The sequence below is a fragment of the Pseudomonas sp. Xaverov 83 genome (assembly GCF_019352905.1).
Classification (GTDB): domain Bacteria; phylum Pseudomonadota; class Gammaproteobacteria; order Pseudomonadales; family Pseudomonadaceae; genus Aquipseudomonas; species Aquipseudomonas yamanorum.
The window spans coordinates 904,229-961,899 of the sequence record NZ_JAAAFU010000075.1 but is presented as its reverse complement, the minus strand read 5'-3'; the positions used below and the strand labels follow the sequence as shown (position 1 = coordinate 961,899).

Below are 57,671 nucleotides of genomic sequence, written 5' to 3'. Positions count from 1 at the left end.
CTCGGCCCGCGACAGGCCCACCGTCAAGGTCGCCAAGCGCAGTTGCCCCTCGGCACGGCGAATATCCGGCCGCCGTTGCACCAGTGACCAGCCCTCGCCCACCGGCAACGCGGCCTGCAACTGCGGGCTGTTGGCACAGCTGCGCGGTGTGACCTGCTCGGGCGGCAACCCGCTGAGCACGGCCAACTCATACAATGCGCTGCTGCGCCGGGCCTTGAACATCGGCAGCGGTGCACGGGTTTCTTCCAGCAGGCCTTGCAAGCGAGTCAGGTCCAGGTCCGTCGCCGCGCCAGCCTTCTGCAGCTTTTGCGTGACCGCGACGCTCTGCTCCAGCAACTGCACCGAGTGCACCTGCACCTGCTCCTGCAATCCATAAACACAGGCCTGGGCATACGCGCGGGCCGTCTGCGCGGCCACCGTCACCCGCAACTCGTCTTCCAGCGCTCGCGCCACCTGGGCATCGGCCCGTGCGGCGGCAATGCGATAACGCACCTCGCCCCACAGGTCGAGGGTGTAGCTCAGGGAAAACTCAGGCGTGTGGCTCCATTCGGCACCGGCATGACCGTTGGTGGCCTGGGCCAGGGTCTGGTCATCCCGGCTGCGACCGTAGGCCAGGCCATAGTCCAGAGAGGTGGACGGCAGGCGCTCGCCGTCCACCTGCTCCAGCCGCGCCAGCAACGCGTCGACATGGGCGGCAGCGGCTTCAAGGTCTTTATTCTGGCGCAAGGCCCGCGCCGCCAGGGCGTCCAGTTGCGGGTCGCGGTACAGCTGCCACCAGCGGGCGGGCAACGCCTCGGCCGACTCGACGGAAAGCCGCGGCGCGGGCTGCGCCGTGACGGTCGACGGCTGGCCGGACACGCCACTGCACCCGGTCAGCACACTCAACAGGGCGATGGGCATCCATGGATGAAAAGAAGGGCTGTGCATCACAAGGCTCGCTCAAGAAGGAGCCTTGCAGATTAGGCAGGTGGCCTGTCCGATTCGCCCGCGTCAGGGCCATGTATCGTCGCTAAACGGACAATAGCGTTACTCGACGCGACACTAAGCCCCCGGCCGGAAATGACTCGGCGGATACCCCAACGACTTGCGAAACATCGCACTGAACGCACTCGGGCTCTGGTAACCATGCTCCAGCGCCACCTCTAAAATCGACACGCCCTGAGCCAGCAACTTCAAGCTCAAGGCCAACCGCGCGCGCTTGCGCCATTCACCGAAACTCATGCCCAGCTCCCGCTGGAACACCCGGCTCAGGGTGCGGGCGCTCATGTTCAGGCTGTCGGCCCAGGATTCCAGGCTGCTGTCGTCAGAGGGGTTGCGGATGAAATGCGTGCACAGCCTGGCTAGCCGTACTTCGCCGGGCACCGGCACGTGCATCGCCACCACCGGCGCGGCGAGCAGTTCCATGCGGATCAACTCGATCATGGCCTGCAGACGCGGGCTGTGGTGCCCGGCAATCTGCGTGGCGGCGACGATCAGCTCCCGCAGCAACGCCGACACTTCGATCACCTGGCAGGTGCGCCCCAGCCCCGGCTCGGCCTCGGGCAACAGGAACAGCGTGCGCATATGCACTTCGCCGGCCATGCGGATTTCGTGCGGGGTTCCGGCCGGCACCCACAGCGCATGCCCGGACGGCACCAGCCAACTGCCCTGGGCGGTGCTCACCACCATCACCCCGGACACGCCATGGATCAGCTGCGCCTGGGCATGGCAATGGGGGTGCACCACGTCGTCGTTGCGGTAATTGTCGGCATAGGCTTCAAGCCAGGGGCGGGGTTGGCGGTTCATCGGATCAGGTCTCGCATCAATCAGGCGTTGATTCTAGCGAAAAGTCCTGTGGCATAAACGATAGATATAGACAGCCATCGTCGCATTCCAGACAGCCGGTGAACTTGTGGCCCACCCTGTCAGTCAGCTAATTGGGCACTCTGAAAAAGGTTGGGTGGGCGATGCGCATTTCATTGGATCAACAGGTGGCGCTGGTAACCGGTGCCAGTTCCGGAATTGGCGCGGGGGCCGCCAAGGCCCTGGCGGAGGCTGGAGCTGCCGTGGTGCTGAACTACAACGCCCAGGCCGCGCCGGCTGAAGCACTGGCGGCGCAGATCAATGCCAACGGTGGCCGGGCGATTGCGATTGGCGCCGATGTGTCGAAAGAAGCCGATGTGGAGCGGCTGTTTGCACAAACCCTAGAGGCTTTCGGGCACCTGGACATCCTGGTAGCCAACTCGGGCATGCAGAAAGACGCCGCTGCCGTCGACATGACCCTCGACGACTGGAACACCGTGATCGGCGTCAACCTCACCGGCCAGTTCCTCTGCGCCCGCGCCGCCTTGCGCATCTTCAATCGCCAGGGCATCCGCGAAGGGGTGTCCCGGGCCGCCGGGAAAATCATCCACATGAGTTCGGTGCATCAGGTGATTCCCTGGGCCGGCCACGTGAATTACGCCGCGTCCAAGGGCGGTGTGGAAATGCTGATGCGCACCTTGGCTCAGGAAGTCAGCCAGCAGCGCATCCGCATCAACGGCGTTGCGCCGGGGGCGATCCGCACGGCCATCAACCGCGCCGCCACCGAAGGCGCGGCCGAGGTGGAGCTACTCAAATTGATTCCCTATGGCCGCGTGGGTGACGTCGAAGATGTCGCCAATGCGGTGGTGTGGCTGGCCAGTGATGCCTCCGACTACGTGGTGGGTAGCACCCTGTTTATTGATGGCGGCATGAGCCTTTATCCGGAGTTTCGTGGCAATGGTTGATCTGAAAAACGAACCACAAAGTGCCATTGATGCCCACGGCATCATCGGCGACATGCGCAGCGCGGCGCTGGTGAACGATAAGGGCAGCATCGATTTTTTCTGCTGGCCGGAGTTCGACAGCCCTTCGATCTTTTGCTCGTTGCTGGACTCCCCCGCCGCCGGCATCTTCCAGCTCACCCCGGACCTGCCCGACGCCCGGCGCGAGCAAATCTACCTGCCGGACACCAACGTGTTGCAAACGCGCTGGTTGAGCAATGAGGCGGTGGTGGAAATCACCGACTTCCTGACCATCAGTGAGGAAGTCGACGACCTACCCATCCTGATTCGTCGGGTACGGGTGGTCAGCGGCAAGGCGCACATCCATATGCGCTGCGCGGTGCGCCATGACTACGCCCGCGCCCAGACCCGGGCGACTCAAGATGACGGCGACGTGTTGTTCGAGGCCGCAGACCAACCCGGCCTGCGCCTGGCTGGCAGCCACGCCATGCAGCTGGAAGGTGATGCCGCCGTGGCAAGCTTTGACCTGGGCCAGGAAGAAGGCGCCGAATTTGTCCTCGGCGGCCTGGACGATGTACGGGTCAAAAACGACTGCACCGACCTGTGCCTGGAGCGCACCCTGAAGTTCTGGCGCGGCTGGATCGCCCAGTCCAACTACCGTGGGCGCTGGCGCGAGATGGTCAATCGCTCGGCCCTGGCCTTGAAGCTTTTGACCTCGCGCAAACACGGTGCAATCCTCGCCGCTGCCACCTTCGGCCTGCCGGAAACACCCGGCGGCGAGCGCAACTGGGACTACCGCTACACCTGGATCCGCGACGCCTCGTTTACCGTCTACGCCTTTATGCGCCTGGGGTTTATCGAAGAAGCCAACGGCTACATGCGCTGGTTGAAAGGCCGTGTGGGTGACTGCTGCGATCAGCCGATGAAAATCAACATCCTGTACGGCATCGACGGCCGCCAGGAGCTGCCGGAAACCGAGCTGAGCCACCTCAGCGGCCACGGCGGTGCGCAACCGGTGCGCATCGGCAACGAGGCCTACGACCAGGTGCAACTGGACATCTACGGTGAGCTGATGGACGCCGTATACCTGGTCAACAAATACGGCGAAGCCATCTCCCACGAGGGCTGGAAACACACGGTGGAAGTGGCCGACCAGGTCTGCGAAACCTGGAACCACAAAGACGTCGGTATCTGGGAAATGCGCGGCGAGCAGCATCACTTCCTGCACTCAAGGCTGATGTGCTGGGTGGCCCTGGACCGGGCGATTCGCCTGGCGTCCAAGCGCTCGCTGCCGGCGCCGTTTGCCCGTTGGGACCAGACCCGCCAGGCGATTTATGCGGATATCTGGAGCAACTTCTGGAACGAAGAACGCGGCCACTTTGTGCAGCATATCGGCAGCACGGCACTGGACGGCTCAATGCTGTTGATGCCACTGGTACGCTTCGTCGCGGCGACGGACCCGCGCTGGTTATCAACGCTGGAAGCGATCCAGAAAAGCCTGGTGCGCGATGGGATGGTTTATCGCTACCGCAACGACGACAGCCAGATTGACGGCTTGCAAGGCACCGAAGGCGCGTTCGCGGCGTGCTCGTTCTGGTACGTGGAATGCCTGGCCCGGGCCGGACAAGTGGAGAAAGCGCATCTGGAGTTTGAACAGTTGCTGCGCTATGCCAACCCGCTGGGGTTATATGCCGAAGAGTTCGATAACCAGGCACGGCATTTGGGGAATACGCCACAGGCGTTGAGCCATTTGGCGCTGATCAGCGCGGCAACGTTCCTGGACCGGAAGTTGAGTGGGGTGAAGACGGTGTGGCAGCCTTGAGGCTGAGCAAAATCTGAAGACAAATGAGTAACCCTGTGGGAGCTGGCTTGCCTGCGATAGCGGTGTTTCAGTCATTGATGTATGAGCTGATCCACCGCCATCGCAGGCAAGCCAGCTCCCACATAGACCGCGCCAGACTTGGAGACGAGGTGCACCCGGTGCACAATGCGGGGTCCTTCGATCCCTGCCAGGATTCCAATGCACCAGGTTCTGCTGATCATCGACATACAACCCTCTTTCAACCCGCCGGACTGGCTGGTGGCCGGCATCAACGCCCTGCTGGCCCGCATGCCCTCAGTGGCCACCGTAGAGCGCCACGACGAAAGCATCACCCCGTTCGCCCGCCAACTCGGCTGGCAGCCGGCGCCCGACGACAACAGCCTGATCGCCGCCGACCATATCTTCATCAAACACGGCTACGCGCCCACGCCCGAGACCATCAGCCACCTCAAAAGCCTAGCGCCGGATCGAGTGCTGGTGTGTGGCATCCAGACTGATACCTGCGTACTCGCGGCCGGGTTTGCGTTGTTCGACGCGGGCTTGCAGCCAACGCTGATCAGCGATTTGACTGTGGGTTCATCGCTGGATCGCTCGGGCAAACTGGGCGCGGATTTGTGGCGGCATCACTTCAAACACGTCATCACCCACGCAGAGATTTAAGTCAGCCCCTCGCCACAGGTTATTTGGCAAACATCACCGTTACCACAAGGCGCGTATTGATCGGCGCTCTGCCGACGCATTACTCGGCGTCACTGCCGACCTGGTCGCCGACGGAAACATCAGTCACGTTAGGCGCCACGTTGTATCGCGGGCCAATGGAAGTCGAGGGCGGCGAGTGGATGTGCCAGATGCGCGACCCTTGGGGTAATTGCATCGGCTTGCGCCAGGCCGGTCTAGACAAGTCAAGCAATTGCAGCCTTTCGAACCACACTCCGTAACCGGTTTGGTCTACAGTTCCAACACTTTCCCTCCCCCCTTGGAGCCTCCATGCCCACCCTCCAAATCCGCACGCCCATGCTCGATATCGCCTACGAAGCCCATGGCCCGGAAGGCGGCGAGGTGGTGATTCTGCTGCACGGTTTTCCCTACGACCCTCGCGGTTATGACGAGATCGCTCCGGTGGTCGCCGCACGTGGCTGCCGGGTGCTGGTGCCGTACCTACGGGGTTATGGCCCGACGCGTTTTATCAACGATCAGGTGATGCGCTCCGGTCAACAAGCGGCGCTGGCCAAGGATTTGCTGGATTTCATGGATGCCCTCTCCATCGATAAAGCCACGCTGGTGGGCTATGACTGGGGCGGACGCGCGGCGTGTATCGTTGCGGCGCTATGGCCTGAACGGGTGCGAGGCCTGGTGACGGGCGATGGCTACAACATCCAAGACATTGCTGCGTCGATCAAGCCTCGGGCGCCGGAAACGGAGCATCGGCTGTGGTATCAGTTTTACCTTCATACCCAACGTGGTGTCGACGGACTGACCGCCAACCGGCGTGAGTTCTGCCAGTTGCTGTGGGCGCTCTGGTCGCCGTCGTGGGCCGAGGGGCCAAGCCTGTATGGCAAGACGGCACCTTCGTTTGATAACCCGGATTTTGTCGAGGTGGTGGTCCACTCTTACCGTCACCGCTTCATGTACGCGCCGGGTGATCCGGCCCTGGAAAGCATCGAGCAGGCGCTGGTGCAGCCACCGCCGATTTCGGTGCCGAGCATCTCGTTGTGCGGCGCCGATGACGGCGTAGGTCCGGCCCCGGTTGAAGATGACGACCTGGAAAATTTCAGCGGGTTTTATCGGCGCGAAGTGTTGGCCGGTGTGGGCCACAATATTCCCCAGGAAGCGCCCCAAGCGACCCTTGAGGCGATCTTCGAATTGCTGAGCCTCAGCCCCCAGCCGAGATCCTGAAGCTGAACACGCTGCCCTGCCCCAGCACGCTTTCAGCCCACAAGGTGCCGCCGTGGGCCTCGATGATGCCGTGGGAAATGTACAACCCCAGGCCGCTGCCGGTGGGGTTGCCCACGCGGGAGGTCCAGTAGCGTTCGAAGATATACGGCAACTGCGCCGGGTCGATGCCGACGCCGTTGTCGCACACCCGGAACAGCACCTCATCGCCCGCGGCCTCGGCAATCACCTCGATCACACCGCCCACCGGAGTGAATTTCAGGGCGTTGCCCAGCAGGTTGGAAAACACCTGGAACAGTCGCTCAGGGTCGGCCTGCACACACAGCCCGGGCGCGGCGCTCCAGGTCAGGTCGACACCCTTGGCTGCCGCCAGCGGCTGCCACATCGAGCAGATCTGTTCCTGAGTCGCGGCCACATCGAGCGATTGCAGCGAAACGCTGTAGCGCCCGGCCTCGATACGCGAGATATCCATCAGGTCTTCCAGCAGGGTGTTCATGCGGGACGTCGCGTTTTGCATGGTTTCAATCGCGGTGGCGAGGCGACGATTGGCCTTGCTGCCGTCAGCGGGCACCAGGCTGCGCATCATGCCGCATTGCATCAGCAGGATCGTCAGCGGGCTGCGCAAGTCATGGGAGACCACTGCCACCAGTTCATCACGCGCCCGTACGGCTTCATGTTCACGCTGCACCTGGCGCGCGAGGTCATGCTCCAGGGCATTGCGCCGCAGGCTCTCCACCGCCAGCAATTCCGAGAGCGACCAGTACAGGGCCTTGCCATCGACCTGCTGCTTCCATAGGTCAAACGACAGGCGCGGACTCAAGGTCGTGCTGCCCGGTTCTTGATGTTTGACCGGCTGGCCGCTCCACTCCACCGTGGACTTGACCTCCGGGCGAAACCACATCATTGCGTTGTCCACCGGCTTGGGCAGACAGAACGCCAACAGGCCGCTGGCGTGGGCCTGATAGGCCGCCGCCGGCGGGAAATCCACAGACAGTTGATGGCTGTGCACCACGCCTTTGCCCTGCCCGCGCACCCACTGGTACAAGGCGTGGATTTCAGCACGTTTGGGGCAAACGCCGAACACATGCAGACGCTCTTCCACCAATATCGCCAGGCCACCGGCGGCCGCCAGGTTCAGCAACGTTTGCGCGTACGGCAGCAGGCTTTCCATCACATCGCACTCAACGGCCGTCATGGCCGCGACCAACTCTTCGACCATGGCGGCCTTGTCGCGTTGTTGGCGGCGCTCCTGCTGCTCCTGGAGCAACGTGATCTGCATCGACAACAACTGGCCGATGCTGGTGCACGCCGTGCGCAGTTCATGGGGCACACGCAACGGCTCACGGTGACCGCAAGTGATCAGGCCCCAGAGCTGGTCGTCCTTGAGCAGCGAAATGCTCATGGAGGAACGCACGCCCATGTTTTTCAGATAGTGACAGTGCACCGGCGACACGCTGCGCAATACGGCGAAGCTGAGGTCCAGGGGCTGGCCGTTGTCGGGGCGCAAGGCCGGCAGGATCGGCACCGGCTGGTACTCGGCGTCGGGAATCACGCGGATCCAGTTCAGCCGGTACAACTCACGAGCCTGGGGCGGGATGTCCGAAGCAGGGAAACATAATCCCAGGTACGGCTGCATGCCCTCGCTGAGGGCCTCACCGATGACCTTGCCATGGCCTTCCTGCTCGAAGCGGTACAAGGTGACCCGGTCATACCCGGTGAGGCTGCGAATCTCGGTGACGCAGGTCTGGTACAAACTTTCCAGCGTCTTGGCTGACTGCAAGCGGCGCAGCGTGCGGGCGAGTTGCCCCACGGCGCGGTGCTCAAGGGCCATGGTCCGCTCCAGCTCGAGAAACAGCAGCCCCTGATGACGATGCAGAAGGATGTCGTAGGCGTACCCATCAAGCGTCAGTTGATGCACCTCCTCTTCATCGGCGTCCAGGTCCGCCAGGGCACGGCTCACCTGCACTGCGGCCTTGCTACCCAGCACACTGGCCAGCGCCTGGCCCGACGCACTTTCCGCGCCCAGGCCCAGGGCGACGGTCAGGTTGCTGCTGGCTTGCAGTACCTCAAGCGCCGGTTCGCTCAGCGTCAACAACAAGCCGTGCGGCTGGATCGATCCGGGAATGTGGATGGGTTCGTTGGCGCAGTCGTCTATCAGCGTATCGACCGTGCTCATCGCAGCACTCCGCAATGATCCAGCCACTGCTCGAAACAGAGGAAGGTCGACTCGGCAACCTCCACCGCTTCCAGGCGTTCGGCCGGGGATTGCAGCGGGTACAGGCAATCAAGAAAGCGCTGCCACAGTGCGCTGGTTTGTGCTCCGTACACATTCATGAACGCCCCGCCATTGATGGAGCCGACACCAATCTTGATCTCGATCAGGTTGCGCAACACCTGGCCACCGAGGGTTGCGCCTTCCAGCACGTAGAGGGCGCCCAGGGCCTGGGCCACGTTGGTGATGGCGGGCAGTTCGGAGCACAACGGCAAGGCGTCGATCTGCGAGTTTTCCAGGCCCAGCGCCAGCAAATCCGCCTGCAAGTACGGGGTTTTGCTACGCCGCCCCCATTCCAGGTCAGGGATGATTTCACCCCACGGCGCCAGGGCTCGCTCCAGCGGCTGATAGAAGCCGTAATAGGCGCTCATCAGCTCGCGGTACAGCGCCAGGTCCATGCGGGAAAACGGCAGACGGGTATCGAGGCGTCGGTGCAGCGCAGCGGTCGCCGCGCGTAGTTCGACAAGGACAGGAGGTAGTGAATTCATGAGCTGTGCGCACGCCGGGAAGGTTCAAAACCGCGACGTAGAGGCCTGGGATCAAGACACTGCGCAATGGACTGTGGGTAACATAGCACCTTGATACAAAAACGTACCTATTCGTTCAAGCAGGCCCTGCTTCAACCGGGGGCGCAAAACCGTTCGCGGTAGGCCTGGGGCGTGATCGACACCGCCCGCAGGAAGCTGCGGCGCATGGTTTCTTCGCAGCCAAATCCGCAGTGCACCGCAATGCGTTTGATCGACGCGCTACTGTCCGCCAACTGCCGGCGGGCGGTTTCCACGCGGATCAGTTCGACGGCCCGCGCGGGCGTCTGGCCGGTTTCGGCGCGGTAGTGGCGCACAAAGCTGCGCTCGCTCATGCCCGCCTGGGCGGCCAGTGTGGCAACGTTCAAATCGAGGGTCAGGTGTTCGGCGATCCAGGCGTGCAACTCCGCAAAACGGCTGCCGCCCTTTTGCAGGGACAACGTCACGCTGAACTGCGACTGCCCACCGGGCCGCTTGAGAAACACCACCAGGTGCCGCGCCACTTCCAGCGCCACGGCGCGACCCAGGTCCTCTTCCACCAGTGCCAGGCACAAGTCGATGCCGGCGGTCACGCCGGCCGAGGTCCACAGGTTGCCCTGCTGGATGAAAATCGGATTGGCTTCCACCGTCAGCTGTGGGTATTTGCGCGCGAGTTCTTCGCAGCGAGTCCAGTGGGTCGCCACGCGGCAGCCGTCGAGCAAACCACTGGCGGCCAGCAGAAAGGCGCCAGTGCACACCGAGGTCATGCGCCGTGACCGGGTGGCTTTTTGGCGCACCCAGTCCACCAACGCCGGGTCTTCGGCGGCCCCGTACACGCCCCAACCGCCCGCGATCACCAGCGTGTCGCACGGCGCATCGGCGGCCGGCAACGGCTCGGCCACCAGGGCCAGGCCCGCCGAGGTCATCACTGGCTCTGCCTGCGCGGCAATCACACTGACCGCATAGGGCAATGGCAAACCCTGCTGGCGCGCCAGGTCGTTAGCCGAGGCAAACACTTGCAGGGGCCCGGTGACGTCTAGGACCTGCACATTGGGAAAGGCGAGCACGTTGATGACTTTGGGCATGATTGGCGTAATTCGTGGGCTCAATGGCGTATGCGCCAAAGACTAGGTGACTAGAGTGAAGCCGTCCATCCCTTTATCAGGAGCAGTCCCCATGACCTTGCAGATCGGCTTTTTGTTGTTCCCCGGTATCCAGCAACTGGACCTCACCGGGCCTTACGACGTATTGGGATCGCTGCCGGATGTGAAGCTGCATCTGGTGTGGAAGGACCTGGCGCCCGTCACCGCCAGCACCGGTCTGGTGTTTACCCCCAGCACCACCTATGACGAGTGCCCGAGGCTGGATGTGATTTGCGTACCTGGCGGCTCGGGCGTCGGGGCGTTGATGGAAGATGAGCAAACCCTGGCGTTTCTCCAGGCACAAGCCCATACCGCGCGTTACGTGACCTCGGTGTGCACCGGCTCCCTGGTGCTGGGTGCGGCGGGCTTGCTGCGAGGGCGTCGCGCGACCACCCACTGGGCCTACCACGACCTGCTCGCCCCGCTGGGCGCGATCCCGGTGCAGGAGCGCGTGGTGCGTGACGGCAACCTGTTGACCGGGGGCGGGATCACCGCCGGGATCGACTTTGCCCTGACCCTGGCGGCCGAGTTGTACAGCGAAGCGGCAGCGCAACTGGTGCAGTTGCAGATTGAATATGCACCTGCCCCGCCGTTCAATGCAGGCCGGCCGGAAACCGCGCCGCCGCATGTACTGGAGGAAGCCCGCAAACGCACCGCCGAGTCGCGCAAGACACGAGGTGAAATCGTGGCACGGGCGGCGGCGCGGCTGGGTTAAGCATTCGCATGCCCGTGGCGGTCGGCGGGCACCAGATGCCCGATCGTTCCGTCCCCATAGGCCCGCTCCACTTTGGAAATCACCACGTGATAGCCGCCGTACCACCGGCGGTACAGACGCTTGGCTTCCAGATGGGTCGGGTGGCTGGCAAAGGCACGGATTGACGCTTCATCACGCCAATAATAACTGGCGTTGATCAAACGCCCATCCGTCGAGCGCCACGACTCGGCCCCCACGTATCCCGGCAGCCTTGCCGCCAGTGCGTCGATCAAATCCGTGAGGCGCTGGAACTCGTCATCCCGTTCACCAGGCTTGTAGATAAAGGCTGCGATGTACATGGGTAACGTCCTTTTATAAGTGGGATTTCACGTCGGGCGAGACATCAATGCCAACCGCACGGCCAGCACCATCAGTACGGTCGCCAGGCCCCATTTCTGTAAGCCTGCGCTGCCTGATTTGCCGGCAAAAAACCGGCTGAGCGCCCCGCCGAAGATCCCCAGCACGGTATGAAATACACCGCTGATCAATGTCAGGATGATCCCCAGCACCACCAGTTGCAGCGCGATGGGCCCCGCCTTGGGGCTGACGAACTGCGGCAGGAACACCATGAAAAACAGCAACGCCTTGGGGTTGAGCAAACTGTTGAGCATCGCCCGCACAAACACCCGGCCCAGCGGCACGCGGCTGACGTGGGCCGTGTCCAGGGCGGGCGTTTTCTGCAGGGTCTTGAACACCAGCCACAGCAGGTACAACACCCCGGCGTAGCGAATCAGGTCGAAGGCCGGCGGCCAACTGGCGACCAGTGCGGTCACGCCGGTCGCGGTCAATGCCGTGAGCAGCAGGTCCGCAACGCTGATGCCCAACCCGGACGCCACGCCGCCACGCCAGCCATAGGTCACGCCGTGGCTGATGACGAAAGCCATGTTCGGCCCCGGGGATAACAACAGCAGCAGGACTGCGCCAGAGAAAACAGCCAGGGTTGCGAGGTCGATCATGCTCAAGCCATCCACCGGGAAAGCCTGTAGATTAATCAGCTCACCTGATACAAACAAAAAATTGATCTAGATACGCTTTACACGGGAACGCACCATGGCTCAGGTCCGCTACAAACTGATCGTCGATGAACTGGCCACGCGGATTCGCGCCGGAAAATTGCCGCCGGGCACCCAGTTGCCGACCGTGCGCAGCCTGATGAACAGCCATCGCATTGCTCTGGCGACGGCGTTGCGGGTGTACAGCGAGCTGGAGGCCAGTGGTCTGGTAGTGGGCGAGCCAGGGCGCGGCACGTTTGTGCGCGATACCACCCTGCTGCGAGGCATGGGCCTGGTTCAACAACCGCTGCAACCGGGCACCGTGGACCTGAGCCTGAACTACCCTTCGCTGCCCGGCCAGGCCGAAATGCTGCGAGACGGTTTGCGCGCCATCGCCGCCTCGGGCGACCTCGATGCCCTGCTGCATTCTGCCCCTCAGGGTGGCCGCGCCCATGAGCGGCAGACGGCGGCGCGGCACTTGCGTAATCGGCAGATTCGCGTGGGTGGCGAGCAGGTGCTGATCGTCAACGGGGCGCAGCAAGGTCTCTCTGTCAGCCTGATGGCGTTGCTGCAACCGGGGGATGTGTTGGCGGTTGATGCGCTGACGTATCCCGGGTTGAAAACCCTGGCCCAGTCCCAGCGCATAGACCTGGAGCCTCTACCGCAACCGGCTGGCCATACTGATCTGGATGCACTGGAGGCCTTGTGCAAACGGCGGCCGGTACGGGCGTTTTACTGCATGCCCACCCTGCACAATCCGCTGGGCACGGTGATGAGCGAAACCGACCGCCAACGCCTTGCAGTGTTGGCTGAGCGCTACGATTTTCTACTGATCGAAGACGGCGCCTACGCCTTTCTCGCAGAGCCCGCCCCCAAGCCGTTGTTCACCTATGCGCCGTTGCGCACGGTATACGTGTCCGGCCTGTCGAAGAGCGTAGCGTCGGGGTTGCGGGTAGGGTTTATCGTGGCGCCCCAAGCGTGGGTACCGGCGCTGGAGCAAGCGATTCGCGTCTCGACCTGGAGCACACCGACGCTCACGGTGAACCTGGCGTGCCGTTGGATCGAGTCCGGCGCGGTGGATACGCTGGAGGAACAGAAGCGTCAGGATGCGCGCCAACGCCAGGCGCTGGCCCGGGAGGTATTGCGAGGGTGTGAGGTGATTGCGCATCCGGCGTCGTATTACCTGTGGCTGGTGTTGCCCGAAGGTCTGCGGGCGGATGCTGTGGTGGCCGCGCTGGAGGGCCAGGGTGTGCGCGTCACCAGTGCAGAGCCGTTCGCCTGTACGGCCCATGTGCCGCATGCGTTGCGGGTGGCGTTGGGGTCGATTGATTTGGCGACGTTGAGATTAGCCTTGGGGAAAATTCGCGAGACAATTCGGATATGAATAAAGGGCCAGCAGGCTAAATCCCTTTGATTTGCGGGACGTTTCCGAGACAATCTTTCGGCCTTGTGCCTGTCGGAACCGGTGGCTAGTCTTCGCCCCTTCACTGCTCATCAGTGAACGGGTTTAGTCGCCCGAACCTTCACAAGGCGCATGGTTTCATCATGAGGTTTTATGGTGGCTGTGCGCAGGGCACCTTCGGGTGCGCCGGATTTTCCTTGTGGCCGGTCGACTAACCTGCGTACAGCCGCCACCCATCGTTTAGTCGCGATGGGGGCCGGCTCCTGGTCTCATAAGGAGTTACACCATGAATAAAGCCGTCCCCGACCCACCCAGCGACCTGCTGAAAAACCGCGCCGCGTTCAATCGCGCACTCGAACACTACCTGCCTTCCCAGGGTTTCCACACCGTCAACGAAGACCTGAGTTTCGAGGACGCCCTGCTCTACACCGCCAGCCTGCTCAGCAGCGCCTCGGCCACCGCCCTCGACTGCGGCGAACTGCTGCAAAGCCCCGAGCGGGCGAAGTTGTTGGCGGTGTGGCATTTGCTGGAAATTGCCAAGACCACCGTCGACCGCTCGATTGAGTGTTTGCACCTGCGCAAGGCTTAGCCGCAACCCCGTCAAGCCTGTGTGGGTTTGTGCATCCCGCCAAATCCACACGGCAACGATTGCCCAATCCTCTGGCCAACGCATAGAATGCGAACCGTTATCAATTAAGACGCCCGCGCCAGGATGCCCATGTCGAGCGACCACCCACTGGATCATGCCGCCATCGGCCAGCTCTACCATGCCCATCACTCCTGGCTGCGCGGCTGGTTGAGCCGGCGTACGGGCTGCCGTGAGCACGCCGCCGACCTGGCGCAGGAAACCTTCGTGCGCCTGCTCAATGCGCGCAAGCAGCAAGCCTTGCTGCAACCCCGCGCCTACCTGAGCAGCATCGCCCGCAGCCTGATGATCGACCAGTATCGCCGCCGCGAACTGGAGCGTGCCTATCTGGAGAGTCTCGCGCATTTCCCGGAAGTCGAGGTGCCGTCGGAAGAAACCCGCCTGCTGATCCTCGACAGCCTGGAGCGCATCGACCGCCTGCTGGACCAACTCAAGCCACGGGTGCGCGAAGCGTTTTTGCTGGCGCAACTGGACGGCCTGACCTGCCAACAGATCGCCCTGCGCCTGGGGGTGTCCAAGGCCACCGTGGAGCGCGACCTGGCCAAGGCACTGCACGCCTGTTATCGGTTGCGTTATGCCGAAGGCTAATCCGCCATTGGTGGACCAGGCGATCCAGTGGATGATCAAGCTGCGGTTCAATATTGCCGATGACGCCACCACGGCCGCCTTCGAACGCTGGCTTGAAACCAGTGGCGATCACCAGCAGGCCTGGCAACGGGTCTCGTCGATGAGTGACGAGTTTGCGCAGTTGCCGGCACAGGTCGGCCGCCATGCCTTGCAAGGTGCCCGCCAACGCATCAGCCGCCGTGAAGGGTTGAAGTTGCTCGGGCTGTTCGCCGGTGCCGCAGGGCTGACATGGTTCGGCCGCGACTACACGCCATTGCCCGGCCTGCTGGCCGACTACCGCACCGCCACCGGAGAGCGGCGTTGGGTAGCCCTCGACGATGGCAGCCGTATCCAGCTCAACAGTGCCAGCGCCATCGACACAGTCTTCAACACCGAAAGGCGTCTGGTGCAGTTGCGCCAAGGTGAAATCCTGATCGACATGGGCGCCGACGGTAGCGCGCCACGGCCCTTCTGGGTGCAAACCCGCGACGGTTATCTGCGCGCCTTGGGCACCCGGTTCATGGTGCGCGAGGAGCCCCACGGCACCTTGCTCGCCGTGCAAAAAGGCAGCGTCGCGGTATTCGCCGACAGCCATCAGGCCAGCGCACGTGGGGTGATACAGCCCGGCGAGCAGATGCTGTTTGATCGAAACGGCTTGCGTCCACCCGCCACCACGGGCCTGGATCCCTGGGCCTGGAGCGACGGTGTGATCAGCGCTCACAACATGCGTCTGGACGATTTCCTCGCGGAGCTGAGCCGTTACCGCAATGGGCTGGTGCGCTGCAGCGAAGCGGTTGCCGGCCTGCGTGTGTCCGGGACTTACCAGTTGGACGATACCGATCAGGTCCTGACCCTGGTGGCACAGGCACTGTCGGTGAACATCACCTATCGCAGCCGTTATTGGGTGACCGTCGCAGCTCGTGCATGACCTTCCGAAAATAAATGAGGTGAATTCTCATCTTCGCTCGACCTGTAAGGAAAGGCCGATCAACAGGCCGATTCTGTCCACTTCCTTCAGGAGCATTCCGCGGTCATGCAAGCGTTCCCCTCCAAGCGTTCTCCCCTCAAGCATGCGGTGCACGCCGCCCTGCTCGGTGCCTGCCTGAACGGCAGCGTCCTGCCCCTGGCCGTCATGGCGCAAACGCCTGCCAGCGACACCCAGGCCCGTGACTGGAACATCGCACCCGGCCCATTGGCCACGGTGCTCGACCAGTTTGCGCGCCAGGCGAGTATCAGCCTGTCCTATGACGCCACCAGCGTCGCCGGCAAGACCAGCCCCGGCCTCAACGGCGCGCTGGACAGCCAACAGGCCTTGAGCCAATTGATCCAGGGCCAGGGCTTGCAAGCCCAACGCCAGAGCAACAACACCTGGCTGCTGTTGCCGCAAGTCGCGGACACCGGCGCGCTGAACCTGGGTGCCACCACCGTAACCGGCGAACACCTCGGCGTCACCACTGACGGCAGCGGTTCCTACACCACCGGCGCGGTGACCATCGGCAAGGGCGCCCACAGCCTGCGGGAAACACCGCAATCGGTCAGCGTCATGACCCGCAAGCTGATCGACGACCAGAACATCACCACCATCGATCAATTGCTGGAACACACCCCGGGCATCACCACCTACGACTCACCTATGGGTGGCAAGTATTTCTATTCCCGTGGTTTCAAGATGCTCGGCCAATACCAGTTCGACGGTGTGCCGTTGGACATCGGCAAAGACTACGTACAGGCCGACAGCTTCACCGCCAACATGGCGATCTATGACCGGGTGGAAGTGCTCAAGGGCGCAGCCGGCATGCTCAAGGGCGCCGGCACCGCCAGTGGTGCGGTGAACTTCGTGCGCAAGCGGCCACAAGACAAACCCACCACCAGCCTGTCGCTGTCTGCCGGCACCTGGGACAACTACCGCGCCGACGTCGATACCGGCGGCCCGCTCAATGACAGCGGCACCGTACGCGGCCGCGCCGTGGTCAGCCAACAGAACCGTGGCTCGTACATGGACGTCTCCAAGCGCCAGGACCAAGCTGTCTACCTCGCACTGGATGTTGACCTCTCGCCCGACACCACCCTGGGCATCGGTGCCAGCTACGAAGATGTCGATGCAACGCCCTGCTGGGGCGGTGTGCCGCGCTACAGCGACGGCAAGAGCATCGGCCTGAGCCGTTCCACCTGCCTGGGCCAGGCCTGGAACGACTGGCAGAGCCAACGCACTACGCTGTTTGCCGACCTCACCCACCACTTCAACGACGACTGGCAACTCAAGGTCACGGCGGTGAACAGCCGCAACCTGCAAGACATCAAATACGCCGCCAGCCAAGGCACCGTGAAGTACGGTGATCCGGCGCCAACCGCTGAGATGTACGCTGCGCTGTTTGACTACGACCACCGGGATTTCGGACTGGATGCCTACCTGGACGGTAAGTTCGAAGCGTTCGGTTTGCAGCATGAACTCATCATCGGCGCCAATGGTAGCCGTGGCACCCAGGACGATGTCTACGCGATCCGGAGCCTGCCCGACCGGCAAAGTATCTTCCTGCCCAACCACCACTTCCCGCAGCCCGCCAACGATACCTTCTGGCCCAACATGTACCGGGGCGGCACCGTCAAGGAAACCGCCACCCAGTACGGTACCTACGCCACTTTGCGCCTGAGGCTGGCCGAGCCATTGATGGTGGTGCTCGGCAGTCGCGTCAGCTGGTTCGAAAACCGCCGCCAGTCGAATAACCTCGCCTGGGGCGAATGGGCCCTGCAGGACGCACGCACCAAGGAAACCGGTGAAGTCACGCCGTTCGCCGCGGTGATCTATGACCTCGACGACAACCTTTCGGTGTACGCCAGCTACGCCGATATCTTCCAGCCACAAAGCTCCAACGCCACGGTGACTGGCGCCGCCCTCAAGCCCAAAATCGGCGAAAACTACGAGCTGGGCATCAAGGGCGAATGGTTTGAGGGGCGCCTCAACAGCTCGCTGGCATTGTTCCGCGCTATCGAGAAAAACGCCGCCGAAACCGACTACACCACCCAATGCGGTACCTCGGCAGACGGCTATTGCTACACCGACACTGGCAAGGTTCGCGCACAAGGTGTCGAAGCCGAGTTGAGTGGCGAGTTGCTGGAACGCTTGCAAGTGGCGGGCGGCTACACCTACACCCAGACCAAGAATCTCAACAACATCAACAGCGCCGCAATTGGCGCGGTCGCAAACAGCTACGTGCCGCGACACATGCTGCGCTTGTGGGGCGATTATCAGCTGGACGGAACACTGTCGAAATGGAGCGTCGGCACCGGCGTCAACGCCCAGAGCAGCAACTACCGAATTCAAGGCATCAAACTGGAACAAGCCGGTTATGCGGTATGGAATGCGCGGTTGGCGTACCGGGTCGATGACACATGGACGGTGGCGCTGAACGGTAACAATCTCTTCGACAAAAATTACTATCAGACGGTGGGAACGGCTGACTGGGGTAATTTCTACGGCGAACCGCGCAACTTCACCGTCAGTTTGAAAGGCAATTTTTAAGGTTAGTACCGCCTCAATGTGGTGACGGACTCACGTCCTCACCACTCGTCGCTTGTCCCCGAAAAACCCCGCGTCCTACCTCCGTCAAAAAAAGGTTTTCCTCCCCGGCAGGAAATTTCCCAAATTTGTTCCTACACTCCAAAACGCCAGCATTTTGTTCTCGAAGAACCCGAGAACCCGACCTAGACAGTCAACAATTTGTCACGTAGATGATTAGATAATGTGTCTAGATCGATACCCTTATAAAAAAGTCAAAACCTTGACGAACAAGGAAAAGAGAACCATCATTTAGCCATTACCCCGCAAATTCCCTGCAAATAGATAGGTAATTGCGTATTACCCAGCGAAGCAAGCCGTTCGTCTGGCGCCACTTATAAAGCAAGCCCTGCCTTTATGGATGAGCAGCCGAACAAGGAAGCCCTGGTGTGCAATGAGGGATGTTTTTATGCGCGAGAAGTCGTCCGTCGACAGCCTGTTTTTGACCCGGGCCGGTTTTATTGAATTTTTTGTCGTTTTCGTAAAGTTGATGCACGGTCTCACCGCTGTTTTTCCGGCACTGATCCTGCTGTTTTATCCGGAACCGATGGCCTCCGAGTTGCGCGCGCACTTTCTCGGCTTGCTGCTGTTCTTCGCGATCATGACGATTATTTTGTTCCAGGCCATGGGGGTTTACTCCGAGGAGTTGTTCAGCAACCGCCTGCGGTTTCGCACCATGCTGGTGGCCTGGTCTTCGGCGTTTTGCATCCTGCTGTTCATGTACCAGATTCTGCAGATGTTCCCGCAGTTGAGCCCGCGCAACCTGGTGTTCTGGTTTATCACCAGCCTGGCGCTGTTCGGGGTGGAGCGGATGGTAATGCTGCGCCTGTTTCGCAACCTGATGGCGAACGGCAAATACCTGCAACGCACGGTGATCCTCGGCTTCACCGACACCGCCGTGCACGTGGCCGACCACTTGCAACGCAACGGTGATATCCGCTCCGGCCTGATCGGTTTTATCGACGACCGCACCGAGCGCATCCCCAAGGAATTGAGCAACCTGCCGCTGCTGGGAAACACCCGCGACCTGGAAAAGCTGATCCGCTCCGAGCAGGTCAATCAGGTGATGATCACCCTGCCCTGGGCCGCCGAACAGCGGATCAACGGGCTGGTGAAGCGCCTGCGGCAGATGTCGGTCAACGTCATGCTGGTACCCGACATGGCCGCCCTGCGTTACGGCCACAGCCGCATCACCGATGTGGGCGGCATCCTGATGTTCAACACCTCCCATGTGCCGCTGCGGGGTTGGTCGCCGTTTATCAAGCGCTGCGAAGACCTGATCCTGGCGACCCTGGGGCTGGTGGCGTTGTCGCCGATCATGCTGATCACGGCGATAGCCATCAAGCTCGACTCCAAAGGCCCGGTGCTGTTTCGCCAGAACCGTTTTGGCTACAACGACAACGTGATCCGGGTGTTCAAGTTCCGCTCGATGTACGCCGAGATGAGTGACTTCAACGCCGACCGCCAGACCACTCGCGGCGACCCGCGCATCACCCGCGTGGGCCGGTTTATTCGCAAGACCAGCATTGATGAGCTGCCGCAGTTGTTCAACGTGCTGCTGGGCAACATGTCGATGGTCGGCCCGCGGCCCCATGCCACCGCGACCAAGGCGGCCGGGGTGCCCTACGAAGTCGCCGTCAGCGAGTACAGCTCGCGGCACCGGGTGAAACCGGGCATCACTGGCTGGGCGCAAATCAACGGCTATCGTGGTGAAACCGACACCCTGTTCAAGATTCAGAAACGCGTTGAATACGACTTGGAGTACATCTCGAAGTGGTCGGTGTGGTTCGACTTGTACATCGTTTTCATGACGGTCCCAGCCGTCCTTTCGACCAAGGAAGTCTATTGATGAACACCCTCAACGGCTTGATTCCCTGCATTATTTCCGGTGGCTCGGGCACCCGGCTGTGGCCGGTGTCACGGCAGAACATGCCCAAGCCCTTCATGCGCATGCGTGACGACCAGAGCCTGTTGCAGAAGACCTTCCTGCGGGCCAGTCACTTGCCGGGCGTGGAGAACGTGCTGACGGTGACCAACCGCGAGATGCTGTTTCGCACCCTGGATGACTACCGCGTGGTCAACAAGACCCACCTGGCCCTCGACCTGCTGCTGGAGCCGTTTGGCCGCAATACCGCCGCCGCAATCGCCGTGGCCGCCCTGCATGTGCAGGAGAATTTCGGCGGCGAGGCGCAGTTGCTGGTGATGCCCGCCGACCACCTGATCCTCGATGAAAGCGCCTTCGCCGATGCCGTCACCCAGGCCCGCGAATTGGCAGAGGCCGGCTACCTGGTGACGTTCGGCATTCAGCCCGACCACCCTGAAACCGGCTTCGGCTATATCGAACAAGGCGATGCACTGGGCCAGGGTTTCCGGGTCAAGCGTTTCGTCGAGAAGCCCGACCTGGCCACCGCCCAGGGTTATCTGGACGGCGGCAAGCACCTGTGGAATGCCGGGATGTTCTGCTTCAAGGCAAGCACATTGCTCGACGAGCTTGCGCTGCACGCCCCCGCCGTACTGGACGCCGCGAAAGCCGCCCTCGACCACAGCCACAGCCTGAATAACAACAACTGCCGCCAGCGCGAATTGAACGCTGAAGGCTTCGGGTCGGCGCCCGATATATCGATTGACGTGGCGCTGATGGAAAAATCCGCGCAAGTGGCCGTGGTGCCCTGCGACATCGGCTGGAGTGATATCGGTTCCTGGGACGCGGTGCGCCAGCTCACCCCGAGCGACGCCAATGGCAACCAAGTGAATGGCGAAGCGATCCTGCACGACGTGCATAACTGCTACATCGACTCCCCCAAGCGCGTATTGGGCGCGGTGGGCGTGAGCGACCTGATCATCGTCGACACCCCGGACGCGATCCTGATTGCCGACGCCAACCGCAGCCAGGACGTGCGCTACATCGTCGCCGAGCTCAAGCGCCAGAACCATCCGGCCTTCAGCCTGCACCGCACCGTGACCCGGCCGTGGGGCACCTACACCGTGCTGGAAGAAAGCAGCCGCTTCAAGATCAAGCGCATCGTGGTCAAGCCACGCGCTTCGCTGTCGTTGCAGATGCACCATCACCGCAGCGAGCACTGGGTCGTGGTCAGCGGCGCGGCGATGATCACTAACGGCGACCGTGAATTCCTGATCAACGCCAACGAATCCACTTACATTCCAGCCGGGCACAAACACCGTCTGACCAACCCCGGCATCATCGACCTGGTAATGATCGAAGTGCAGAGCGGCGAGTACCTCGGGGAAGACGACATTGTGCGTTTTGACGACATCTACGGCCGGGCTCCGGCCGAAGTGAAGCAGTGATGCGTACCGCCCTGATCATCCCGACCCGCAACGCAGCCAGCCACCTCGACCGGCTGCTGCCGGCGCTGCGCATGCAAACCCTGCAACCGGACGAAACCCTGGTGGTCGACAGCGCCTCCAGCGACGACACCGTGGCGCGTTTTCGCGAGTTCGGCGTACGGGTCGAAGTGATCGATGCCAAGGACTTCAACCATGGTGGTACCCGCCGCTGGGCCAGCGAACAAGTCGACGGCGACGCGCTGATCGTGATGACCCAGGACGCGATCCCCGCCGAACCCGAGACGTTCGCCAACCTGGTGGGCGAACTGGAACTGGACCCGCTCAACGGCGTCGCCTATGGCCGCCAACTGCCGCACCCGGATGCCGGTGTGCTGGGGGCCCAATCACGCCACTTCAACTACCCGCCGCAAAGCCGCAGCAAAAGCCTGGCTGATGCGCCGGAGCTGGGGATCAAGACCTGCTTCAGCTCGGATTCTTTTTCGGTGTACCGGCGCAGCGCCCTGCAAGCCGTCGGTGGCTTCCCCGCGGATGTGATCGGCAGCGAGGACGCCTACGTCGCCGCCCGCATGCTGCTGGAAGGCTACAAGGTGCGCTATGCCGCCACCGCCCTGGTCTATCACTCCCACGATTACCGTCTCATGGATGAGTTTCACCGCTACTTCGACATTGGCGTGTTCTACGGCCGCGAGCCGTGGATTCGCCAGGCTTTTGGCGATGCCGGCGGTGAAGGTAAACGCTATGTACTGGCTGAGCTTCGAGCTTTACGCGAAGCCGGTGCATTGCACCGCGTACCCGAAGTACTGGTGCGCAGCGCGTTCAAATTGCTCGGCTACCGGCTGGGCCATCTGGAGCGCCAGCTCCCCCTCGCCCTCAAGCGGCGCATCAGCATGTTCCCCGGTTATTGGAGGTGAGCATCATGACCTACAGGAAGACCCCTTTGATGAAACGAACCTTGCTCGTCCTGGCCATGATGGCATTGGCCGCCTGCAATACGCCCGCGCGGATCGTCGCGCCCGATGGCAAGACGGTGAACGAGGGCAAGCAGGCCCTCGATCGCATGGCCCAGTTGCCGCCGGCGGTGGAGCGGATCCGCATCGGCGACCAGCTGCGGATCGTCCGCGATGCCGGGGAAATGCCGACCCTGTCGGCGTTCAACGTCAGCACGATTTACGAGCTGACGCTGTACACCGTGCAGAACGACGGCAAGATCAACTACCCCTTCCTGGGGCCGATCCAGGTGGCGCGGCGCACGCCGGCGGAAGTCGCCGCCGAGCTGAGCCAGAAACTCGCACCGGTGTATCGCGAGCCTCGGGTGACGGTGAACATCAACCAGGCGCCGGGTAACACGGTGATCGTCGGCGGCGCGGTGTTAAACCCGTCGGCTATTTCCATCGCCACCGCGCCGACCATGGAGCAGGCGATTCTTGGTGCCGGCGGCGTGAGTTCGGTGGGCAACGCGAGCATGGTCGCCCTGCTGCGTGAAGACGGACAAGGCGTTTACCACGCCTACTTCCTCGATTTCAGCCAGTACCTGAAGAACGGCGCTCTGGGCCGCAAGCCCGTGGCGCTGCAACGCGGTGACGTGGTGTTTGTACCCAAGTCCAACGTCGGCGAACGGATCCAAGGCGTGGACACTTACCTGAACCAGCTGATTCCCTTCACCAAATCCATTGGTGTGGGCTACAGCTACACCACGAACCACTAAAGGAGCGACATCCCATGATCGAGATCCGTTCTTTTCGTGATCTTCTGCGTCTGTTCTTCATCTTCAAGCACGAGTTCAAACTCGCGGCGCTTGCCGCGCTGGTGATCATTTTGCTGGGGGCGTTCCTGCTGCCGGCCAAGTATGAATCCACCGCGCGGTTGCTGGTAAAACCGGGGCGTGACTCGACGATGCCGATCGAGGTCGACAACCGTCAGCCGATCGTCATGCCGAGTACCCAGCGCGACCCGATTGTCGACGAAGAACGCCTGCTGACCGGGCGCCCCATCGTGCGTGCCGTGGCCGAGCATTACCTGGACGTGATGGACAAGATGCAACCGCCGCAAGGCGTGTGGAAGCGCACCAAGTGGTACGTCAAGAAAGGCATCAGCTCAGTATTCGACGGTGTGCGAGTCGTGCTGGAAACCGTCGGCATCGTCGAAGAAACCACCCCGGTGGAACGCCTGGCGAAAAGCCTGGAGAAAAACTTCGACGTGACCCACGCCATTGGCTCCACGGTGATGGACATCAGCTTCACCTGGGATGATCCGGAAATCGCCCAGGCGGTGGTCAAGGACTGGGTGGAAACCTACATCGAAGAGCGCACCCAGGCGTTGGGCCGCAAGAGCCTGTACGCGTTCTATGAAGGCCAGGTGTCTTCCAGCGCTGCCCAGATCAAGAGCTACAAGGAGCAGATCCTTACGCACTTGAACGAGATCGGCGCGTCGAGCATCACCGATCGCTTGGAAGACTTGTCCGAGCGGATCAACGTGCTGCGTGGCGAAGTGTTCAACTCCACTCGGCTGATCGCTTCCTCCGACGTGGCGTTGCAGAGCACCCGTGACCAACTCAAGGGCCAGCCCAAAGAGGTGACCACGGTTCGCCAGATCGCGTTGAACCCGCAACAACAAGACTTGCGTCGCCTGCTGAACCAGAAGCTCCTGGAAAAAGCCGACATGATGCGTACCTATACGGATAACGCGCCGCCGGTCAAAGCCCTGGACGCTTCGATCCGTGCCATGCAGGCCCAGGTCGCCGGTGAAAGCGACACGGTGCAAAGCTCCGAGAACCGTGCGCCGAACACCCTGGAAATCCACTTGCAACGGGTACTGCTGGATGAGACCAGCCGCAACCAGTCGCTGCGGACGCAGTTGGTGCAACAACAAAAACAACTGACGGAACTGGAAGCCCAACGCAAGGACGCCCTGGCCATTGAGCCGGAACTGGCGCGCCTGGCCCGTGAGCTGAACGGCACCGAGAAAAACTACGCGCTGTATGTCGACAGCCTGGAAAAATCGCGGATCGACCGTGAACTGGACAAGAGCCAGATCAGTAACATCGCGGTGATCGAGGAAGCCACCCTCAACCCTGGGCGCGTCTTCCCGAAAACCCTGCTGATGCTGTTGCTGGCGATTCCGTTCTCCATCGTGGTCGGGCTGCTGGTGATCTACCTGTGCTACCTGCTGGATCAGCGGATCCACGACGGCGGTCTGGTGGAAGGCAAGTTCGGACTGCCGCTGTGGACCACGCTGCCGGAGCTGGATACAAGCACCGCGCAAAGCACCAACGCCTTCAACGCGAGCATTTATCGCCTGTATGGCTTGCTGCCGCTGGAGCGTATTGCCGAACAGGGCCTGACCCTGGGGCTGACCTCGGCGCGACACGGTGAAGGCGTGAGTTTTGTGGTCGAGCAGTTGCGCCAGTTGCTGGAAGAGAACGGCGTGCGGGTACGGGTCGGCGGGATTGAGCCGGCGATTCCGGGCCAGGTAGTCTTGCTGGATGCCTCGGCACTGCTGGACAACCGTGACGCGTTCATCAACCTGCGCCGTGCCGACCTGATCGCGCTGGTGGTGGAAGCGCAGAAAAGCACGGTACCGGTGGTGGAACACGCCCTGTCGATCCTCACCACGGCGTTCGGCAAGGTCGATGGCATCATCATCAACCGCCGCAAGTTCGAGGTGCCGGTCAAGGTGCTGAAAACCATCGCCAAATACCGGGGTTCGTTCTGATGCGCATCGCCCTGCTCGCTCCCCTGCCGCCTGAAAAGAACGGGATCGCCGATTACGCGAACCACTTCAAGACGGCACTGGAGCAACTGGGCGTCGAGGTGGCTACGCCCTTGACGGGCGTGGTCGGCAGCACGGCGTCGATCAAGCAAGCCATTGCCGGTTTCGACTGGCAGGGGGTTGATCTGGTCCACGCCGAGCTGGGCGGAGGGCGGCTGGGGGAGTTCCTGGCCCTGCGCGAATTGCGCAAGGCCTACCCTGCGCTGCCGTTGACCGCCACGGTGCATGACCCGGAACGCATGGTCTGGCGGCGCGAGCAACTGCCCTTTCCGCTGAACCTGCTGGAATCCTTGCCCAGCCCATTGCCCCAGGCGGCGGTGGTGCTGGCCGATCCCTTGACCCTGCGTGAAGAACGTCACGTCGCCCAGGGCCTGACCCGGCTGGTGACCCTCACCCGCTTGGGCGCCGACTGCCTGACGGCGCGCATGCAATTGCCCGTCGGCAAGGTGGCGGTGATCAACCACGCTAACCTGGATATCCCGCCCGTGGCCTTGCCGCCACTGGACACGCTGCACCTGCTGTATTTTGGTTTTATCTACCGTGGCAAAGGCATCGAAGACCTGTTGCAGGCCCTGGCCGCCGTCTTCGAAAAAGCCCCCGAATTGCGTGACCGTGTGCGCCTGACTCTGGCCGGTGGCACTGCCGCCGAAATGGCGTTTGGCGCAGGCGGCAATTACCTGGAGCAACTGAACAGCCAGATCGCCGAACTTGGCCTGGCAGGCTCCATCGACTGGCGGCTGAATTTGCCCGCCAGCGAAATCCCGCAGACGATCCAGGCGCACCATGTGATGGTGCTGCCGTATCGCGAATCGAAAAAACTCGGCCTGCTGGGCCGCCAGCGTGGTACCAGCGGTGCATTGTCGTGGGCCGCCGCCTGTGGGCGCGGCGCAATCACCTCGGATGCCCGGGCGTTCGCCGAGGAAGTCGCCAGCGGCAATGGCGCCATCTATCCACAAGGCGATGTCGCCGCCTTGAGCGAGCAACTGCTGCTGCTCGCACGCAACCCGCAAATGGCCAGGGACTGGGCCGAACGCGCCGCCGCGATTGGTCGTGAACGGCTGTGGCCGTTGACGGCGCAGAAGTTCGCGACACTGTTTAGTGAAGCCATTGCAGGAGGCAACCATGGCACGTAAACGGACTTACCTGGCGACCCTCGTGGTCGTCGCCGCACTGGGCCTGACCGCCTTTCTCTGGGGCCGCCCGGCCGATGCCGAGAGCCATGTGCTCAAGGGCAACAAAGAGATCGTGTGGAAAGATTTTCTGGGGGTGAACGCGCAGTTCCTGTGGTTCAGTCCCGAGCGTTATCAGAAGCAGATCGACCGCCTCAAGGCCCTGGGCCTGGAATGGGTGCGCCTGGACCTGCATTGGGACCAACTGGAAACCGCCGAGAACCAGTACAACGTCGCGACCCTTGATGAACTGGTGAACAAGCTGCAGCAGAACCAGATCAAGTCGGTGTTCTACCTGGTGGGTTCGGCGAAGTTCGCCACCACCGCGCCGGCCTCCTCGCCGTATCAGGACCAGTTCCCGCCCAAGGACCCGAGTATCTTCGCCAACCGCATGGCGTTGCTGGCCCAGCGTTACCCCAGCGTGGACGCATGGCAGGTGTGGAACGAGCCGAACCTGCTGGGTTTCTGGCGCCCCGTCGCCGACCCGGCCGGCTATGCGAACCTGTTGCAAGTCACCGCAGCCGCGCTGCGGGTGGTGAACCCGAACAAACCGGTGGTGGCTGCCGGCATGGCGTTTTTCAGCGAAATGCCCAACGGCCAGAATATGCTCGACGGGCTGCTGCAACTGGGCGTGCCGAGCCTCAATACCATCATGTCCTATCACCCCTACACCCAATTGCCCGAAGGCAACACGCCGTCGAACCTCGACTTTGTCGAAAAGACCAGCGCCCTCAACCAGAAACTGCGGGCGGCCGGGGTGAGCACCCTGTGGAGTACCGAGTGGGGCTGGTCGAACTATAAAGGCCCGAAAGAGGTGCAGGACTTCATCACCACCCAAGGCCAGGCCGACTACATCGTGCGCCGCGTTGCGCTGATGAGCGCGCTGGACTTCGACAAGATTTTCCTGTTCACCCTGAGCGACCTGGACCAGCGCGCCAGCGTGCGTGACCAGAGTTATGGCTTGCTCGACATCGACGCCAACCCCAAGCCGTCGTATACCGCGTTGCAGAATTTCCTGCAGGTGAGCGGGCCCAAGTTGACCCCCGGCGATCCCCCCACTGCCGACCAGTTGCCCGATGGCCTGTTCAGCATCGGCTGGACCCGTGCCGACGGGCGCAAGGTGTGGTTTTTCTGGTCAGCCCGTGGCGGCAGCGCGCACTTGCCGGGCATGACCACCGCCACCTTGTATGACCCCTTGCGCGGCACCGAAACACCCTTGAGTGGCACCAGTGGACTGGACGTACCGGTCAAGCCGAACCTGCAAATTCTGTTATGGGATTGAAGCCACCCATGCGCATCCTCTGGATCCTGCCCTACTCGCCTTGGCCCGCTACCAGCGGTGGCAAGACGCGCCAGTTTCATTTGCTGCGCAGCCTGGCTGCGCGCGGGCATCGGATCACCTTGCTGTTGCATGACAAACACGCGGTTTCGCTGACGGATCGCCAGGTGCTGGAAGCCTTTCTGGAACAGGTGATCATCCTGCCGCGCCGCCCGCTGCGCAGCCTGAAGACCCTGCTTGCCGGGCTGTTTGCGCCCTACCCGTTGCTGGCCAGTGTGAATGGCCTGTCGGGTGAACTGCAGGACACCTTCGAGCGATTGCTGACCGAGCATTGGGACGTGGTGCAGATCGAACACACCTACGCCTTCCAGCCTTACGAAGCTGCGTTGGCCCGTCGCTCCCAGCCGTTTGTGCTGACCGAACACAATGTCGAATCGTCCCTCGGCGCCGCGACTTACGACCGCCTGCCGGGCTGGGCGCTGCCGTTCATTCGCTACGATCAGTGGCGCTATGGCCGCTGGGAACGTCGGGTGATGCGCCAGGCTGCGCAAGTCGTGGCGGTGACTGAGGCCGACGCTCAGACCCTGGCGCAGATCGCCGGCAAACCTGTACCGGTGGTGGTCAACGGCGTGGATTGCACGCACTTCGCCGCCGCCCACCCTGACCCGACGACCCGTCGCGTGCTGTTTCTCGGCAACTACGAATACGCACCCAACGTGGATGCCATCGAGTGGGCACTGGATGAAATCCTGCCGAAAGTCTGGGCCCGCTGCCCCGACGCTCGCATGAGCGTCTGCGGCTTCGGCATGCCGGAAAGCTGGCGCGAACGCTGGAAGGACGGGCGCATCGAGTGGCAAGGCTTTGTGCCCAACCTGCTGGCCCTGCAATCGAGCTGCTCGATATTTTTGGCGCCGTTGCGCCATGGTGGCGGCTCCAAGCTCAAGGTGCTCGAAGCCCTGGCCGCCGGCTTGCCGCTGGCGAGCACCGACCAGGGCGTGTCTGGCCTGGACCTGGTCGAAGGCCTGGACTACCTCGGCGGCCAGACCGCCGACAGCCTGGCCGACGCCGTGGTGCGCCTGCTGCAACAGCCTGAAGTCGCAGCCCCGATGGGCGAAGCCGGTCGCGCCTATGTGCGCCGCGCCCATGACTGGAGCGTCGCCGCCAGCCAGTTGGAGCAGGTGTACGCGCAACTGTCGCCCCTGACCCAAAAGGAGCCGGCATGCGCATAGGCCTCGATTACCGCACCGTCGGCACCTCGCCGCAATCAGGCATCAGTCGCCAGGTGTACGCCCTGGAAGATGCCCTGCACGCCATGCCCGGCATCGAACTGGAACGCTTTACCGTCGCGCCGCTGGGCGATGAGCTGCGCCTGAATGCCCATTGCCCGGACTGGGGCTGCGCCAAGACCGCCATGCACCAGCCCCATCAGCGCCTGCGTTTCGAGGCAGGGTTCTTGCCCAAAGCCCTGCGCGATGAGCACATTGATGTGTACATCAGCACCTTCAATATGGGCCTGCCACTGCCGCCCAAACCCAAAGGCCTGCGTACCGTGGTGCTGCTGCATGACCTGTTTCAGATCACCCTGGACAACTACCACGCCAATCGCCTGAAGGCGATGATCTACAAGGCCAGTGATCGCCTGTCCATCACCTATGCGGTGCACACGGCCGACCGGGTGTGGACGCCTTCGCAGTACAGTGCCGATGAAACCGCGCGGCTGTTTCCCAAGGCGGCAGGCAAGATTCGTGTGCTGCCGAATCAGGTGGCGGGCTTTGCCGGACTGCCGGCGGACCTCTCGGGCCGACAATTGCCTGAGGGTTTCTGGTTGCTGGTGGGCACCCGGGAATTGCGCAAGAACGTGCCATTCCTGGTGGAGGCCTGGCAGCAGGCGCGCCGCCAATCCCCCAGCGTGCCGGAACTGGTGCTGGTGGGCAGCCTGGAGCACCTGCCCGAAGCGCAACGCAACTACCCGGGAATACGTGCCTTGAGCGGCGTCTCCGACGCTGAATTGCACGGGCTCTACCGCAAGGCCTCGCGCCTGTGGCAGCCTTCCTACGCGGAAGGCTTTGGCTTGCCGGTGATCGAGGCCCTGAGCGTCGGCACTCCGGTGGCGGTGGCCAGCGGAACCTCGCTGGATGAAATCACCCCGCCGCTGGCGCCACGCTTTTCACCCACCGACGGCGCGGCGCTGGTGCAATTGATGCTGCACCTGGCCGACCAACCCGTCGAACAACCACCTGAACAGTTACGCAGCTGGGCCGAACGTTTCAACCACCAGGCCTACCGTCGGCGCCTGGCCGAACTGATCGAGGAATTGAATTGAGAATCTCACTGGGTAGCCTCGTCGCCATCGTCTTCGGCCTGCTGTTTGGTGGGTTGATCCTGTTCCTTTCTCCGGCCAAGGCCGTACTGGCGGTGATCGGCCTGGCCGCTGCCGTGACGATTCTGCGGTTCCCGTTCTGGGGGCTGCTGCTGTTCGCCCTGGTGGCGACGTTCATGCCCTACTCCACCCTCAACCTGGGGATTCGCAGTACGGTCAGCGAGGCACTGATCGCCCTGACCTGGGCGGCGGTGATCTGGCACGGCTTCCTGTCGCGCATGCCCGCCGTGCCATCGCTGTCGCGGCGCCCCACCGACCGGATGTTGATGTGGCTGATGATCTTCACCGTGGTGCCGTTTATCGTCGGCCAGGTGAGCATTACCGCCGAGGCCAGCGGCCTGGCGAACTGGTTGCGCTGGTTGCTGAACCTGTCGGTGCTGTTCCTCGCCGCCAAGCTGCTGGTTGAGCAGAAAAACCGCGAAGCCCTGGTGATCGCGCTATTGCTGGGCACGCTGGCGATGCTGGTGTTGTCCATCGGCGTGTTTATCCGCTCGCGCTCGGCCTCGGGCATGTTGCCGATCCTGACACTGATGAACTACGGCAGCCTCGACACCCTGTCCCTGGGCCTGGGCGCCATGGCCTCGCGGATGGGCTCGCCGTGGATGCACCCCAACGCCACCGGCGGGATCATGGCCTTGCTGCTGCCGTTGGCGTTCTGCTACGGCATCACCAACACCGGCTGGAAACGCGGGCTCGGCCTGGGCGTTGCCTGCCTGGGCGCGGCGGCCTTGCTGTTGGCCAGTAGCCGGGGAGCAATGGTCAGCCTGGCGCTGGTACTGATCTGGATGGCGTCGCGTCGGGTCCCGTACACCGGGCGCTTACTGATGATCGGCCTGGCATTGGCGGCGGCGCTGGTGGTGTCATATCCACCGCTGCAGGAACGCCTGGCGACGATCTTTTCGGCCCAGAACGCGAGTACCGAAGTGCGCTTTGACGAATACCGGATGTTCCCTCAGGCCGTGGCCAGCTACCCGCTGGGCATTGGCTTCAAGGTTGACCCTCCGGTGCCGGGCACGCACCTGCTGGGGATCTCCAACCTGTGGCTGAACTTCGTCTACAAGACCGGCGTGATCAGCATGCTGCTGTTTATCGCCGTGACCTGGCGCTGGTGGCGCGAGTCCCGGCCGGAGCTCGGCCCGATCCGCCTGACCAAGGACAACGCGATCTGGCTGGGCAGCACGGCGGGGATCCTGTCGGCGCTGGTCAGCGGCTTTTTTGACCACTACTTCAGCTTCGCCCTGGTGATGATTGCGTTGTTCTGGCTGATGGTGGGGATCAACGTGCTGGAGGCTCGGCGGTTGTTTCCGGCGCGTCTGCCAAAGGTCAAGACCGTGACGCATCGCAAGCCTGTGCTCGATAGCGTCGGGCCCTAGGGATGCTCGGATCGGCGTTTTGGTTGACCCTGGCGACCTTGCTGGGGCTGTGCCTCGGGTTTGCCCGTGAGTGGTTGCTGGTGGCGGCCTGGGGTGCGGGCGAACGCAGCGATGCGTTTCTGATCGCGCTGTTTTTGCCGGAAGCGTTGCGCATGTCCCTGGCCGGTGGCGTGCTGAGCGCCGCCGCTCTGCCGCTGTACCTGCAACGCAAGGACGGCGAGCGCCTGGACTGGCTGGCGGTGCTGTTCCCTGCGCTGCTGCTGATTGCCCTGGTGACCAGCCTGCTGTTGACGCTGCTGGCGCCGTGGCTGGTGCAATTGCTCGGCCCGGGGCTGGCGGCAACAGCCACCAGCCTTGCCAGCAGCAACTTGCAGATCCTCGCCTGGAGCGTGCCGGGGCTGATGCTGCATGCGCTGTTCAGTATTCCGTTACAGGCCAACGAGCGCTTTGTGGTCGCGGGGCTCGGCTCGTTGCTGTTCAACCTGCCGCCCGTGACCTACCTCGCCCTCGCCGGCACCGCCACGCAACCGCACTCGCTGGCGTTGGCCTGCCTCACCGGCAGCCTGCTGATGCCCCTGGCGCTGTTGCCGTCGATGCTGCGCCTGGGCTGGCGGCCGTGGCGGCTGCGGGCTTCGACCCTGGAACTGCGGGAGCTGGGCGGGCGCATCGGGCCGCTGTTGCTAAGCAATGGCGCGAGCCAGGGTCTGGCATTGATTGAACGGCTGGTGGCGTCCTTGCTGGGCGAAGGCGCCGTGACCTGGGTCAACCTGGCTCGCAAGTTGATGAACTTGCCACTGATTGCGCTGATGAGCCTCAACCAGGTGCTGCTGGGCATGATGAGCCGCCGTCAGGGCGACGAGCGCCTGGCCCTGCTCAAGCGCGGCCTGGAAACCGCCAGCCTGCTGACCCTGCCCGCAGGCGTCGGCCTGGTGGCGGCGGCGCCGAGCCTGGTGGCGTTGCTGCTGCCCAAGCAGTCGGTGGATTCGCCGTTGCCACTGCTGCTGGCCTGGTTTGCCGTGCCGCTGGTGTTCGGCGCCTGGAATGCCCTGTTGGCGCGTTATGCCTATGCCGCCGGCGATACGCGCCAGCCGCTGCGTTGCGAGTTGCTGGGCAGCCTGGTGAACGTGGTGCTGCTGGGTTTGCTGCCGTTTGTGTTTGGCCTGGCGGGCATTCCGCTGGCCGCCCTCGCCGGGGTGCTGTGCACCGCGTTGCTGCTGATGCAGCGCCAGGGCTTGCTCGGCACCCTGCCCTGGAAGCGGCACTGGTTGCTGAGTGGGCTGGTGATGGGCATGGCAGCGTTGGTGTTGTTTCGGGTTCAAGGTATTTGGCTGCAGTTGGGGTTGAGCACCCTGGCTGGGGCCGTGGTGTTGCTGGGCATGGGCCTGTGGCTCAAGCCGTGGCGCAAGGCAGATTTATAGAGTGGGAGCAGTCAGGTGAAAAAACGCTGGATTCAAATGGATATTGCCAAGGGCATTGGCATCCTGATCATTGTGTTCGGGCACAGCTGGTTTGTCGCCAGTTCCCTGGACTTGCTGTACCCGCTGCTGGCGGTATTTATCCTGCCGTTGTTCTTCTTTCTCTCCGGGGTGTTCTTCAAGCCTGAACAACCCTTTGTCGAGATGGCGGTGCGCAAGGCCGATGCACTGCTCAAGCCGTTCTTCTTCACCATGCTGGTGTACATCCTGATCCGCGACCTGCTGCGCGGCCAGGCACTGCTGCCGGACATCGGCGGCGTGCTGTATGCCTCGGTGGACACCATTCCATGGCAGGCGCTGTGGTTCCTGCCGCACTTTTGGGTGGCGATCCTGTTCGGCTGGGTGATGCTGCGGCTGATGCAGCGCCTGGGCCTGTCGCTGGCCATGAGCTGTGTGGTGATCACCCTGCAACTGATGCTCGGGATCTGGACCCTGCCGTGGTTCTGGCAGGTGCCGGTGACCGTCGGCGGACAGACCTGGACGATGCCGGGGCTGCCGTTCAGCATTGATGTGACGTTGATCAGCAGCACCTATTTCATCTTTGGTTATCTGCTGCGGGACGTGCTGCGCCGCCACCAAAGCTCGTTGCTGACGCTACTGGGAGCCATGGCGTTGTTTGCGGTGGTGTTCATCTACAGCTGGGACACCATGGACCTGGCACAGCGGCGTTATGACCACTGGCTGTGGACCAGTTTGTTGGCGGTGATCGGCGTGTATGTGTGCTGGGCGCTGGCCGGGGTGATGATGGTGTCGGGGCTGCTGACGCGGGCGATGACGTACATCGGGCAGTCGACGCTGATTCTGTTGATCTTCCACGGGGAGATTCAGCACAAGACCGTGGACTTGATGGAGCGGCTGGGGTTGCACCCGCTGTTGTCGGCGAGCATCGGGCTGGTGATCGCGGTGGTGGTGCCGTTGATGATCGGCGAGGTGATCAAGCGGGTGGCGTTCTTGCGCTTCTTCTACTTCCCGTTCCCGGTGCGCAAGAAGGCGGTGGTGGCTGGGGAGAAGCCTGGAGTTTGAGACCTGATGTGGGAGCTGTCGAGCTTTAGCGAGGCTGCGATGGCATCACCGCGGTGTGCCTGAATTACCGAGGTGATGCTATCGCAGGCAAGCCAGCTCCTACAGAAAAACGCTCAATCATCCAGTGCCGGTTGAGGTGCTGGATGCTTGGTGTTCTTGCCAGCCTTGGCGCCAGGCTTGCCAGGCGCCGGGGCTGCGGGCTCAGCCTCGGCCGGGGCGGCAAGATCCTTCTCAGCCTGGGGCATCTGGTCAATCGCGGTGAAGAAGTCTGCAAGGTTGAGGGCGTCCGGTGGCACGGTCTTCTCAAGTTTTTTCTCGCCGTCCTTGCCCATCAAAATCACTTTGGTGCCACTGCCGGCGCCCAATTTGAGTGCCCGGATCAGCGCGTTGGTTTCAGGCGGTGCGAGCTTCTTGTTGTCCTTCGCGTCCTTGGCGAACTTCTCGCCTTCGGCACCGATGCTGCCGAAGGACACGGTGTAGAGCACCATGTTGCGCTCTTCAAAGGACTGCTTGTTGGCAGGCTCTTCCAACTGTTTCTTGAGGGTGGCCAACGTCGGGTTGCCGGAGTCGAGTTCCACCACCACCAACGGGCGTGACTTGCCCAGGTCCTGCTTGAGCGGATTGAGATCATCCGCGGCCAGCAGCGGCCCCGTAAAAGCCATCAAGGTAGCCAGGGTCAGCGACCGGATGAGCATGCACACCTCCTTTGAATTCCATGCAGGGTTCTTGAGTTTCATGTCTGCGACAGTCAAATTCAAGGATGATTCCTACGCCAGCTTCAGAAAGCGTAGGTCAGGACGTCCGCGACGCAAGGCGTTTAGCCACCTTAGGCCTCATTGTTTCATCTGATTGCGAAGCCTTATAGCGGCCAATGCCGGGCAAATACCGGCGCCACGATGGGGTCGACATCCACCTTCGCCAGCACCCGCGCAAATTCGGGCCGCGATTGTTGCAGGGCCTCACGTCCTCCCGCCCATCGCGACACCGCCGCCGCCATGATGCCCAATGCATTTGGAACCTGTTGCGAGGTAACCAGCTGGTCGGCAAATTGATCGGCAAACACCTCCCAGGCCCCATGCAGGCGGCGACGGGTCCCGCTGATCAACTGTTCATGCTGCTGCGCATCGGCGCTGTCAGTCCAGCGTTCCGGATAGTCGATGATGCCAATCGCCGAATAACAGTTCGCGGCGATGTACACCAGGCCGCGAATGACCTGGGCGGGCTCCTCGGGTAGCAACTCTGAGGCGGGAAATTGCAGGCCCAGGTGAATCAGGATCGCCGCGCTTTCGGTCAACACGCTGCCGTCGGGCCGTTGCAGGGTGGGGATTTGTTTGAGCGGATTGATCTGCGCCAGGGCCTCGCTGCCCGCGCTGTCTTCCCAGGAGCAGGCGTCGACCTGGCGCAATTCGACACCGCAACGCTGCAGGGCGATTTCGATGATGCACGAGCCGGTGCCTTGGGTTCCGTAAAGGGTGTACACAGTGCTGAGCCTCCTGGCAGTGGGTTGAGGTGTTAGGCTAGGCCGTTCAATCGTTCAACGGGAAACTATCATGCACAGTAAACGCGTCACGATCGAAGACTGGGACGGCGACGGCGCCATTCGCCTGCCAGACGAAGCCTTGCAGGAATTGGGGCTGGATGTGGGCGACACGCTGTACATCGTCGAGACCTATGTGGGCACGCAGAAAGGGTTCGTGTTGTCGACCACACCGAAAATTGCCGACCGGATGGATGAGCTGGTGGAAGAGCTGAGCCACAAGCCCTAGCGGGCCAGCCGGGCCAGCAACCTCGCCTTCACCTGCGGCCATTCCGGATCAATGATGCTGAAGCGCACCGAGTTGCGCTTGCGGCCATCGGGCATGATGCGCTCGTGGCGCACGATCCCTTCCTGTATCGCGCCGAGGCGCAGGATCGCGGCCCGGGACTTTTCATTCAGTTCATCCGTCGTGAATTGCACCCGCACACAGTCCATGACTTCAAACGCATGGGTGAGCAGCAGCAGCTTGGCCTCGGTGTTGACTCCGGATTTCTGCACCGACTGGCTGATAAACGTGTGGCCGATCTCCAGCTTGCGGTTGACCCGGTCAACCTTCCAGAACCGGGTGCTGCCCACCACTTCACCGGTGTCACGGCGCACGATCACAAACGGGATCATGGTGCCAGCTTCACGCCCGGCCAGGGCAGTGTCCACGTACTTATCGACGGTGTCGGGGCCCGGCACGTTGGTCACCTTGAGGTTCCACAGTTGCCCGTCGGCGGCAGCCTGTACCAAAGCGGCCGAGTGTTCGCGTTGCAGGGGGCGGAGTTCGACCGTGGTGCCGGTCAGGGTGATTTCAGTCATGGGAGTGCTGCGCCGTCTGGTGGTCGTCAGTGGCCAAGATTGCAGGCTCTGGCCAGTGCAAGGCAAGCCGTTTTAGAACAAGCCCATCTGGCCACCCACCAGGGTGCCGAAGTCGTCGTTTACGAACGGCAGGATTGCATCCGCCACCGGTTGCAGTTGCCGGGTGACGTAGTGGTCGTAGTCGATCGGTGCCTGGCGCACTTCCAGCGGTTCGGGGCCGTTGACGCTGATCACGTAGCTGATCCAGCCACCGTTCTGGTACTGGCGCGGGCGACCCTGGCGGTCGTTGTATTCGTCGGCCAGCCGCGCGGCACGCACGTGGGGCGGTACGTTGCGCTCGTAGTCGCCCAATTGCCGGCGCAGGCGTTTGCGGTAGATCAGCAATTCGTCGAGTTCACCGCTCAAGGTGCGGCGTACGTAGTCACGTACGTAATCTTGATGAGGCTGGCGGTGGAAGATCCGCTGGTAAAGCTCCTGCTGGAATTGCCGGGCCAGGGGCGACCAGTCGCTGCGCACGGTTTCCAGGCCTTTGTAGATCATTTCTTCGCTGCCGTCGGCACGGGTGACCAGCCCGGCGTAGCGCTTCTTGCTGCCCTCCTCCGCGCCGCGAATGGTCGGCATCAGGAAGCGGCTGAAGTGGGTTTCGTATTGCAGTTCCAGGGCGCTTTGCAGGCCGAACTCATTCTGCAGGCGTTCACGCCACCAGGTGTTGACGTGCTGCACCAGGTCCAGGCCGATACGCGTGGCGTCTTCCTGGGAGTGGGCGCTGCCGAGCCAGACGAAGGTGGAGTCGGTGTCGCCGTAGATCACTTCATAACCCCGGGCTTCAACCAGTTCGCGAGTCTGGCGCATGATCTGGTGGCCACGCAAGGTGATGGACGACGCCAGCCGCGTGTCGAAGAAGCGGCAACCGCTGGAACCGAGCACGCCGTAGAAGGCGTTCATGATGATCTTCAGTGCCTGTGACAGCGGCGCGTTGTGTTCGCGCTTGGCCACTTCGCGGCCTTCGGAAACCCGCGCGACAATCGACGGCAGGCAATGCCGGGTGCGGGAAAACCGCGCCCCGCGAAAGCCTTCCACTGACTCGCTGTCTTCGGGGTGACGCAGGCCTTCGATCAGGCCCACCGGGTCGATCAGAAAGCTGCGGATGATCGACGGGTAGAGGCTTTTGTAGTCGAGCACCAGTACCGATTCGTAGAGGCCCGGGCGTGAGTCCATGACAAACCCGCCGGGGCTGGCCTGGGGTGGTTTGTCGCCCAGGTTCGGCGCGACGAAACCCTGGCGGTGCATCAGCGGCATGTACAGGTGGGTGAATGCCGCCACCGAACCACCGTTGCGGTCCGCCGGCAAGCCGGTGACGCTGGCTCGTTCGAGGAGGAATTTCAGCAGCTCGGTCTTCTCGAAAATCCGCGTGACCAGCTCGCAGTCCTTGAGGTTGTAGCGCGCCAGCGCGGGCTTGTCCTCGGCGAACATCCGGTTGATTTCGTCCATGCGCTGGTACGGCGTGGAGATCGATTTACCTTCGCCAAGCAAGGTCTGTGCGACGTTTTCCAGGCTGAAGGATTCGAAACTCCAGGTGGCCGAGCGCAAGGCTTCGATGCCGTCAATGATCAGTCGCCCGGCTGCCGCAGCGAAGTAGTGGTTGCGGCTGCCGTGTTCGCGCCAGCCCATGGCGTCGCCGCCACGGCCCAGCAGCAGCGGCACGTTCAGGCGCTGCGCATGCTCGTGCAGGACCCGCAGGTCGAACTGCACCAGGTTCCAGCCGATGATCGCGTCGGGGTCATGGGTGGCGAGCCACAGGTTCAGGCGTTCGAGCAGCTCGGCGCGGGTGTCGCAGTAGTCGAGCTTGAAGTCCACCGCATCGGTCTTGTTGGGCGGGCCGAGCATGTACACCTGGCGCTCGCCGCAGCCTTCCAGGGCGATGGAATACAGATCGCCCTGGGCGGTGGTCTCAATGTCCAGCGACACCAACTTGAGGGGCGGGCGGTAATCCGGCGCGGGTTTCATCTGCGCCTCCACCAGCATGCTGCCTTCGCCCGCCGTACCGCCAAACCACACCGGCGCGGTGATGAAGCGTTCCATCATGTAGCGATCGGGTGGGCGCACATCGCCTTCGTAGACGTCGATGCCGGCTTTGCGCAGGCGCTTTTCCAGGTCCATCAGTTGGCGATGTTGTTTGGTGTAGAGGCCCAGCACCGGGCGATGGTGGAAGTCGCACAGCGCCAGGTCGCGCAACTCGATACCGCGTTCGCCCTTGAGCTGCAGCTCGGCGGGTTTGCGATGGGCCTGGGGGATGAACATCACGGAGGTCTGCACCGGCAAACGCACACACCTTGGGCCCTGATCGGTGGCCAGCCAGAAACTGACCTCCGTGCCCGCCGGGGTGTCGCGCCAATGCCGGGTCAGGACAAACCCCTGCTGTAAATCCACCTTGCCGCACCTCAAGAATCGCTTTCAGGGCGTGATTCTACTCGGCCTGTGACAAGGCGCGGCGATTTAACAGAAACAGCCTACGTGAATGCCGACAGTAATCTCACAAACTTGTTGCAGGATATTAATGACAATTACTATCATTCGCATCGGAGTCGTATTCGCGCAGCGGGGATGCGCAACGTTGTTGCCCTTTTCTCCTCACAGTGACGGTTCGCCGTCAGGATCGACCATGCCCACCTCCACCCGTTTTGCTGTGCCGTTTCGCCCGACCCTGCTCGCCCTTTGCTGCTCCCTGAGCCTCACCGCTCACGCCGCCACTCCAGAAACCACGCAGGATGCGAACACCAGTCAGGACGGCAAGGCTCTGGAATTGGGTGCTACCACCATCAGCGCCGACGCACCTACGCCCAACGCCCTGCCCCCGGTGTATGCCGGCGGCCAGGTCGCTCGCGGGGGGCAACTGGGGGTGCTGGGCAATCAGGACATCATGGACGTGCCCTTCAGCATGTCGTCCTATACCGAAAAACTGATTCGTGACCAGCAGGCCGAAAACGTCGGTGATGTGCTGCTCAACGATTCGTCCGTGCGCCAGGCATCGGGTTACGCCAACCAGGCCCAGGCCTTTGTGATCCGTGGCCTGCCGCTGAACGGCGACGACATTTCGTTCAACGGTTTGTACGGCATCCTGCCGCGCCAGATCATGTCCACCGACGCCCTGGAACGGGTTGAAGTGTTCAAGGGCCCCAACGCCTTTATCAACGGCGTGACGCCCGGCGGCTCCGGGATTGGCGGCGGTGTGAACCTGCAACCCAAGCGCGCCGATGATGTGCCTTTGCGTCGCTTCAGCACCGATATCAGCAGCGACGGCCGGGTCGGCGAGCACCTGGATATCGGCCAGCGCTTCGGCGAAGACAATCGCTTCGGCGCGCGGGTGAATATCTCCCAGCGTGAGGGCGATACCGGTATTGATGACGAGAACCAGCGCTCGAAACTGTTTGCGGTCGGCCTGGATTATCGCGGCGATGCACTGCGTTTGTCGGGGGATTTTGTCTACTCGAAACAGCAGATCAATGGCGGGCGCAACACCGTGCTGCTTGGCCAGAACCTGACCCATATCCCCAACGCACCTTCGGCCGACACCAACTACGCGCCGAGCTGGGGCACCAGCAGCCTGGAAGACACCTTCGGCATGTTGCGCGCCGAGTACGACCTCAACGACAACTGGACGGCTTATGTCGCCGGCGGTGCCAAGCACACCAACGAGATTGGCCGTTACTCCTCGGTCACGTTGAATGACGCCCTGGGCAATGCCACCGTCAGCGGCTCGCGCATCGCCCACCAGGAAGACAACACCAGCCTGATGGCAGGCTTGAACGGCAAGTTCCAGACCGGCTCGGTCAGCCACAAGCTGAACCTCGGGTTGACCGGGATCTGGGCCCAGACCCGCAATGCCTATGACTTTGACTTCACCGGCCACGCCAGCAATATCTATAACCCGGTGGACGTTGCCGAGCCGGTCAAAGGCAGTTTCGTGGGCGGCGACCTGAACGACCCGGGCATCACCGCCAAGACCTTCGCTCGCAGTGCAGCGGTCTCCGACACCCTGGGCTTTATGGATGATCGTTTGCTGGTGACCGCCGGCTTGCGTCGCCAGGAACTGGTGGTTCAGGGCTTCGCCTACGGCACGGGTACTCGCACCGCCAATTACGACAAGTCGATCACTACACCGGTGTACGGCCTGGTGTTCAAGCCGTGGGACCATGTGTCGTTCTATGCCAACCATATCGAAGGCCTGGCCCAGGGCCCGACCGCTCCCCAGACAGCCGGCACAGCCCCCATCAGCAACGCCGGCCAGGCCTACGCCCCGGCGCGCTCGAAACAGACCGAGGCCGGGGTCAAGGTCGACATGGGCACCTACGGCGCAACCCTGGGTGTGTACCGCATCGAGCAACCCACCGATGGCTACTCACAACTCAGTGCCGACGGGTTAAGCGCCACCTATGTTCGCCAGGGCGAGCAAGTCAACAAAGGCGTGGAGCTCAACGTGTTCGGCGAGCCTATCGCAGGGCTGCGCCTGTTGGGCGGTGCAACCATCATCCACACCGAAGTCAACGGCACCCAGGACGGCGCCAACGACGGCAATCGTGCCATCGGCGTACCGAGCTTCCAACTGAATGCCGGCGTGGACTGGGATGTACCGGGCCTGCAAGGCGTGACGGTGAACGGTCGGATGCTACGCACCGGCGGCCAATACGCCGACGCGGCCAACAACCTCAGCCTGCCCGCCTGGAACCGCTTCGATGTGGGCGCCCGCTACACCTTCAAGGTGAACCAGCGTGATGTCACCCTCGGCGCTACTGTGGAGAACGTCGCCAATACCAAATACTGGGAGTCGGCCCTCGGCGGTTACTTGACCCAAGGCGACCCGCGCGTGGCCAAGTTGTCGGCCAGCATCGACTTCTAACCCCAGTCAATGGGGGAGTTGGCTTGCCTGCGATGCAGGCACCTCGGTGCGTCAGATGCACCTCGGTGATGCGATCGCAGGCAAGCCAGCTCCCACAGAAAAGCAGATCTGCCCTCATCCGTGTTGTTTGCCGGACATTGGACAGCCGAACGCCAACTGCGTAGTTTCCCAACCACTGCGCACAAGGACTCCGGCATGTCCCCCGACCTCACTTCCATCGAGCTGTTCCTCAAGGCGGTCAAGCTGGGCAACCTGTCCCGGGCGGCCGAGCACTCCCATCTCTCCCTCTCTGCCGCCAGCCGGCGCCTGTCGCTGCTGGAGCAGCACTTCAAGGTCGCCCTGCTGACCCGCACCTCCACCGGTGTTTCGCCGACGGCGGCCGGCGAAGTGTTGGCCCAGCATGCGCAGTCGATCCTTCGGGCAGTGGACAGCATGCACGCCGATCTCGCCGACTACGCCAAGGGCGCCACCGGCCGGGTTTGCCTGTACGCCAACAGTTCGGCGATGAGCCAGGAACTGCCGCGCCAACTGACCCAATGGAACACCTTGCACCCGGGCATCCGCCTGGATATTCGCGAGGAGCGAAGCCGGGAAATTCTCCAGGCCGTGCGTGAGGGCGTGGCGGATGTCGGCATCGTCACGACCCGGCCCAGCGAAGAGTTGCGCTTTGTACCCTACTGCCAGGACCGCCTGTGCCTGATCGTGCCCCATGATCATCCGTTGAAAATGCGCCATGCGCCCTTCGAGGATTTGCTCGGCTATGACTTCGTCGGGCTGGAGGACAACGCCGCCATCACGCCGCTGATTACCGAAGCCGCCGCTGCGATTGGCATGCCGTTGCGGTTGCGGATGCAGGTGCGCAGTTTCGAAGCGGTGTGCCGCTTGATCGCTGCCGGCCAGGGCGTGGGCGTGCTGCCACAGGGCGCCGTGCAGATTTTCCGCAAGGAGATGGCCTTGCGCTTTATCGAAATCGACGACAACTGGGCCGACCGGCAGATGTACCTGTGCATGCGCAAGGAGCAGCCTTCGCTGACCAGCCTGGCGTTGTTCGACTACCTGAGCGCCAACCCTGCATAAACCTTCGGCCTTCGAATTTTGCGAAGGCCGATTCCACAATGAGCAATTCCCCTGTTGTAACAGCTGTGCCAAGAATGCCCTCGCCAGACCTTCCTATAAAAACAAGACAGGAGACACGGCGTGTCCCAATCCCACACCCGCCCCACCCACCGCATCGCCGTGATTCCCGGCGACGGCATCGGCCGCGAAGTGGTGCCCGAAGGCCTGCGGGTACTTGAGGCCGTCAGCCGGCGGTTCGGTATTCACTTTCACTTCGACCACTTTGCCTGGTGCAGCGAGCATTTCCTGGCCCACGGTACGATGATGCCCGACAACTGGGCCGAACAGATCGGCAGCCATGACGCGATCTTCTTCGGCGCTGTCGGCGCGCCGGACATCATTGCCGACCACACTGCCGTGTGGGAGTCGCTGCTGAAGATCCGCCGCCAGTTCGATCAATACGTGAATATCCGCCCGGTGCGTCTGATGCCTGGCGTGCCCTGTCCGCTGGCCGGCCGTGTGCCGGGTGACATCGACTTTATCGTGGTGCGGGAAAACACCGAAGGCGAATACTCCAGTGTCGGCGGGCGCATGTGGGAAGGCACCTCGCGGGAAATCGCAGTGCAGGAGTCGATCTTCTCCCGGGAAGGCGTGGACCGCGTGGTGGATTACGCCTTCAAACTGGCGCAACAGCGGCCCCGGAAAAACCTGGTGGCAGCGACCAAATCCAATGGCATCTCCATCACCATGCCGTTCTGGGACGAGCGGGTGACCGAGATCGCCCGGCGCTACCCGGACGTGAAGACGGCCAAGTTTCATATCGACATTCTGTGTGCGCACTTCGTGCAGCACCCCGACTGGTTCGATGTGGTGGTGGCGTCCAACCTGTTCGGCGACATCCTTTCCGACCTTGGCCCGGCGTGCACCGGCACCATTGGCATTGCGCCGTCGGCCAACCTGAATCCCGAGCGGCGTTACCCGTCGCTGTTCGAGCCGGTGCACGGTTCCGCGCCGGATATTGCCGGGCTCGGTGTAGCCAATCCCATTGGGCAGATCTGGTCGGCCGCGCTGATGATCGAGCATCTGGGCGACGGTGATCCGCTTTATCAGGAAGCGGCGGCAACCATCGTGTCCGCCATCGAAACGGTGCTTGCCGATGGCCCGCGCACCCGGGAAATGGGCGGCGGCGCCAGCACTGTCGAAGTGGGTCGCGCCATCGCCGAATGCGTGGCAGGGAACAGGAGCTGAACATGACCAACGCACATTACATCGCCAACCAATGGCTGGCATCGACCTCGCTGGAAGACATTCCGGTGATCGACCCCAGTACCGGCGAAACCTATTCGAGCATCGCCCGTGGCACAGCCGCCGATATCGAGGCGGCGATCAGCGCGGCGCGCCTGGCACTTGGGGAAACCTTCGATGGCCCGTGGGGCCGGTTGTCTGCCGTGGATCGCAGCCGTTTGCTGGCCAAGCTCGGCATGGCGGTGCTGGAACATCATGAAGAGCTGGCGCAGATCGAGGCGCGGGACACCGGTAAGGCGCTGAAAGTCGCCCGCGCCGATGCCACCGCCCTTGCCCGCTATTTCGAATACTACGCGGGTGCCGCGGACAAACTACACGGCGAAACCCTGCCATACCAGGCCGGCTACACGGTGTTGACGGTGCGCGAACCCCACGGGGTGACCGGGCATATCATCCCGTGGAATTACCCGATGCAGATTTTCGGGCGCAGCGTCGGCGCCTCGTTGGCGGCAGGCAATGCGTGCGTGGTCAAGCCGGCGGAAGATGCCAGCCTGTCGTTGCTGCGCCTGGCGGAAATCGCTGCCGAGGTTGGTTTTCCAGCCGGCGCGATCAACGTAGTCACCGGTTACGGCTACGAAGCCGGCGCGGCGTTGTGTGCACACCCGGGCATCGATCACATCTCGTTCACCGGCTCCACCGCCACCGGTACTGCCGTGTCGAAAGCCGCTGCCGAACGCCACTGCCCGGTCACCCTGGAGTTGGGCGGCAAGTCGCCGCAACTGGTGTTCGCCGATGCCGACCTGGATGAAGCGTTGCCGGTGCTGGTCAACGCCATCATTCAGAACTGCGGGCAAACCTGCTCCGCCGGCAGCCGTTTGCTGGTGGAACGCTGCATTTACGAAACCCTGCTCGCACGCCTCAGCCAACGCTTCAGCGAACTGCGCGCCGGGCCTTCGGCGCTGGACCTGGACATGGGCCCGCTGATCAATCAGAAGCAGCTACGCCAGGTGCACGAGTTTATTCGTGAAGCCGAACAGGCCGGGATCACCGTCGCCGCACGCGGAACGGTGGTGGCCGAGGCCGGCAGCGGCGGGTATTTCCAGGAGGCGGTACTGTTTCGCGATGTGCCGCCTCACAGTCGCCTGGCGCAACACGAAGTCTTTGGCCCGGTGCTGGCCGTGATGCCCTTCGACGATGAAGCCGAAGCGATTCGCCTGGCCAACGGCACCGAGTTCGGCCTGGTGGCCGGCGTGTGGACCCGCGATGGCGCGCGGCAAATGCGCCTGGCGCGCACCCTGCGTTGTGGCCAAGTGTTCATCAATAACTATGGTGCCGGTGGCGGCGTTGAATTGCCATTCGGCGGCGTGAAGGCCAGCGGTTATGGCCGGGAAAAAGGCTTCGAGGCGCTGCTGGGCTTTACCACCTTGAAGACCATTGCGATCAAACACGGTTGATTCCTCACAACAACAAGAACGGAGAACACACCATGCGTTTAGCCAATAAAGTCGCGATCGTCACCGGCGCCGGTTCGGGGTTTGGCGAGGGCATCGCCAAGACATTTGCCCGCCAGGGTGCCAAGGTCATCGTTGCGGACATGAACGCCGTGGGCGGTCAGCGAGTGGTCAATGAGATTGCCGAAAGCGGCGGCCATGCGCACTTTATCGAGGTCAACGTGGCCAACGATGAAAGCATGGGCGCGCTGCTGCGCGGCACACTGGAGCAATTCGGTGGGCTGGACATTGTCATCAACAACGCCGGTACCACCCACCGCAACCGGCCGATGCTGGAGGTCGATGAGGCCGAGTTCGACCGGGTATTTGCAGTCAACGTCAAAAGCATCTTCTTGAGCGCCAAGCATTTTGTGCCGCACTTTCGCGGCCAGGGCGGCGGAGTGTTCGTCAACATTGCCTCGACGGCAGCGATCCGCCCGCGCCCGGGACTGGTCTGGTATAACGGCAGCAAGGGCGCAGTGGTGGTCATGAGCAAGACCATGGCGGCAGAGTTGGGGCCGGACAATATCCGCGTCAACTGCGTGAATCCGGTGGTGGGTGCCACGGCATTGCTCAGCGAATTCATGGGCGTGCCGGACACCCCGGAAAACCGCCAGAAGTTCATGGCGACCATTCCCCTGGGGCGCTTTTCCACCCCGCAAGATGTGGCCAACGCCTGCCTGTACCTGGCGTCGGACGAAGCGGCGTTCATCACCGGCACCTGCCTGGAAGTCGATGGCGGGCGCTGCGTGTAACTCACTCTCACAGGGACAGGAATTGCTATGTGTGATCTTCATAATAAGAACGAGCCGAACACCCGGGAATTGCTAGAAGGCCTGCCAAAGAATTGGGGTAAATGGGGACCGGACGACGAAGTCGGTGCCCTCAATTACCTGACTGAAGCCGAAGTGCTGCGGGGCGTCGCCTCGGTGCGACAGGGCAAGACCTTTACCCTGCAAGTGCAGATCGGCCACCCGGGCGGTGACCCGATGTGGCCGGCGCGCAACCCGTCGATGCGCTTCAACACCCTCGACCACAGCCATTACCACTTCGGCAAACAGCCGCACATGACCGGTGGCGCGGCGTATTCCGACGACGTGATCTTCATGCAGTTGCAAGGCTCGACCCAGTACGACGCCCTCGGCCACGCCTGGTACGACAATCAACTGTGGAACGGCTACGACGCCCAGACCACCGTCGGCGGCATGGCCAAGGCCAGCGTTCTGGCGATTGCCGAACGCGGCGTAGTGGGCCGCGCGGTGCTGATCGACATGGCCCGCTATCGCGGCAAGAAATGCCTGGGCCGTGGCGAAACCTTCAACCACCTGGACCTGCTCGACGCCGCCAAGGCCCAGGGCGTGACCATTGAAAAGCGCGACATCCTGATCATCCGCACCGGTTCCATGGGTGCCTTTTATGAGCTGGGCAAGACCGAGTTTTTCAAGGACCTGATGGAGCCCGGGCTGACCTACAGCCGCGAGCTGGTGGAGTGGTTCCACGAGATGGAAATCCCCAACCTTGTGACCGACACCATCGCCAACGAAGTGATCACCGACCCGGTGTCCGGGGTGCAGATTCCGCTGCATTGCGCGCTGATGCGCAACCTGGGGATCGCCTTCACCGAAATCGTGTTGCTGGAGGAACTGGCCGCCGATTGTGCGGACGACGGCCAGTGGGAATTCCTCTACACCGCCGCCCCGTTGAAGATTGTCGGGGGCAGTGGCGCGCCGGTGAATCCGGTGGTGATCAAGTAGCCGTTCAGTCTCAGTGGCGAATTTGCGAATCGCGAACTCGCCACTGGACTCAAGGCCGATGGGATTTCGCCAGGTACTCTTCGATATTGTTCATCTGATCGTCCCAGCCTCGGGAGTTCTTCTTGTAGGCCTTCTGGCGGCGGCGAGCGTCCGGGATTCCGTCAAAACCTGATTCCACCACCCGCAGCAAGATACCTTCTCCGTGATCCTCGAGGGTGAACTCCACCAGGGTTGGGGCTTCCGTGTCGTAATCCACCTCCTTGTCTACGGCGTAAGGATGCCAACTGAAAGAGAACCGCGCTTGTGGCTCAAGGCGCTCGATTTTCGCCTTCCACACCACGTGCTCGTAACCTGGATAAGTGATCGGGGCTTCAATGGCCCGCCCTGCGGCAAACTGCTTGTCCTTGAGGGCGATGCCAAACCAGCTGCCGAATTGCTCGGCGTCGGTCAGTGCATCCCAGACCCGTTGACGTGACGCGTTGAGCAGGACTTTACGTTTGATTTCATTTGATTCGTGCATGAGACACCTCCTGTATTGACAGTAGGCGACATCGACCAATGCGCAACCTTTGACAAGGTATAAGGCATGAACAGCGTCATGCCCTGAAGACCTCAGACGTGAGGATCACCTGGAGCCTTGCTTGGCGTCGCGTATTGCGGCTTCAAATGGCCTTCCTGATCGAGCAACCAGGCGTCCATGATCTGACGCACCACCGGGCCCGCCACCCGGCCACCAGCCTCGCCGTTTTCAATCATCACCGAAATGACGATCCGCGGGTGCTCCGCCGGGGCGAAGCCAACGAACAAGGCGTTGTCGCGGTTGCGTTCCAGGGTCTTGAGACGGTTGTAACGCTCACCCTGCTTGATCGCCACCACCTGTGCGGTACCACTCTTGCCGGCAATCCGGTATTGCGCACCGGCTGCAGCCGCCCGGGCGATACCTCGTGGGTCGTGCATGACCAGTTGCATGCCGTGGTTGACCTGCTCCCAGTCGCGCGGGTCTTTGAGGACAACGTTGGGCATCGGGTTTTCATCCACTGGCGCCACGCCATTGATGGTCTTGGCCAGGTGCGGGCGGTTCCACACGCCTTTGTTGGCGATCAACGCAGTGGCCTGGGCCAGTTGCAGCGGGGTGACCTGCATGTAGCCCTGGCCGATGCCGAGGATCACGGTTTCACCCGGGAACCACGGTTGGCGTCGGGTGGCGCGCTTCCAGGCCTGGGACGGCATCAAGCCGGCCGACTCTTCGAACATGTCGAGGGAGACTTTCTGGCCAAGGCCGAATTCAGCCAGGTAGTCGTGCAGGCGGTCGATGCCCAGCTTGTGGGCCAGGTCGTAGAAGTAGGTGTCGTTGGAGCGCATGATCGCTGCGTCCATGTCTACCCAGCCGTCGCCGCTGTGGTTCCAGTTGCGGTATTTATGGTCGAAATCCGGGAGTTGGTAGTAACCCGGGTCGAACACGCGGGTCTGGGCGGTGACTACACCGCTGTCGAGGCCGGCGATGGCGACTTCCGGCTTGATCGTCGAGCCTGGCGCGTAGAGCCCGCGCAGCACGCGGTTAAACAGCGGACGATCAAGAGAGTCGTGAAGCGCTGCATATTCCTTGAAGCTGATACCGGTGACGAACAGGTTCGGGTCAAAGCTCGGCTTGCTGACCATCGCCAGGACTTCGCCAGTTGCCGGATCGAGAGCGACCACCGAGCCGCGACGGTCGCCGAGGGCTTCTTCGGCAGCTTCCTGGAGTTTGACGTCCAGGCTCAAAACGATGTTTTTGCCGGGGATCGGGTCGGTGTGCTTGAGCACTCGCAGGACGCGGCCCTGGGCGTTGGTTTCAACTTCTTCATAGCCCACGTGGCCATGCAGCTCGGACTCGTAGAAGCGCTCGATCCCGGTTTTACCGATGGATTGCGTGCCCCGGTATTCCACTGAATCGAGGGCCTTGGATTCTTTTTCGTTGATCCGGCCTACGTAGCCAATGGAGTGGGCAAAGTGCGCACCCAGCGGGTAATGGCGGACGAATTGCGGCTCGACATCCACGCCAGGCAGGCGGAATTCGTTGACGGCCAGCACGGCGATCTGTTCTTCGGTCAGCTCATAAAACAGCGTGACGGGGACGAAGGGATGACGCGCTTGCTTGAGCGCTTTATCAAATACGCCACGGTCCTCGGCAGGCAAATGCAGGAGGCTGACGATGGCGTCCAGCTCACCCTTGAGATCGGTCGTACGTTCGCGGGTGATGGTCAGGTTGTAACTGGGACGGTTGTCGGCAAGTACTACACCATTGCGGTCATAGATCAGGCCGCGCGTCGGTGTAATCGGTAGGACGTGGACGCGATTGTTTTCGGAAATGGTGGAGTGGTAGTCGTACTGCACCACCTGCAGGAAGTACATCCGGCCTACCAGGGCGCAGGTGATGCCGATGACCAGCAGCGCGCAGGCTAGCAGCCGCTTGTTGACCAGGCGGTTTTCTTTTTCGTGGTCCTTGATCGGTATCGGTTCAGGCATTTCTACAGCATCTCGTTGAAATAAGGTCGACGCCGCTTCCTGCGGAGGAAAAATCAGTCCTTGTGAAAATGTGCTGCACCATACCAAAAATGCGGAAACACTTTGCATCGATTTCCCTGAACGGTGTGCTTATAGGGCCTGTTCATGCACTTTGGTTTGGGACGTTGACCTTATTCATACGTTTTCATGCTGAGGAATCAGCTTAGGATGGACTTGGGCTCCAGGAAGGCTTCCAGGCCAAATGTGCCGTACTCGCGACCAATACCCGATTGCTTGAAACCGCCAAACGGGGCCAATGGCTCATGGGCGAGGGTATTGATCAGGACTCGGCCTGCATCGATACGGCTAGCCAGCCTGCGGGCACGTTCGGGATTTGAGGACAGGATGTACGCCTGAAGGCCGTAGGGGGTGTCGTTAGCTATCGTCAGTGCCTCCTCCTCGGTCGCGTAGGTAATGATCGATAGCACCGGACCGAAAATCTCTTCGCGGGCGATGGTCATTTGATTGGTCACGCGGCTGAATATGGTCGGTCTTACGAACCAGCCAGCCGTGATGCCTTCAGGCAAACCGGGGCCTCCTGCCAATAAATGCGCGCCCTCCTCAATCCCGATCTGAATGTAGCGCTGCACCCGCTCCCACTGTTTATGACTGACCATGGGGCCGACAGCGGTGGCTGGCTCACGGGGATTATCGACTTGTACTTTGGCCGCCTCCTGGATCATCAGCGCTTCAACTTCATTCAGGCGATCTTCAGGTACCAGGATTCGGGTGCCGGCAATGCAGGCCTGGCCACTGTTCATGAAGCCGGCCTGGAGAGCCATGGGCACAGCGGTCTTGAGATCCGCATCATCGAGAATCAGCACCGGTGATTTGCCGCCCAGTTCCAGAGTGACGCGCTTCAAGGTCTCAGAGCCGGTACGCAGGATCATTTTGCCGACGGCCGTTGAGCCGGTGAAGGAGACTTTTGCGATGTCGGGATGGGCGCTCAACACGGCGCCTACGGTTTCGCCACGGCCGGTGACGATATTGAACACGCCCGCGGGCAGCCCCGCTTCATGGAGTGCACGGGTGACGATGGAGGTCTGGATTGCGCTCATTTCACTGGGTTTGATCACAGCGGTACAGCCGGCGGCAAGCGCTGCAGCGAGCTTGCCGCAGATAAAACCGGCGTTGCTGTTCCAGGGCGTGATCAAGCCGGCCACACCCAACGGCTGCATGACCACCTCGGCAATGCCGATACGTCGAGAGAAGTTATAGTTCTCCAGTACCGAAGCGGCATCTTGCAGGACGCTGGCCGCGTGCTTGGCCATCCATCGCGCACGGGAAACCGGGGCGCCGTACTCCTCGATAATCGCATCGGTGAGTTCCTCCTCAATGGCTTCAACGGCGGCGTGCATGCGCTTGAGATAGTCGATGCGTACGTCTTTCGAGCTGTGGGAGAACTCGGTAAAAGCTCGCTTGGCGGCTGCGATGGCATCCAGAGCATCTTGTTCATTTGCCAATCGAACCTGGCCAATACTCTGGCCCGTAGCCGGATTGAACAGACCAAAACGCTCTTCGCCATGAGGTGTCACAAAGGCGCCGTTGATGTAAATCCGATTGATGTATTGCATAGGTCCTCCGGGACACTGAGCTAGTGCGTCCTACGGTAAGTCACTATGATTGAGCTGATAAGCCGTACAAATCTGCATGAGTTGATGAGTGATTCAGGACAATGAATACATCAGGACTGAATGAACTGGAAGCCGTATTGGCAGTGGCGCGACATAGAAGTTTTCGTGCGGCGGCAACTGAATTAAATGTATCGACCTCGGCGCTGAGCCACTCTATTGCAGGGCTTGAAGCGCGGATGGGGGTGAGGCTGTTCAATCGCACAACCCGCAGTGTGTCGTTATCTGAAGTGGGTGCAGAGTTTGTCGAGACGATTACTCCGGCACTGTTGAGCATTCGCACTGCGCTGGAACAGGCGGGAAATCGCAGTGCGGAGCCGAGCGGCACCTTGCGCCTGAATACCTCAGCGGGTGCCGCAAAGCAGGTGATGCCGCTGCTGCTGGAGTATCTGCGGCGTTATCCGCGGATGAAACTGGATATCGTCACTGAAGGGCGTCTGGTGGATATCGTTGCGCAGGGGTTTGATGCAGGGATTCGTCTAGGTGACACCGTTCCTCAAGACATGATCGCGGTCGATATCAGCCCAGCCCAGCGTTTTGCGGTATTGGGCAGCCCGGACTATTTTGTCAGCAACCCCGTCCCCGTCAGCCCAATGGATCTGAAGGTCCATCAATGTATTCGCAGCCGAATGCCCGGCGGTGCGATCTATCACTGGGAGTTTGAGCGTCATGGCGAAGCGCTTGCTATTGAGGTACAGGGGGCTTTGACCCTGGATAATCCGAGTCTAATGCTTGAGGCTGCCAGGGCGGGGCTGGGCCTGACCTACCTTACGGAATGGAATGCCGCGGCTGATTTAGCGAAGGGGACGTTAGTGCGTGTGCTGGAGGAGTGGACGCCATCTTTTGACCGTCTGCGCCTCTATTATCCAGGAAGACGTCATGTGCCAGCGGGATTAAGGGCGCTGATCGGGTTGATCAGGGAGAAAGGATTTTAAACAGCATCGCTGTGAGTTTCCGACCGCCCAAAACAAAACCCCTGATTGCGTTAGCAATCAGGGGTTTCGGAATTTAATCTTGACGATGACCTACTCTCACATGGGGAAACCCCACACTACCATCGGCGATGCATCGTTTCACTGCTGAGTTCGGGATGGGATCAGGTGGTTCCAATGCTCTATGGTCGTCAAGAAATTCGGGTACTGAGTCGTGACCAGATGGCCTCGCTTCAGCAAATTGGGTATGTGATAGCTTTCGGTGTTTTGTGAGATTCGAACTTTCGGTTCGTTTCGTCTTCACACACCGCAATCTGGTCTCTTCGACGCAAATTGCTTGGGTGTTATATGGTCAAGCCTCACGGGCAATTAGTATTGGTTAGCTCAACGCCTCACAGCGCTTACACACCCAACCTATCAACGTCGTAGTCTTCGACGGCCCTTCAGGGAACTCAAGGTTCCAGTGAGATCTCATCTTGAGGCTAGTTTCCCGCTTAGATGCTTTCAGCGGTTATCTATTCCGAACATAGCTACCCGGCAATGCCACTGGCGTGACAACCGGAACACCAGAGGTTCGTCCACTCCGGTCCTCTCGTACTAGGAGCAGCCCCTCTCAAATCTCAAACGTCCACGGCAGATAGGGACCGAACTGTCTCACGACGTTCTAAACCCAGCTCGCGTACCACTTTAAATGGCGAACAGCCATACCCTTGGGACCGGCTTCAGCCCCAGGATGTGATGAGCCGACATCGAGGTGCCAAACACCGCCGTCGATATGAACTCTTGGGCGGTATCAGCCTGTTATCCCCGGAGTACCTTTTATCCGTTGAGCGATGGCCCTTCCATACAGAACCACCGGATCACTAAGACCTACTTTCGTACCTGCTCGACGTGTCTGTCTCGCAGTCAAGCGCGCTTTTGCCTTTATACTCTACGACCGATTTCCGACCGGTCTGAGCGCACCTTCGTACTCCTCCGTTACTCTTTAGGAGGAGACCGCCCCAGTCAAACTACCCACCATACACTGTCCTCGATCCGGATAACGGACCTGAGTTAGAACCTCAAAGTTGCCAGGGTGGTATTTCAAGGTTGGCTCCACGCGAACTGGCGTCCACGCTTCAAAGCCTCCCACCTATCCTACACAAGCAAATTCAAAGTCCAGTGCAAAGCTATAGTAAAGGTTCACGGGGTCTTTCCGTCTAGCCGCGGATACACTGCATCTTCACAGCGATTTCAATTTCACTGAGTCTCGGGTGGAGACAGCGCCGCCATCGTTACGCCATTCGTGCAGGTCGGAACTTACCCGACAAGGAATTTCGCTACCTTAGGACCGTTATAGTTACGGCCGCCGTTTACCGGGGCTTCGATCAAGAGCTTCGCGTTAGCTAACCCCATCAATTAACCTTCCGGCACCGGGCAGGCGTCACACCCTATACGTCCACTTTCGTGTTTGCAGAGTGCTGTGTTTTTAATAAACAGTCGCAGCGGCCTGGTATCTTCGACCGGCATGAGCTTACGGAGCAAGTCCTTCACCCTCACCGGCGCACCTTCTCCCGAAGTTACGGTGCCATTTTGCCTAGTTCCTTCACCCGAGTTCTCTCAAGCGCCTTGGTATTCTCTACCCAACCACCTGTGTCGGTTTGGGGTACGGTTCCTGGTTACCTGAAGCTTAGAAGCTTTTCTTGGAAGCATGGCATCAACCACTTCGTCATCTAAAAGATAACTCGTCATCAGCTCTCGGCCTTAGAATCCCGGATTTACCTAAGATTCCAGCCTACCACCTTAAACTTGGACAACCAACGCCAAGCTGGCCTAGCCTTCTCCGTCCCTCCATCGCAATAACCAGAAGTACAGGAATATTAACCTGTTTTCCATCGACTACGCTTTTCAGCCTCGCCTTAGGGACCGACTAACCCTGCGTCGATTAACGTTGCGCAGGAAACCTTGGTCTTTCGGCGTGGGTGTTTTTCACACCCATTATCGTTACTCATGTCAGCATTCGCACTTCTGATACCTCCAGCAAGCTTCTCAACTCACCTTCACAGGCTTACAGAACGCTCCTCTACCGCATCATCCGAAGATGATACCCGTAGCTTCGGTGTATGGTTTGAGCCCCGTTACATCTTCCGCGCAGGCCGACTCGACTAGTGAGCTATTACGCTTTCTTTAAAGGGTGGCTGCTTCTAAGCCAACCTCCTAGCTGTCTAAGCCTTCCCACATCGTTTCCCACTTAACCATAACTTTGGGACCTTAGCTGACGGTCTGGGTTGTTTCCCTTTTCACGACGGACGTTAGCACCCGCCGTGTGTCTCCCATGCTCGGCACTTGTAGGTATTCGGAGTTTGCATCGGTTTGGTAAGTCGGGATGACCCCCTAGCCGAAACAGTGCTCTACCCCCTACAGTGATACATGAGGCGCTACCTAAATAGCTTTCGAGGAGAACCAGCTATCTCCGAGCTTGATTAGCCTTTCACTCCGATCCACAGGTCATCCGCTAACTTTTCAACGGTAGTCGGTTCGGTCCTCCAGTTAGTGTTACCCAACCTTCAACCTGCCCATGGATAGATCGCCCGGTTTCGGGTCTATTCCCAGCGACTAGACGCCCTATTAAGACTCGCTTTCGCTACGCCTCCCCTATTCGGTTAAGCTCGCCACTGAAAATAAGTCGCTGACCCATTATACAAAAGGTACGCAGTCACAGAACAAAGTCTGCTCCCACTGCTTGTACGCATACGGTTTCAGGATCTATTTCACTCCCCTCTCCGGGGTTCTTTTCGCCTTTCCCTCACGGTACTAGTTCACTATCGGTCAGTCAGTAGTATTTAGCCTTGGAGGATGGTCCCCCCATATTCAGACAAAGTTTCTCGTGCTCCGTCCTACTCGATTTCATGACTAAGAGATTTTCGCGTACAGGGCTATCACCCACTATGGCCGCACTTTCCAGAGCGTTCCGCTAATCTCAAAGCCACTTAAGGGCTAGTCCCCGTTCGCTCGCCACTACTAAGGGAATCTCGGTTGATTTCTTTTCCTCAGGGTACTTAGATGTTTCAGTTCCCCTGGTTCGCTCCATACACCTATGTATTCAGTGTAAGGTAACCATCTTATGATGGCTGGGTTCCCCCATTCAGACATCTCCGGATCAAAGTCTGTTTGCCGACTCCCCGAAGCTTTTCGCAGGCTACCACGTCTTTCATCGCCTCTGACTGCCAAGGCATCCACCGTATGCGCTTCTTCACTTGACCATATAACCCCAAGCAATCTGGTTATACTGTGAAGACGACATTCGCCGAAAATTCGCAATTACTCACAAATTTTACCTTAGCCTGATCCGTTACCAGTGAAAGTAACGTTCAGTCTATCTTTCTATCACATACCCAAATTTTTAAAGAACGATCTAATCAAAGACTAGAAATCAACATTCACCATCACAACGATGGAATGCTCATTTCTAAGCTTTCATAACGTAGAAGCAGTAGTGGTGGAGCCAAACGGGATCGAACCGTTGACCTCCTGCGTGCAAGGCAGGCGCTCTCCCAGCTGAGCTATGGCCCCGTATTTCTACAGGCGTTTCCCACACAAAATTGGTGGGTCTGGGCAGATTCGAACTGCCGACCTCACCCTTATCAGGGGTGCGCTCTAACCAACTGAGCTACAGACCCAATTTCGGGCTGCTTCTTATCGTCTTCTTCAATGAATCAAGCAATTCGTGTGGGAACTTATGGAGCAGCTGATGTCGTCGATTAAGGAGGTGATCCAGCCGCAGGTTCCCCTACGGCTACCTTGTTACGACTTCACCCCAGTCATGAATCACACCGTGGTAACCGTCCTCCCGAAGGTTAGACTAGCTACTTCTGGTGCAACCCACTCCCATGGTGTGACGGGCGGTGTGTACAAGGCCCGGGAACGTATTCACCGCGACATTCTGATTCGCGATTACTAGCGATTCCGACTTCACGCAGTCGAGTTGCAGACTGCGATCCGGACTACGATCGGTTTTCTGGGATTAGCTCCACCTCGCGGCTTGGCAACCCTCTGTACCGACCATTGTAGCACGTGTGTAGCCCAGGCCGTAAGGGCCATGATGACTTGACGTCATCCCCACCTTCCTCCGGTTTGTCACCGGCAGTCTCCTTAGAGTGCCCACCATTACGTGCTGGTAACTAAGGACAAGGGTTGCGCTCGTTACGGGACTTAACCCAACATCTCACGACACGAGCTGACGACAGCCATGCAGCACCTGTCTCAATGTTCCCGAAGGCACCAATCTATCTCTAGAAAGTTCATTGGATGTCAAGGCCTGGTAAGGTTCTTCGCGTTGCTTCGAATTAAACCACATGCTCCACCGCTTGTGCGGGCCCCCGTCAATTCATTTGAGTTTTAACCTTGCGGCCGTACTCCCCAGGCGGTCAACTTAATGCGTTAGCTGCGCCACTAAGAGCTCAAGGCTCCCAACGGCTAGTTGACATCGTTTACGGCGTGGACTACCAGGGTATCTAATCCTGTTTGCTCCCCACGCTTTCGCACCTCAGTGTCAGTATCAGTCCAGGTGGTCGCCTTCGCCACTGGTGTTCCTTCCTATATCTACGCATTTCACCGCTACACAGGAAATTCCACCACCCTCTACCATACTCTAGCTCGTCAGTTTTGAATGCAGTTCCCAGGTTGAGCCCGGGGATTTCACATCCAACTTAACGAACCACCTACGCGCGCTTTACGCCCAGTAATTCCGATTAACGCTTGCACCCTCTGTATTACCGCGGCTGCTGGCACAGAGTTAGCCGGTGCTTATTCTGTCGGTAACGTCAAAACAGCAAAGTATTAATTTACTGCCCTTCCTCCCAACTTAAAGTGCTTTACAATCCGAAGACCTTCTTCACACACGCGGCATGGCTGGATCAGGCTTTCGCCCATTGTCCAATATTCCCCACTGCTGCCTCCCGTAGGAGTCTGGACCGTGTCTCAGTTCCAGTGTGACTGATCATCCTCTCAGACCAGTTACGGATCGTCGCCTTGGTGAGCCATTACCCCACCAACTAGCTAATCCGACCTAGGCTCATCTGATAGCGCAAGGCCCGAAGGTCCCCTGCTTTCTCCCGTAGGACGTATGCGGTATTAGCGTCCGTTTCCGAACGTTATCCCCCACTACCAGGCAGATTCCTAGGCATTACTCACCCGTCCGCCGCTCTCAAGAGAAGCAAGCTTCTCTCTACCGCTCGACTTGCATGTGTTAGGCCTGCCGCCAGCGTTCAATCTGAGCCATGATCAAACTCTTCAGTTCAAACATCTTTGGGTTTTTAAGAAACCCTAAACTTGGCTCAGCAATCGTTGGTTACATCTTTGATTTCTCGCGGAGTAACTTGTGATGCTGATAATCTTGTTGACTATCAGTCTGACTCCACAAGCACCCACACGAATTGCTTGATTCAGTTGTTAAAGAGCGGTTGGTTAAGATCTTTCGTCTCAACCGAGGCGCGCATTCTACAGCAGCCTCTGTTGCTGTCAAGCGGTTTTTTTAAGAAGTTTTCAAAGTTTCCTTTGTAACTTCAACCACTTGCGCTTCCGATCTCTCGTTAGCGGGAGGCGAATTCTACAGCGTTACACGCTGCTGTCAACACCTCTTTTTCTCCGCTTTCGACCGAGAAGATCGAACCGTTAATAGGGCTAAACAACACT

45 protein-coding genes, 2 tRNA genes and 3 rRNA genes (1 of these 50 cut by a window edge) are annotated in these 57,671 nt (G+C 61.0%); 30 read left to right on the top strand and 20 right to left on the bottom strand.

Translation table 11 applies throughout. The features are described 5' to 3' along the window. Together K0H47_RS25705 and K0H47_RS25700 are read right to left on the bottom strand one after the other, a co-directional pair. Positions 1 to 927, bottom strand: partial view of an efflux transporter outer membrane subunit gene (locus K0H47_RS25705; RefSeq protein ID WP_063028492.1) — the 5' portion only. The gene continues 522 nt to the left of window position 1, outside the view; only the first 927 of its 1,449 coding nucleotides appear in the window; the start codon lies at positions 925 to 927; its stop codon lies off the left edge, out of view. Positions 928 to 1,041: 114 nt separating this feature from the next. Then, complete coding sequence (locus K0H47_RS25700) at positions 1,042 to 1,785, bottom strand: helix-turn-helix domain-containing protein (RefSeq protein ID WP_063028491.1); 744 nt, start codon at positions 1,783 to 1,785, stop codon at positions 1,042 to 1,044. A 161-nt stretch (positions 1,786 to 1,946) separates the two neighbouring features. Between K0H47_RS25700 and K0H47_RS25695 the strand changes: the two genes are divergently transcribed. The 3 genes from K0H47_RS25695 to K0H47_RS25685 all read left to right on the top strand — a co-directional run bounded on the left by K0H47_RS25695 (position 1,947) and on the right by K0H47_RS25685 (position 5,226). Then, a complete protein-coding gene (locus K0H47_RS25695) occupies positions 1,947 to 2,747 on the top strand; it encodes a glucose 1-dehydrogenase (RefSeq protein WP_063028490.1) in 801 nt (266 codons plus the stop codon). Continuing rightward, positions 2,740 to 4,566 carry a glycoside hydrolase family 15 protein gene (locus K0H47_RS25690; RefSeq protein WP_063028488.1) on the top strand — a complete coding sequence of 609 codons (1,827 nt, stop codon included), beginning with the start codon at positions 2,740 to 2,742 and terminating at the stop codon, positions 4,564 to 4,566. The genes K0H47_RS25695 and K0H47_RS25690 overlap by 8 nt, the downstream gene beginning before the upstream one ends. 198 nt (positions 4,567 to 4,764) lie before the next feature. Then, positions 4,765 to 5,226 (top strand): cysteine hydrolase family protein, encoded by a 462-nt coding sequence (locus tag K0H47_RS25685; protein ID WP_219273826.1) that lies wholly within the window; start codon positions 4,765 to 4,767, stop codon positions 5,224 to 5,226. Positions 5,227 to 5,305: 79 nt separating this feature from the next. On the opposite strand, the gene K0H47_RS31220 is transcribed toward K0H47_RS25685, so the two are convergent. Then, entirely contained in the window at positions 5,306 to 5,440 is a 135-nt protein-coding gene (locus tag K0H47_RS31220; protein ID WP_257626732.1) for a hypothetical protein, read from the bottom strand. Positions 5,441 to 5,553: 113 nt separating this feature from the next. Between K0H47_RS31220 and K0H47_RS25680 the strand changes: the two genes are divergently transcribed. Beyond that, complete coding sequence (locus K0H47_RS25680; RefSeq protein WP_218263792.1) at positions 5,554 to 6,462, top strand: alpha/beta fold hydrolase; 909 nt, start codon at positions 5,554 to 5,556, stop codon at positions 6,460 to 6,462. Here K0H47_RS25680 and K0H47_RS25675 read toward each other — a convergent pair. The 3 genes from K0H47_RS25675 to K0H47_RS25665 form a co-directional block, all read right to left on the bottom strand. After that, complete coding sequence (locus tag K0H47_RS25675; RefSeq protein ID WP_218263791.1) at positions 6,440 to 8,635, bottom strand: ATP-binding protein; 2,196 nt, start codon at positions 8,633 to 8,635, stop codon at positions 6,440 to 6,442. The genes K0H47_RS25680 and K0H47_RS25675 overlap by 23 nt on opposite strands. Next, a complete protein-coding gene (locus tag K0H47_RS25670; protein ID WP_177026985.1) occupies positions 8,632 to 9,219 on the bottom strand; it encodes a biliverdin-producing heme oxygenase in 588 nt (195 codons plus the stop codon). Before K0H47_RS25670 ends, K0H47_RS25675 begins: the two co-directional genes overlap by 4 nt. A 131-nt stretch (positions 9,220 to 9,350) precedes the next feature. Beyond that, a complete protein-coding gene (locus K0H47_RS25665) occupies positions 9,351 to 10,319 on the bottom strand; it encodes a GlxA family transcriptional regulator (protein ID WP_219273825.1) in 969 nt (322 codons plus the stop codon). Positions 10,320 to 10,410: 91 nt separating this feature from the next. Here K0H47_RS25665 and inhA point away from each other — a divergent pair, with 91 nt between their 5' ends. Beyond that, on the top strand, positions 10,411 to 11,091 hold the full coding sequence (inhA, locus tag K0H47_RS25660) for an isonitrile hydratase (protein ID WP_219273824.1): 681 nt from the start codon (positions 10,411 to 10,413) through the stop codon (positions 11,089 to 11,091). Here the strand turns inward: inhA and K0H47_RS25655 are convergent. Both K0H47_RS25655 and K0H47_RS25650 read right to left on the bottom strand, forming a co-directional pair. Beyond that, positions 11,088 to 11,429, bottom strand: coding sequence for an antibiotic biosynthesis monooxygenase (locus K0H47_RS25655; RefSeq protein WP_063028474.1), 342 nt, complete (start codon positions 11,427 to 11,429; stop codon positions 11,088 to 11,090). The genes inhA and K0H47_RS25655 overlap by 4 nt on opposite strands. A 27-nt stretch (positions 11,430 to 11,456) precedes the next feature. Further along, positions 11,457 to 12,086 carry a LysE family translocator gene (locus K0H47_RS25650; RefSeq protein ID WP_063028472.1) on the bottom strand — a complete coding sequence of 210 codons (630 nt, stop codon included), beginning with the start codon at positions 12,084 to 12,086 and terminating at the stop codon, positions 11,457 to 11,459. A gap of 94 nt (positions 12,087 to 12,180) precedes the next feature. On the opposite strand from K0H47_RS25650, the gene K0H47_RS25645 reads away from it, so the two are divergent. The 17 genes from K0H47_RS25645 (at position 12,181) to K0H47_RS25565 (ending at position 34,108) form a co-directional block, all read left to right on the top strand. Next, on the top strand, positions 12,181 to 13,506 hold the full coding sequence (locus K0H47_RS25645; RefSeq protein ID WP_219273823.1) for a PLP-dependent aminotransferase family protein: 1,326 nt from the start codon (positions 12,181 to 12,183) through the stop codon (positions 13,504 to 13,506). 304 nt (positions 13,507 to 13,810) lie between these two features. Then, entirely contained in the window at positions 13,811 to 14,113 is a 303-nt protein-coding gene (locus K0H47_RS25640; protein WP_017476852.1) for a DUF6124 family protein, read from the top strand. A 129-nt stretch (positions 14,114 to 14,242) separates the two neighbouring features. After that, entirely contained in the window at positions 14,243 to 14,758 is a 516-nt protein-coding gene (locus K0H47_RS25635; protein WP_093207812.1) for a sigma-70 family RNA polymerase sigma factor, read from the top strand. Then, positions 14,745 to 15,704: a FecR domain-containing protein gene (locus K0H47_RS25630; RefSeq protein ID WP_063028466.1), complete on the top strand. Its 960-nt coding sequence runs from the start codon at positions 14,745 to 14,747 to the stop codon at positions 15,702 to 15,704. The genes K0H47_RS25635 and K0H47_RS25630 overlap by 14 nt, the downstream gene beginning before the upstream one ends. Before the next feature lie 105 nt (positions 15,705 to 15,809). After that, the gene (locus tag K0H47_RS25625; RefSeq protein ID WP_063028464.1) at positions 15,810 to 18,296 is read left to right on the top strand and encodes a TonB-dependent receptor; all 2,487 of its coding nucleotides are present in this window, start codon (positions 15,810 to 15,812) and stop codon (positions 18,294 to 18,296) included. Between the two features lie 445 nt (positions 18,297 to 18,741). Continuing rightward, entirely contained in the window at positions 18,742 to 20,181 is a 1,440-nt protein-coding gene (locus tag K0H47_RS25620; RefSeq protein WP_063028462.1) for an undecaprenyl-phosphate glucose phosphotransferase, read from the top strand. After that, the gene (locus tag K0H47_RS25615) at positions 20,181 to 21,641 is read left to right on the top strand and encodes a mannose-1-phosphate guanylyltransferase/mannose-6-phosphate isomerase (protein ID WP_063028460.1); all 1,461 of its coding nucleotides are present in this window, start codon (positions 20,181 to 20,183) and stop codon (positions 21,639 to 21,641) included. The genes K0H47_RS25620 and K0H47_RS25615 overlap by 1 nt, the downstream gene beginning before the upstream one ends. Beyond that, on the top strand, positions 21,641 to 22,552 hold the full coding sequence (locus tag K0H47_RS25610; protein WP_063028458.1) for a glycosyltransferase family 2 protein: 912 nt from the start codon (positions 21,641 to 21,643) through the stop codon (positions 22,550 to 22,552). The genes K0H47_RS25615 and K0H47_RS25610 overlap by 1 nt, the downstream gene beginning before the upstream one ends. A 29-nt stretch (positions 22,553 to 22,581) precedes the next feature. After that, positions 22,582 to 23,346: a polysaccharide biosynthesis/export family protein gene (locus K0H47_RS25605; protein WP_017476845.1), complete on the top strand. Its 765-nt coding sequence runs from the start codon at positions 22,582 to 22,584 to the stop codon at positions 23,344 to 23,346. Between the two features lie 14 nt (positions 23,347 to 23,360). Further along, positions 23,361 to 25,352: an exopolysaccharide transport family protein gene (locus K0H47_RS25600; RefSeq protein ID WP_063028456.1), complete on the top strand. Its 1,992-nt coding sequence runs from the start codon at positions 23,361 to 23,363 to the stop codon at positions 25,350 to 25,352. Beyond that, on the top strand, positions 25,352 to 26,542 hold the full coding sequence (locus K0H47_RS25595; protein WP_063028454.1) for a glycosyltransferase: 1,191 nt from the start codon (positions 25,352 to 25,354) through the stop codon (positions 26,540 to 26,542). Before K0H47_RS25600 ends, K0H47_RS25595 begins: the two co-directional genes overlap by 1 nt. Then, a complete protein-coding gene (locus tag K0H47_RS25590) occupies positions 26,532 to 27,860 on the top strand; it encodes a cellulase family glycosylhydrolase (RefSeq protein WP_093207798.1) in 1,329 nt (442 codons plus the stop codon). The genes K0H47_RS25595 and K0H47_RS25590 overlap by 11 nt, the downstream gene beginning before the upstream one ends. Positions 27,861 to 27,868: 8 nt before the next feature. Then, the gene (locus K0H47_RS25585; RefSeq protein ID WP_177026993.1) at positions 27,869 to 29,086 is read left to right on the top strand and encodes a glycosyltransferase family 4 protein; all 1,218 of its coding nucleotides are present in this window, start codon (positions 27,869 to 27,871) and stop codon (positions 29,084 to 29,086) included. Then, positions 29,077 to 30,180: a glycosyltransferase family 1 protein gene (locus K0H47_RS25580; RefSeq protein WP_177071592.1), complete on the top strand. Its 1,104-nt coding sequence runs from the start codon at positions 29,077 to 29,079 to the stop codon at positions 30,178 to 30,180. The genes K0H47_RS25585 and K0H47_RS25580 overlap by 10 nt, the downstream gene beginning before the upstream one ends. A 2-nt stretch (positions 30,181 to 30,182) precedes the next feature. Further along, entirely contained in the window at positions 30,183 to 31,610 is a 1,428-nt protein-coding gene (locus K0H47_RS25575) for an O-antigen ligase (protein WP_026077876.1), read from the top strand. A gap of 2 nt (positions 31,611 to 31,612) precedes the next feature. Beyond that, positions 31,613 to 33,028 carry a murein biosynthesis integral membrane protein MurJ gene (gene murJ / locus K0H47_RS25570; protein ID WP_093207789.1) on the top strand — a complete coding sequence of 472 codons (1,416 nt, stop codon included), beginning with the start codon at positions 31,613 to 31,615 and terminating at the stop codon, positions 33,026 to 33,028. A 15-nt stretch (positions 33,029 to 33,043) separates the two neighbouring features. Continuing rightward, positions 33,044 to 34,108 carry an acyltransferase family protein gene (locus K0H47_RS25565; RefSeq protein ID WP_374106778.1) on the top strand — a complete coding sequence of 355 codons (1,065 nt, stop codon included), beginning with the start codon at positions 33,044 to 33,046 and terminating at the stop codon, positions 34,106 to 34,108. 113 nt (positions 34,109 to 34,221) lie between these two features. Here K0H47_RS25565 and K0H47_RS25560 read toward each other — a convergent pair whose 3' ends face one another. Continuing rightward, entirely contained in the window at positions 34,222 to 34,803 is a 582-nt protein-coding gene (locus tag K0H47_RS25560) for a DUF4174 domain-containing protein (protein ID WP_201141291.1), read from the bottom strand. Between the two features lie 164 nt (positions 34,804 to 34,967). Further along, the gene (locus tag K0H47_RS25555; RefSeq protein ID WP_219273822.1) at positions 34,968 to 35,588 is read right to left on the bottom strand and encodes a glutathione S-transferase; all 621 of its coding nucleotides are present in this window, start codon (positions 35,586 to 35,588) and stop codon (positions 34,968 to 34,970) included. Between the two features lie 70 nt (positions 35,589 to 35,658). Between K0H47_RS25555 and K0H47_RS25550 the strand changes: the two genes are divergently transcribed. Continuing rightward, positions 35,659 to 35,874 carry an AbrB/MazE/SpoVT family DNA-binding domain-containing protein gene (locus K0H47_RS25550; protein ID WP_003208231.1) on the top strand — a complete coding sequence of 72 codons (216 nt, stop codon included), beginning with the start codon at positions 35,659 to 35,661 and terminating at the stop codon, positions 35,872 to 35,874. Here K0H47_RS25550 and K0H47_RS25545 read toward each other — a convergent pair. Continuing rightward, complete coding sequence (locus K0H47_RS25545) at positions 35,871 to 36,449, bottom strand: GNAT family N-acetyltransferase (RefSeq protein WP_219273821.1); 579 nt, start codon at positions 36,447 to 36,449, stop codon at positions 35,871 to 35,873. The two genes, K0H47_RS25550 and K0H47_RS25545, sit on opposite strands and share 4 nt — an antisense overlap. A gap of 72 nt (positions 36,450 to 36,521) precedes the next feature. Beyond that, the gene (locus K0H47_RS25540) at positions 36,522 to 38,879 is read right to left on the bottom strand and encodes a DNA polymerase II (protein WP_219273820.1); all 2,358 of its coding nucleotides are present in this window, start codon (positions 38,877 to 38,879) and stop codon (positions 36,522 to 36,524) included. Between the two features lie 232 nt (positions 38,880 to 39,111). Between K0H47_RS25540 and K0H47_RS25535 the strand changes: the two genes are divergently transcribed. From K0H47_RS25535 to K0H47_RS25510, 6 genes are all read left to right on the top strand, one after another. Then, positions 39,112 to 41,346, top strand: a complete 2,235-nt coding sequence (locus K0H47_RS25535; protein ID WP_063028434.1) for a TonB-dependent siderophore receptor — start codon at positions 39,112 to 39,114, stop codon at positions 41,344 to 41,346. Between the two features lie 195 nt (positions 41,347 to 41,541). After that, a complete protein-coding gene (locus K0H47_RS25530) occupies positions 41,542 to 42,423 on the top strand; it encodes a LysR family transcriptional regulator (RefSeq protein ID WP_201141287.1) in 882 nt (293 codons plus the stop codon). Positions 42,424 to 42,543: 120 nt separating this feature from the next. Then, positions 42,544 to 43,650 carry a tartrate dehydrogenase gene (locus tag K0H47_RS25525; RefSeq protein ID WP_219273819.1) on the top strand — a complete coding sequence of 369 codons (1,107 nt, stop codon included), beginning with the start codon at positions 42,544 to 42,546 and terminating at the stop codon, positions 43,648 to 43,650. Positions 43,651 to 43,652: 2 nt separating this feature from the next. Further along, positions 43,653 to 45,101 (top strand): aldehyde dehydrogenase family protein, encoded by a 1,449-nt coding sequence (locus K0H47_RS25520; protein ID WP_219273818.1) that lies wholly within the window; start codon positions 43,653 to 43,655, stop codon positions 45,099 to 45,101. A 32-nt stretch (positions 45,102 to 45,133) separates the two neighbouring features. Then, positions 45,134 to 45,892: an SDR family oxidoreductase gene (locus K0H47_RS25515; RefSeq protein WP_008434578.1), complete on the top strand. Its 759-nt coding sequence runs from the start codon at positions 45,134 to 45,136 to the stop codon at positions 45,890 to 45,892. A 27-nt stretch (positions 45,893 to 45,919) separates the two neighbouring features. Next, positions 45,920 to 46,891, top strand: a complete 972-nt coding sequence (locus K0H47_RS25510; RefSeq protein ID WP_219273817.1) for a cyclase family protein — start codon at positions 45,920 to 45,922, stop codon at positions 46,889 to 46,891. Between the two features lie 49 nt (positions 46,892 to 46,940). On the opposite strand, the gene K0H47_RS25505 is transcribed toward K0H47_RS25510, so the two are convergent. The 3 genes from K0H47_RS25505 to K0H47_RS25495 all read right to left on the bottom strand — a co-directional run bounded on the left by K0H47_RS25505 (position 46,941) and on the right by K0H47_RS25495 (position 51,009). Continuing rightward, complete coding sequence (locus K0H47_RS25505; protein ID WP_219273816.1) at positions 46,941 to 47,411, bottom strand: SRPBCC family protein; 471 nt, start codon at positions 47,409 to 47,411, stop codon at positions 46,941 to 46,943. 92 nt (positions 47,412 to 47,503) lie between these two features. Then, the gene (mrdA, locus tag K0H47_RS25500) at positions 47,504 to 49,396 is read right to left on the bottom strand and encodes a penicillin-binding protein 2 (RefSeq protein ID WP_010166602.1); all 1,893 of its coding nucleotides are present in this window, start codon (positions 49,394 to 49,396) and stop codon (positions 47,504 to 47,506) included. A 197-nt stretch (positions 49,397 to 49,593) separates the two neighbouring features. Next, complete coding sequence (locus K0H47_RS25495; protein ID WP_219273815.1) at positions 49,594 to 51,009, bottom strand: aldehyde dehydrogenase family protein; 1,416 nt, start codon at positions 51,007 to 51,009, stop codon at positions 49,594 to 49,596. A 101-nt stretch (positions 51,010 to 51,110) separates the two neighbouring features. Between K0H47_RS25495 and K0H47_RS25490 the strand changes: the two genes are divergently transcribed. After that, positions 51,111 to 52,001 (top strand): LysR family transcriptional regulator, encoded by an 891-nt coding sequence (locus K0H47_RS25490; protein ID WP_177027004.1) that lies wholly within the window; start codon positions 51,111 to 51,113, stop codon positions 51,999 to 52,001. 77 nt (positions 52,002 to 52,078) lie between these two features. On the opposite strand, the gene rrf is transcribed toward K0H47_RS25490, so the two are convergent. The 5 genes from rrf to K0H47_RS25465 all read right to left on the bottom strand — a co-directional run bounded on the left by rrf (position 52,079) and on the right by K0H47_RS25465 (position 57,276). Continuing rightward, a 5S ribosomal RNA gene (rrf, locus tag K0H47_RS25485) occupies positions 52,079 to 52,194 on the bottom strand. Between the two features lie 152 nt (positions 52,195 to 52,346). Further along, positions 52,347 to 55,240: ribosomal RNA gene (locus K0H47_RS25480) — 23S ribosomal RNA — on the bottom strand. A 234-nt stretch (positions 55,241 to 55,474) separates the two neighbouring features. Further along, positions 55,475 to 55,550, bottom strand: a tRNA-Ala gene (locus tag K0H47_RS25475). Positions 55,551 to 55,580: 30 nt separating this feature from the next. Next, a tRNA-Ile gene (locus K0H47_RS25470) sits at positions 55,581 to 55,657 on the bottom strand. A gap of 82 nt (positions 55,658 to 55,739) precedes the next feature. Then, positions 55,740 to 57,276 (bottom strand): 16S ribosomal RNA (locus tag K0H47_RS25465). Together the 16S, 23S and 5S rRNA genes with 2 tRNA genes alongside form the textbook arrangement of a ribosomal RNA operon. Positions 57,277 to 57,671 lie beyond the last annotated feature (395 nt).

Excerpts from the sequence above, each read along its gene's own strand:
- K0H47_RS25700 (WP_063028491.1), bottom strand. The coding sequence starts at position 1,785 with ATGAACCGCCAACCCCGCCCCTGGCTTGAAGCCTATGCCGACAATTAC.
- K0H47_RS25695 (WP_063028490.1), top strand. The coding sequence starts at position 1,947 with ATGCGCATTTCATTGGATCAACAGGTGGCGCTGGTAACCGGTGCCAGT.
- K0H47_RS25690 (WP_063028488.1), top strand. The coding sequence starts at position 2,740 with ATGGTTGATCTGAAAAACGAACCACAAAGTGCCATTGATGCCCACGGC.
- K0H47_RS25685 (WP_219273826.1), top strand. The coding sequence starts at position 4,765 with ATGCACCAGGTTCTGCTGATCATCGACATACAACCCTCTTTCAACCCG.
- K0H47_RS31220 (WP_257626732.1), bottom strand. The coding sequence starts at position 5,440 with ATGCAATTACCCCAAGGGTCGCGCATCTGGCACATCCACTCGCCGCCC.
- K0H47_RS25680 (WP_218263792.1), top strand. The coding sequence starts at position 5,554 with ATGCCCACCCTCCAAATCCGCACGCCCATGCTCGATATCGCCTACGAA.
- K0H47_RS25675 (WP_218263791.1), bottom strand. The coding sequence starts at position 8,635 with ATGAGCACGGTCGATACGCTGATAGACGACTGCGCCAACGAACCCATC.
- K0H47_RS25670 (WP_177026985.1), bottom strand. The coding sequence starts at position 9,219 with ATGAATTCACTACCTCCTGTCCTTGTCGAACTACGCGCGGCGACCGCT.
- K0H47_RS25665 (WP_219273825.1), bottom strand. The coding sequence starts at position 10,319 with ATGCCCAAAGTCATCAACGTGCTCGCCTTTCCCAATGTGCAGGTCCTA.
- inhA (WP_219273824.1), top strand. The coding sequence starts at position 10,411 with ATGACCTTGCAGATCGGCTTTTTGTTGTTCCCCGGTATCCAGCAACTG.
- K0H47_RS25655 (WP_063028474.1), bottom strand. The coding sequence starts at position 11,429 with ATGTACATCGCAGCCTTTATCTACAAGCCTGGTGAACGGGATGACGAG.
- K0H47_RS25650 (WP_063028472.1), bottom strand. The coding sequence starts at position 12,086 with ATGATCGACCTCGCAACCCTGGCTGTTTTCTCTGGCGCAGTCCTGCTG.
- K0H47_RS25645 (WP_219273823.1), top strand. The coding sequence starts at position 12,181 with ATGGCTCAGGTCCGCTACAAACTGATCGTCGATGAACTGGCCACGCGG.
- K0H47_RS25640 (WP_017476852.1), top strand. The coding sequence starts at position 13,811 with ATGAATAAAGCCGTCCCCGACCCACCCAGCGACCTGCTGAAAAACCGC.
- K0H47_RS25635 (WP_093207812.1), top strand. The coding sequence starts at position 14,243 with ATGTCGAGCGACCACCCACTGGATCATGCCGCCATCGGCCAGCTCTAC.
- K0H47_RS25630 (WP_063028466.1), top strand. The coding sequence starts at position 14,745 with ATGCCGAAGGCTAATCCGCCATTGGTGGACCAGGCGATCCAGTGGATG.
- K0H47_RS25625 (WP_063028464.1), top strand. The coding sequence starts at position 15,810 with ATGCAAGCGTTCCCCTCCAAGCGTTCTCCCCTCAAGCATGCGGTGCAC.
- K0H47_RS25620 (WP_063028462.1), top strand. The coding sequence starts at position 18,742 with ATGCGCGAGAAGTCGTCCGTCGACAGCCTGTTTTTGACCCGGGCCGGT.
- K0H47_RS25615 (WP_063028460.1), top strand. The coding sequence starts at position 20,181 with ATGAACACCCTCAACGGCTTGATTCCCTGCATTATTTCCGGTGGCTCG.
- K0H47_RS25610 (WP_063028458.1), top strand. The coding sequence starts at position 21,641 with ATGCGTACCGCCCTGATCATCCCGACCCGCAACGCAGCCAGCCACCTC.
- K0H47_RS25605 (WP_017476845.1), top strand. The coding sequence starts at position 22,582 with ATGAAACGAACCTTGCTCGTCCTGGCCATGATGGCATTGGCCGCCTGC.
- K0H47_RS25600 (WP_063028456.1), top strand. The coding sequence starts at position 23,361 with ATGATCGAGATCCGTTCTTTTCGTGATCTTCTGCGTCTGTTCTTCATC.
- K0H47_RS25595 (WP_063028454.1), top strand. The coding sequence starts at position 25,352 with ATGCGCATCGCCCTGCTCGCTCCCCTGCCGCCTGAAAAGAACGGGATC.
- K0H47_RS25590 (WP_093207798.1), top strand. The coding sequence starts at position 26,532 with ATGGCACGTAAACGGACTTACCTGGCGACCCTCGTGGTCGTCGCCGCA.
- K0H47_RS25585 (WP_177026993.1), top strand. The coding sequence starts at position 27,869 with ATGCGCATCCTCTGGATCCTGCCCTACTCGCCTTGGCCCGCTACCAGC.
- K0H47_RS25580 (WP_177071592.1), top strand. The coding sequence starts at position 29,077 with ATGCGCATAGGCCTCGATTACCGCACCGTCGGCACCTCGCCGCAATCA.
- murJ (WP_093207789.1), top strand. The coding sequence starts at position 31,613 with ATGCTCGGATCGGCGTTTTGGTTGACCCTGGCGACCTTGCTGGGGCTG.
- K0H47_RS25560 (WP_201141291.1), bottom strand. The coding sequence starts at position 34,803 with ATGCTCATCCGGTCGCTGACCCTGGCTACCTTGATGGCTTTTACGGGG.
- K0H47_RS25550 (WP_003208231.1), top strand. The coding sequence starts at position 35,659 with ATGCACAGTAAACGCGTCACGATCGAAGACTGGGACGGCGACGGCGCC.
- K0H47_RS25545 (WP_219273821.1), bottom strand. The coding sequence starts at position 36,449 with ATGACTGAAATCACCCTGACCGGCACCACGGTCGAACTCCGCCCCCTG.
- K0H47_RS25535 (WP_063028434.1), top strand. The coding sequence starts at position 39,112 with ATGCCCACCTCCACCCGTTTTGCTGTGCCGTTTCGCCCGACCCTGCTC.
- K0H47_RS25530 (WP_201141287.1), top strand. The coding sequence starts at position 41,542 with ATGTCCCCCGACCTCACTTCCATCGAGCTGTTCCTCAAGGCGGTCAAG.
- K0H47_RS25520 (WP_219273818.1), top strand. The coding sequence starts at position 43,653 with ATGACCAACGCACATTACATCGCCAACCAATGGCTGGCATCGACCTCG.
- K0H47_RS25515 (WP_008434578.1), top strand. The coding sequence starts at position 45,134 with ATGCGTTTAGCCAATAAAGTCGCGATCGTCACCGGCGCCGGTTCGGGG.
- K0H47_RS25510 (WP_219273817.1), top strand. The coding sequence starts at position 45,920 with ATGTGTGATCTTCATAATAAGAACGAGCCGAACACCCGGGAATTGCTA.
- K0H47_RS25505 (WP_219273816.1), bottom strand. The coding sequence starts at position 47,411 with ATGCACGAATCAAATGAAATCAAACGTAAAGTCCTGCTCAACGCGTCA.
- mrdA (WP_010166602.1), bottom strand. The coding sequence starts at position 49,396 with ATGCCTGAACCGATACCGATCAAGGACCACGAAAAAGAAAACCGCCTG.
- K0H47_RS25495 (WP_219273815.1), bottom strand. The coding sequence starts at position 51,009 with ATGCAATACATCAATCGGATTTACATCAACGGCGCCTTTGTGACACCT.
- K0H47_RS25490 (WP_177027004.1), top strand. The coding sequence starts at position 51,111 with ATGAATACATCAGGACTGAATGAACTGGAAGCCGTATTGGCAGTGGCG.